Genomic DNA, 55,620 nt, shown 5'->3' with positions numbered 1-55,620 from the left:
CCTGGCGCGCGGCCCACATGGCGTTCATGGCGTTCTCCGGCGCGCGGGGGCCGTTGGGGACGAGCAGCCACACGTCCTGCACGCCCTCGAAGGCGGGCGGCAGCGACCGGGCGTCGTCGAGGTCGCCGGTGACGACCTCGGCGCCCCGCGCGCGCGGGCCGTCCGCGGCGGAGCCCTCGCGCACCAGGGCGCGGAGGTTCACCCCCGTGCCCTCCAGCGCGTCCATCAGCGCGGTGGAGACGGTTCCGGTGGCTCCGGTGATCAGTACGGTGCGGGACACGTTCAGGCTCCTGTGGTGGTGGTGGTGGTGGCGGGGACGGGGGCACGGGTGGCGCCGGGGGACAGTTGCGCGGCGGCGATGGCGGCCAGTGCGAGCACGAACCCGGCGCCCTGCCAGGGCGTCAGGGACTCGCCGAGGAACACCGCGCCCAGGACCGTGGCGACCATGGGTGAGAGCAGGGTCAGAAACGACACCGCGACCACGGGCAGCCTGCCGATGCCGTGGAACCAGACCACGAAGGACAGCAGGGCGCCCACGACCGCCAGCCACGCGTAACCGCCGATCGCGCGAAGGTCCAGCGCGGGCGGGAGCCCCTCGAAGGCGAGCGCGGGCGGCAGGAGCACCAGTCCGCCCGCGGTGAGCTGCCAGGCGGCGACGGTCGCCGCGCCGGCGCCGGGAGGGCGTCCCCAGCGCTTGGTCAGGACGATCCCCCCGGCCATCACGCCCGCGGCCGCGACGCCGGCCAGCAGGCCGAGCGGGTCGAAGGAGAGCCGGCCGCGCAGGACGATCAGCCCGACGCCCGCCACCCCGGCCAGGCCCCAGCCCAGCCGCCAGGGCGTGGGCCTCTCCCCCAGCAGCAGGAACGCCAGGCCGACGACGAACAGGGGCTGGACGGCGGTGAGGGTCGCCGCGACGCCGCCGGGCAACCGGTAGGCGGCGACGAACAGCAGCGCGAACAGCGCGCCGATGTTGAGGGTGCCCAGCAGCAGCGAGCGCCACAGCCACGCCCCGCGCGGCACCCTGCGGGTGAGGGCGAGCAGCACCAGCCCGGCCGGCAGGGCGCGGATCACCCCGGACACCAGCGGGTGGCCGGTCGGCAGGAACTCGGTGGTGACCAGGTAGGTGGTGCCCCAGCTGACCGGCGCGGCCGCCGTCAGCGCGGTCAGTCCCAGGGTGCCGGTGGGCGGGGACAGGCCGGCGTCCGGCCGGCTCGGGATCGGCATCGCCCAATCTCCTTAACGTTGAAATGTTCAGCGTTGAGGAATGTAGTCACCCGTTAGGATGACGTCAAACAGTTTCACGTTGAGATGTTCTGGGGGTGGCGGGCCCGTGGAGGACAACGTCGACTGGCGGATGGACCAGTGGCGGGCCGAGCGGCCCGACATCGACCCCTCCCCGATGGGCGTGGTGGCCCGTATCCAGCGCGCCTGCCGCCTGCTGGAGCGCGAGCTGCGCGACCACTTCGCCACCCACGACCTGCAGCTGTGGGAGTTCGACATCCTGGGGACGCTGCGCCGCTCCGGGCCCCCCTTCCGGCTCACCGCGGGGCAGCTCGTCGAGGCGTCGATGGTCACCTCCGGAGCGATCACCAACCGGATCGACCGCCTGGTCGCCAGGGAGCTGGTGACCCGCGAGGTCGACCCCCTCAACCGGCGCAGCGTGCTGGTCACGCTGACCGGGCGCGGCCGGGAGCTGATCGATCCGGTCGTCACCGCCCACGTCGACCTGGAGGCGAGGCTCCTGGGCGAGCTGAGCGGCGACGACCGCGACCGGCTCGCCGATCTGCTGCGCAAGCTGCTCATCGTCCTCGGCGACCACTCCCCCGGCAACCCCCTCGGCCCTCGCGCGCCCCTCGACACCTGAGACCGGCCCGCGGGGACCGTACGCCCCGCGAGCCGGTCACGGCCGTCCCCGAGCCGGTCACGGCCGTCCGCGACCCCGGACCGGCGGCCCAGGACCGGCGGCTCAGGGCCCGCGGCTCGGGACCCGCCGCTCAGGACCAGGGCCGGCGGCTCGGGACCCGCGGCTCAGGCCGCCGCCAGTGCCTCGGTGGGAGGCAGGCGCGCGGTACGCATCGCCGGGTACAGCCCGGCGAGCGTGCCGGTGACCAGCGTCGCGCCGATCGCGCCGCCGAAAGCCCAGGGCGGCACCACCGCCGGCCACCCCTTGGAGGCGGCGTAGCCGACGCTTCCCAGCGCGCCGAGCGCCGCCCCGCCACCCCTCCGATCGCCGACAGCAGCAGCGACTCGGCCAGGAACTGCACGCGCACCTGCCCCCGGGTCGCCCCCAGCGAGCGGCGCAGGCCGATCTCCCCGCGCCGCTCGAGCACGGAGATCACCATCGTGTTGGCCACGCCGACCCCGCCGACCAGCAGCGCCACCGCGCCCAGGCCGAGCATGAGACCGGCGAAAGCGCCGGCGGCGGCTGCTGCGGGCCGGAGGGGTTCACGCGGCGGGGTGGCGTGAGCGGCGACCGGAGACCGCCGCCGTGTCAGCGGAAGCAGCCGAGCCGACGTGGCGCAAGAGGCTCACCGACGCCGACCGGCGCGGCTTGTCGGCCTTGTTCTGGACGCATCTGAACCTGTACGGCACGTTCGAGCGTGACATGGGCAAACGGCTCGACCTTGGCCCAGAACCTCGGCCCGAGCCTGGGTGCGGAGGTACAGCAGCCCGTCCGATCCGGCCGTTCACAGGGACAGGCTTGATCGAGGCCCGGTGGCTGTCTTCGGGCGTCCTCGTCGATACTGGCCGAGACCGGTCGCGCCCGGTCGCCGATCATGGAGGTGGGAGTGCACACCAGGACCCTGGGACAAGGTTTTGAGGTGTCGGCCCTGGGGCTGGGCTGCATGGGCATGTCACAGAGCTACGGCCCCAACCCGGGCACCCGCCAGGACATGATCGATGTGATCCGGTCCGCGGTGGAGGCCGGGGTGACCTTTCTCGACACCGCCGAGGTCTACGGCCCCTACCTCAACGAGGAGCTCGTCGGCGAGGCCGTCGGCCCGATCCGTGAGCGGGTGCAGGTCGCCACCAAGTTCGGCTGGGACATCGCCGACGGCAGGGCCGTCGGCCTGAACTCCCGGCCCGGGCAGATCCGCAAGGCCGCCGACGCCTCCCTGCGCCGCCTGGGCGTGGAGACGATCGACCTGTTCTACCAGCACCGGGTGGACCCGGCAGTGCCGATCGAGGACGTCGCCGGAACGGTCGGCGAGCTGGTACGGGCGGGCAAGGTCACACACTTCGGCCTGTCGGAGGCCGGGGCCGCCACGATCCGCAAGGCCCACGCCGTGCACCCGGTCACCGCGGTGCAGTCGGAGTACTCGCTGTGGACCCGCGACCCCGAACCCGAGGTGCTGCCCGCGTGCGCGGAGCTGGGCATCGGGTTCGTGCCGTTCAGCCCGCTGGGCAAGGGATTCCTGACCGGCGCCGTGAACGCGGGGGCATCCTTCTCCGACGACGACATCCGGGCCACCATCCCCCGCTTCGAGGCCGGGAACCTCTCGGCCAACCAGGCCCTGGTGGATCACCTGCGCGCGCTGGCCGAGGCCAAGGGCGCCACGCCGGGACAACTCGCGCTGGCATGGCTGCTGGCCCAGCGGCCGTGGATCGTCCCCATCCCGGGCACCCGCCGCCCATCCCGTCTGCGGGAGAACGCCGGCGCGACCGCGGTGGGACTGTCCGCGGACGAGCGGGCCGACCTGGACGCCCTGGCCGCCAGGGTCGGCGTGGCCGGCGACCGCTACAACGAGGCGCACATGAACATGGTCGGACGCTGAGAGCCCCGGTCGATCACCCGAGGGGGCCGACGGTGTCCCGCCTCAGGTCGCCGGCCTCGGCCAGGGTGCGGTAGAGCGAGGCCAGGGAGGGGTTCCTGCCCGCGTCGACCCCGGTTTTGACCGTCGGCTTGCTGGCGATGTCGAAAACCGGCACGCACTTGTCGCGCAGCGCCAGGGCGAAGGTGAGCACGTCCTCGCCGAAGACCTTTCGGTGGCTCTCCTTGCCGGGGTGGACACAGAACGCCTGTCCCCGCGGGCCGGCATCGCGCGACACCGAGATCCGGCTACAGGAACTGTGTGAACGCGCCTGTCAGCTGACTCCTCCACCGCGCAGACCCCGGCCGCGCGCTCGTCGCCGCCGGGATCGGCCCCCCTTCACTTCCCCTGCTTGCACCCCTTCGGTGGAGAAGCCGGCGAGCTGGTCCAGCCCGGCTCGGGGCCGTGGGCCTGGTAGCCCATGACCTCACCCCTGGTCGCCCCCAGAGCGGTGCGGGCCGCGTGGGAAACGCGCGAGAGCGTCTCCCCCGTCCCCGGGTCGAGGGTCTGCCTGTCGTGGACCGGCAATTCCTTGCGCGGCTTGTCGGAGTACACCAGGGAGCCTCCCGCCCCGCCGAAGTCCACGGATATGCCCTTTCTGCCCAGCGGATCCGTCACCGTGCCCACGACCTTGGTGGCCGGCAGACCGGCCAGGACGCGGATGATCGCGGCGCGCTGGGCAGGGCCGAGCGGCATGCCCAGGAGGTTCACGGTGGTCGGCAGGAACGTCTCGAAAGACTGCGTGAAGCCGCGGCGGTTCCAGATCTCGTGGTAGGCGCGGAGCTGCTTCATGAGCGCGGCCGGCTCGGTGGGGATCGCGGCCAGATCGGCCATGGTGAACTCGCCGACCGTGGTGTCGGGATAGTTTCCGGTGGGATCCATCCTCAGGGTGTACCTGCAGTCCTCCGGCTCGTCGGCGACCGGAATCGAACCGCACGGCCCGCCGGTCGCACAGTGCCCCTTGACCCGGGCGGAAGCTCCCGCCGCCCGCCAGGCGCGCTCGTCCTCGGCCGTGGCCGGGCGGGCGCTGTCCTGCCGCCACACCTGCGTGAGCACCAGATCAGCCGGGTCGCGCGGCTGCCAGGTCTCGCGGCGGCCGACCACCACGAGCCTGTAGCCACCGGTGGACAGGTGGCTGCCGTCGATCCTCACCTCGCGCCAGTAGGCGCCGCTCTCCGCGGGGAGCTTCTCGATCCTGTCTGCCAGGTCGAACAGCTCCTGGTTGGTCCTCGGCGGACCGAGCACGGCGGGGGCCACGCCAGGTCCGTCACCAGCGCGAAGACCAGGGCCACGATCGCGGCCGTGGACAGCGGCGCCCACAGGACCCACAGGCGTGCCCGGGTCCGCGAAGCCGGGGCAGCCGGCGGGGTCCGTCTCGGGCGCGATGGCCCGCGCGAGGGTTCTCCTGGTGCCTCGGCGGTGGCCATGAACAGCATGTCGTCAGCGGAGATACGCGATCCGCGGTCCAGCGAAGCCGGGCGGGCCATGGCGAGCAGGTCCATCGCATCGGGCTTGCGGCTCATCGCAGTTTCCTTCCTGGAACGGTCACAGGCTTTCGGGACGGGACGGGACGGGGCGGGACCGGTGGCGTCGATCGCCGACTGCAGCCGGCGGCGCGCTCGATGCAAGCGGACGAAGAAGGCGGCCTTGGTGCAGCCGAGTACCTCGGCCGCCTCCGTGGTGGACAGGCCGTGCCAGGTGGTCAGGGTCAGGATCTCTGTGTCGGCTTCCGACAAACCGGCCAGGGCGCGGAGTACGGCGACGCGCTCGGTGGCGTGTTCGCCCACGTCGGTGGCCGCCTCCTCCATCCACGTTCGCAGTTCGGCTTCCAGCGACCCGCGCCGGGCGGCCTGCCGGAAGTTGTCGCGCAGAATGTTGCGCGCGACGCGAAGGAGCCATGGCAACTGCGCGTGGCCGGGGATGCTGTCCAGACGCCGCCAGGCCACCAGGAAGGTCTCGCTGACCACTTCCTCCGCGAGGTGATGTCCGGCGCGACTTGCCACGTAGCCGTACACCCGCGCCTGGTAGGTGTTGTAGAGCGCGGTGAAGCGCTCAGGGGGGTTCGGCAAGCCGGTTCCTTCGGCCGGGGACAAACATTCATGGAGCAAGTGGTCCGAAGGAAGGCTTTCTTACATCCCGATTCCCGCATCTTCCCACCAGTTCGGTCTCGGGCTCCTGCCAGGACGCGACCCCGAGCGGACCGGCCGGCCTACCCCGCGTCCCGCCTACGCCCTCTCGGAGGGCTTACTCGGCCGGCGGCGTACGGCGTCGCCCTTCGGGTGCCCGTACAGGTGAAGCGGGGCACGCCGAGCAGGGCGGCGACCTGCTGGACGGTCTTGACCCTGGCGTCGTACAGCCGCCGGGCGAGGGGTTGCCTGGTCGGCGGTGAGCTCGGGCCGGCGGTGAGGCTGCGGCGGCCGAGCAGGTTCAGGTCGTCCCTGGCGCGCTACCGTGATGATGCGTACTCGGTGAAGATCGGCGCGGTCGCCGGGAGCGGGCTCCGCCCCTCGGCCGCGCACCGGTCGGCACATGCCTGGCTCTGGCGCCGGCAGGCCCGGCGGGGGTTCGCGGCGATGCCGTCCCGGATCCGGGCGTGCGTCGGCTCCGCCACCACGAGGTCGGCCGCACTGTGCCCGGCCACCGCAGGGACGCCGCTCGGTCCGGGTTCCCGGGCAACGGTGGCCCGGCTCGATGAAGGTGGCACGGCCAAGGGCTTTCGAGCTGGACGCGTGCCACTTTCACTGAGCCAGAACAGTCAGTAGGCGCACTGGACGACGACGTCGTCGAGTTCGGCGAGGGGGGCGAACAGGTGGTTGAAGGCCTTTGCCACGGTCAGCCGCAGCACGACATCGGAGCGCTGCGCGGTCCAGCTCACCGTGTGCAGGCGCCAGCCGTTCGCCGTCTGGTCCACCGGTACCGTCTTCAGGGCGATGTAGTTCCAGTTGGCCGGGTTGATGACCTCCAGGTTGAAGGTCGCCGCGGCGTTGCGCAGGTCCAGCCAGACGCCTGCGGTGCAGCGGGCGCCGGGGTGGGCGGGCACCGGGGTGAGGGAGATGGTCCGGCTGATCGAGCACCACCCGCCGGTGTTGCTGACGCGCAGGCCGGCCATGCCGGTGCCGGTACGGGGCGAGGCGACGCCGGCGCTCTGGAAGTAGGGGGTGTCGCAGTCGCCCTGGTCGGTGAACGTCCACCGGGCGGCCGGGTTCGACGCCGGTTCGAAGCCGTCGGAGAGCTGCCAGATGCCCGCGGACGCGGGCCCGGCCGGGACGAGGACCACCGCGAGGGCGATGACCGCCGCCATCAGCGCGCGTGGGAGTGCTGAGCGCATAACCAAGCTCCTTCAGATCTGGTAGGACCAGGGCGAAGATTGTTTCCGGGCGGGTGCTCTGTTCAGGGGGTCGGCCGGGAGTTGTCGTAGGCGTTCAGGTGGTGTTCGCAGCTGGACCATCGACGGTTGATGCGGTCGGTGACGGTGTATTTGATCTCTTCGGTGCAGGGGGCGTCGGGGCCGTTTCCGCCCCAGGTGCAGCGGCTGCGGCTGACGCGGCCGGGTGCGAAGTCGCCTGGATCCCAGGCCCTGAGGTGTGCGGCCTGCATCCCGACCTCCTCGAAAGGTCGTAGTGTTCCGGTGCTCACCGTCTCGACGCCGCTCCAGCCCTGGGGTGGGGTCGACGTCGTTTCCCTCAGCCGAGCCACCTCGGCGCCGGGACCGGAGCAGCGAGCCGTACGGCGCGATCCTGAGTTTCGCGACATTCGAGACACCCTTACCTGTGCGCGGGTGAAGTGGTGCGATCCGGCCCGGCCACCGGACGGGGTCGTCCGGGGTCGTCTTCCGCCGGGTTTCGATCTCACACGATGCCAATTATGGGAGATCGACGTGAGATCGGCGACAGCGTGACCGAGATCATCCCCACCGACGTCATCCGGCCCGGCACCATCTCCCCCGGCACCGTCTCCGGGACGGGCGCCGTGGCGCTGCCCGCTCCGATGGTGTCCACCGTCGGCGACATCCCGGGCCTTCGTCCTCGCCGGGCCCGCGGCGACGGCGGCGACGGCGACGGCGGCGAGGTGCGGGCGGCCGACGTCGACGCCGTCGACGCGCTGAAGACCGCGACCTGGTCGACGGTCGCAGCCTGGGTGCGCGCGGGCAAGGCCGTCACCACCCGGCGCGCCCGCCCGGCCGACGTCGACGCCTTCCTGCGCCGGCTGACCGTTGAGCTCCCGGGCGTCGGTCTGCTGCAGGTGAGCGAGGGCCACCTGACGCACTACCGCGACGGCGCCGGCACCGCGCGCACCGGCCTTTCCCGGTCCGGCGTCGCCCTGGCCCTGGCCCCGGCGGCGGTGTCGCGGCGCCCGTCGAGCCTGCCGTCGCTGTATGGCTACGCCACCCGCCGCCGCGTCCTTGCCCTCAAACGCGCCCGTCGGCATGGCGCGATGCGCGACCGCGTTGATCCCGGTCGCGCAGCGGTTCGCGGACCCGCCGGGGATCCGGTGTCGAGACCACCGCCGCAGGTGCCCCCACCGCCTTCACCGGCGACGGTCACCGGTAGGTGACGCGCCGTACCAGCACCTCGAACGGCCCCCGGTGCCCCGCCCGCCGCATCCGGTCGGCGACCACCACGGTGATCAGCCACGTGCCGGCGGCCAGCAGCGCGGTGGTGGCGACCGTCAGGGTTCCGGAGAGATCGAGCAGGAACGGGGTGAAGACGAGGGCCCAGACGACCGACTGGGCCAGGTAGCAGGTCATCGACCGCTGACCGGCGGCGGTGATCGCCAGGAGCACCGGCCCGGGGGCGCGCGCCCGGAGCCGGACGGCGACGAGCGACAGCGCGGCGGCGTAGCCGAGGCCGCCCAGGGTCCCCGTCGCGTCGTGCAGGGAGCCCAGCGACTCCAGGAGCGGCCGGGCCGGGGGCGCCACCACGCCGGCGAGCACCAGCGCGACCGGCTGGGCGCCGAGCACCGCGGCGCCGATCCCGGCCGACGCCGCGACGCGCAGCGCCGTCAGGTGGAGCTCCGGCCGCTCCAGGACGCGCCGGCGTCCCGCCCACACCCCGATCAGGAACGGGCACACGAACCCGAGAGGGCCGAGAAGGGCGACGTAGAGGGACGCCTGGGCCCGGGTGACGATCATCGTGAGCACGTCCGGCGGGAGCATCGCGACGTCCGGCGGGTCGGTTCCCACGGTCGACGAGGCCCCGTCCGGCAGCGCCGTGACCAGGAAGAACAGCAGGGCCACGGCGAGCAGCCACCGGTCCCTCCAGCGCACCGCCCACGCCCCCGCCAGCAGCAGCACGCCGTACGCCGCCAGGATGTCGCCGGCGTAGAGCAGCACCGCGTGCGCGAACCCCACGACCACCAGCACGAGGCCGCGCCGCCACAGCAACCGGCGCACCGCCCGCGGACCGCGTTCCCGCTGCCGGTCGGCGATCCGGGCGATGCCGTACCCGAACAGGGCCCCGAACATCGGGAACGCCCGTCCGTCGACGAACGTCGAGATGAACCAGACGACGGCCGCGTCGACGCCCGAGCCGCCCCGCGGGTAGCCGCCGAGCACCGACGGGCCCCGCAGGAAGTAGTGCGTGTTGGCCAGGGCGATGAACAACAACATGAGACCGCGCGCCAGGTCGGGTCCCGGGGCGCGCGCCGCCAGGGGCGTCGGCCGGGACGGGACCGCCGTCGCCGGATCAGCCACGGGTGCCCCGAGGGCCCGGATGAAGGGATGCCGTCATGCCCGAGAGCCAACCACTCACCCGTCCCGCTTCCATCGTGCTTCGGTAGGGGCCGGAGCCGACCAAAGTCGGTCTCCACCGGATCGAAGAGGCCCCCTTCCGGCGCGGCCGGAAGGGGTTTCACCAGCTCCCCGGCGGGCCGCTCGCCCTCACGCAGCAGGTCGAGAATCTTCCTGCGGTGCGGCTCGGCCAGGGCTGCGTAGGCGCTCATCCGTTTGCCGTATGGAAACATGACCCCGCAGTCCAGGGCCGGGCCGGCGACGGGGCCGGTCTCCCCGCCACCTACGGCGGCATCTTCGTGGAGCCGGTCCCTCGTCCGGAGTGGGAGGGGACGGCAACGGCCCGTCGGTGCGGCCGGCCGGATCACCCGTAGGGGCTGATCGCGTCGCAGGGGCCCGGCGGTGTTCCGCGACGACGAAATCCCGGCTCAGGAGTGTTTCGGTGGTTCGTCACGCCTCCCGGCAACGCGGGCGAGGCGGGATGTGCCCTGGATGCGTCCGGGACCGGTGGCGGCTTCGCGTCGGGAGGAGCCGGTCCGTCCGTAGCGGACGGCGAACAGCGGCCGACAAAAGGTAAAGGCAAGGAGGTAGACCACTCCTTGCCACTTTCAACGTATAGCGCACCGGGGGGCTTGCGGCAAGACCCGGGTCGTGCTGCAGAATCATCGGCCGGAGCCAGAACCTGGGGAAATCAGAGGTTCGCGCGGTACGCGTGCCGTGTCGACGTGGGGCTCGCGGGACGCCGGACCGCCGGTGGGGCGCGGCGCGAGAGCACGGGGTGCGCGGAGCATCTGGCTGAAGACGCAATCTTGTCGAATAGGGGTTTCATGATCGACGTGATCATCGCCGGTGGCGGGCCGACCGGCTTGATGCTGGCCGCCGAGTTGCGGCTGCACGGCGTGCGGGTGCTCGTGCTGGAGAAGGAGACGGAGCCGACCGCGTACGTCCGTTCGCTCGGCCTGCACGTGCGCAGCATCGAGGTGATGGACCAGCGCGGCCTGCTGGAGCGCTTCCTCGCGCTCGGCCGCCAGCATCCGGTCGGCGGGTTCTTCGCCGCCATCACCAAGCCCTCGCCCAAGGGGCTGGACACCACGCATCCCTACGTCCTCGGCATCCCGCAGCCCGTCACCGACCGCCTGCTCGCCGAGCGCGCCACCGAGCTCGGCGCCGAGATCCGGCGTGGCCGCGAGCTGATCGGGCTGAGCCAGGACGAGCGCGGGGTGACCGTCGAGCTGGCCGACGGCACGCGGTTGCGCTCGCGCTACCTCGTCGGCTGCGACGGCGGCCGCAGCACGGTGCGCAGGCTGCTCGGCGTCGGCTTCCCCGGCGAGCCCTCCAGGAACGACACCCTGCTGGGCGAGATGGAGGTGGCCGTGCCACCGGAGACGCTGGCCGCCGTGGTGGCCGAAGTCCGCAGGACCCACCTGAGGTTCGGCGTCGGCCCCTTCGGGGAGGGCGTGTACCGGGTGGTCGTGCCCGCCGGCGGGGTCGCCGAGGACCGCTCGGTCCCGCCGACCCTGGAGGACTTCAAGCAGCGGCTGCGGGTCTTCGCCGGCACCGACTTCGGCGTGCACTCGCCGCGCTGGCTGTCCCGGTTCGGTGACGCCACCCGGCTGGCCGAGCGCTACCGGAGCGGCCGGGTGCTGCTGGCCGGCGACGCGGCGCACATCCACCCCCCGGTCGGCGGGCAGGGGCTCAACCTCGGTGTCCAGGACGCGTTCAACCTGGGCTGGAAGCTGGCCGCCGAGGTGAACGGCTGGGCACCGGAGGGGCTGCTGGACAGCTACCACACCGAACGGCACCCGGTGGCCGCCGACGTGCTGGACAACACCCGCGCGCAGATGGAGCTGATGTCCGCCGAGCCGGGGCCGCGGGCAGTGCGGCGGCTGCTGGCGGAACTGATGGACTTCGAGGACGTGAACCGCCACCTGATCGAGAAGATCATCGCGATCGGGGTCCGCTACGACCTCGGCGAGGGGCACGAACTGCTCGGCCGGCGGATGCGGGACGTGGCGCTGAAGCGCGGCCGCCTCTACGAGCTGACGCGCGGCGGCCGCGGGCTGCTGCTCGACCAGACCGGCCGGCTCTCGGTGGCGGGCTGGGCGGACCGGGTCGACCACGTCGTCGACGTCAGCGAGGAGCTGGACGTGCCCGCGGTGCTGCTGCGGCCGGACGGCCACGTGGCGTGGGCCGGTGAGGACCAGCGGGACCTGCTCGACCGGCTGCCCAGGTGGTTCGGCGCCGCCGCCGGCTGAGCGCGGCCTGAGAGAGCGGGCTCCGTCCGTGACCGGGGCAGGCGCGGTCCGCTGCCGTACCCCGCCGGCTCGAAGCCCTCGCGGCGTACGCCGGTGCCGGTGAGATCGGCCTCACCGGGACTCCCCGGTGGGGTGCGGCCGTGAAGCGCCGCCCGCCGGCCGACAGCCCTGCTCGATCCCGGCACGGCATCAAAACTCGCCGACCGGCCCTCCTCCCGGCACGAGCGGGCAGCCGTCAGGCCGATATCGGTCGGGGAGGTCCTCACAATCCTGGGGCCGTGAGGACCGCACTGATCGCGGCACTCAGCAGCAGGGTCGCGCCCATGATCGGTCCGGCTGATCGGCTGCTCGGTGTGTGGGTACCGCGCAGATGTGGCACCACCGACCCGAGCACGACCAGTTGGACGACGCCGACGACAGCCACACCGATGTCGTTCAGCAGCCACGCCAGCGGCAGGAAATGCACCGCCACGACCACCGCGACCCACCAGGCCATCCATCGGGGTGCGCCGCGCCTGGCCAGCACCAGGCATCCGGCCCCCGCGGCGATGACCTCGGCCACGACCAGGACTCCGAACCAGGCGTACCTGCCCTCCAGCGCGCTCGGCTGATCCCAGTTCGCGGCAGTCAGCACCCCGAAGGCCACGGCCAGCCCGACGCCCAGCACCGACCCCGCGCCCAGCCAGATCCGCCAGCGCCGGGGCGGGTCCTCCTGCGCCCAGCCGAACCACACGAAGGCCATCAGCCCGAACCACGCCGTCGTGAAGCATTGGTCACGCAAGAACTCAGTCAGCACCGGAACTCATTTCATGGATCGCGCCCGAGTGGAGCGCACCGTTTATACCGCATAGTCCTTTCGACCGCTGCGCCGTCCGGTCGCGGCGGTGAAGGGCGGTTCTCGTCCGGCCTGGCGTCCAACGTCTTCCGTGCCCGGGGTGAACACTGTCCGTTTTGTCCGGATTTCCGAGGAGGTAGCTTACGGGAGCTGTGGTTCCCGCCACCTGAAATGCTTCCAACCTGGGAAAACGTACCGCTAACCGCTGACAGCCGAAAACCGGCGCATGAGTGACCGCTTCGTGCGATCTACTTATTCGGCGGGATCGGCGATGCGGCGGTCGTGGTGCCGTTCGGCCCGGAGGCCATGCGCGTCAACGGCCTCGGCGTCGTTTCGGCGCCGGCCCTCACGGGACTGCGGGTCGTCGTCGGTGTCGCGGCGCTGCTCGCGATCGCAGCCGTCCTCGCGCTCGCTCTCGGCGCGTTGCTGCGGCGAACCTGGGCGGCGGTCCTCGTCACGCTCTCGGCGGTCGTCCTCCCGCACCTCCTGGCGGTCCTGCCCGACGGAACGGCCAGGTGGCTGCTGCGCCTCACCCCTGCCGCCGGTTTCGCCGTCACGCAGACCATCCAGGAGTATCCGCAGGTGGTTGCCCATTACGCTCCATCGGCAGGCTACTACCCGCTCGCCTGGTGGGCCGGGGCCGCCGTGCTCTGCGGCTATGCCACGGTCGTGCTCGCCCTGGCCGGTTCCCGGCTGCGCCGGGGTGGTCCGGCCTCACAACCGCGGCCACGACGGAGACAGCGGCCCGCCGCCGGGGGTGCGGCGGCATCGCGACGCCCGCCGCCGTGTCGCGGGCCTGCGGACGCCCCCCAGGCCCACAACCACGCCCTCCACGCCCACAACCAGGGCCCCTCACATCGAACCGGCGAAGAAGGCCGCGATGTGTGAGGCTCGCAAGCAGCACCGGGAGGCACACAGGAACGGCGAGAGCCCTGCGAGCTCCTGACCGGTATCCGAGAAAATGACCGCTCGGGCCGACGTCGTACGAGCACCGGACCGGTGAAGGACTGGCAGGCCGAACTCGACGATCACTGACGAGAATACCTGTCCCGTTCCCGGTCCCGCGGGGGCTCACCCCGGCCGGGCCGGTACGCCGTCGCCTGTGGGGTGGCGTTCGGGCAGCCAGTCGCGGGCGGGGTCGTACTCCAGCCAGCGGTTGCGCTCCGCCGCCGACACGAAGGCGCCCACCAGGTCCTTCAGCAGCGGATGGCCGCCGTCGCCGCGCCAGAGCAGCGACCAGGCGTACAGGGGCGTGGGTCCCACCAGCGGGACCGAGCGGATCGCCGGGCCGGCCGGGAGCGGCACGTCCGCGGGCATCAGGCCGAAACGGCGCTCGCCGGCCGCCAGGTCGGCCAGGAAGCGGTCCAGCCCCAGGTTCGCGCCCTCGGCGCGGTCGCGGATGCCGAAGGAGTCGGCGAAGCGGTGCAGGAAGTCCAGCCGGTCGAGTGATCCCGGGGACCACAGCACGCTGTCGCGCAGCTGCGCCGGACGGATCTCCGGCGCGTCCGCCAGCGGGTGGTCCGCGCCGAGGACCACGTCCACCGGCTCCAGGCGCACCAGGCGGTGCGTGATCCCGGCGGGCAGCGGCGCGTGGACGCGGCCGAAGGCGGCGTCGACGTCGCCGTGCAGCAGCGCGGCGATCACCGCCGGCAGGTCGCGGCCGTGCCCCGGCTCCAGGGGAGGCTCGCCGGCCGCCACCTGTGCCAGCGTGCGCATGGGCGCGTACAGGTGACCCCACACGTCGATCCGCAACGGGCGGCGCGTGTCCAGCGCGGCCGCCACCGCCAGGTCCGCGGCGGCCAGCGCCCGCCGGGCGGGCTCCAGGAAACGCCGCCCGGCCTCGGTGAGCCGGACCCCCTGGCCGCCGCGGTCGAGCAGACGCCTGCCGAGGACGGACTCCAGGCGGGCGATCCGCTTGGAGAGCGCCTGCTGGGAGATCGACAGCTCCTCGGCCGCGTGGCCGAAGTGCAGTCCCTCGGCGGTCCGCACGAACGCGCGTACCTGCGCCAGGTCGAGATCCACGCCTGTCACCCTAGGTGACAACCGATGGTTGTCGGGCCCTCGTGCCCGTTGTTGGATCGCGCGGCCCGCATGCCGCTTCCATGGCCGCATGCGTAGATTGATTCCCACCGGAGACATGAGGCGACCGGTGGAGTTCACCGAGGACGCTCAGCCCGCTCCCGCCCCGGACGAGGTGCTGATCAAGGTCGAGGCGTTCTCACCGAATCGCGGGGAGACCTTCCTGCTGGAAGCGCCGGCGGCCGGCCTGGCGCCCGGCAAGGACGTGGCCGGCCTGGTCGTGCAGGCCGCCGCCGACGGCTCGGGGCCACCGGCCGGCACCCGGGTGGTGGGCCACCCCCCGGGGGGAGGCTGGGCCGAGTACGCGGCCGTGCCCACCCACTCCGTCGCCGTCCTGCCCGACGGGATCGACGCCGTCCGGGCGGCCGCCCTGCCGCTGGCCGGGATCACCGCGCTGCGGCTGCTGCGCGCGGCCGGCGCCGTGACGGGCAGGCGGCTGCTGCTGACCGGCGCCTCGGGCGGGGTGGGGCACTACCTGACCGAGCTGGCCGCCGCCGCGGGGGCGGAGGTGACCGCGGTGACCGCCACCGCGGAGCGCGGCGCGCGCCTGCGCGAGCTGGGCGCCGCGGCGGTCGTGCACGACGTGGCCTACGCGGACGGGCCGTTCGACGTGGTGCTGGAGTCCGTCGGGGGCGGCGTGCTCGCGGACGCCCTGGCCAGGCTGGTCCCGGGCGGCACACTGGTCTGGTTCGGCCAGGCCGGCCGTGTCCCGGCGACCGTGAACTTCTTCGACCTGCTCGCCGGTCCGGAGAACGCCGTGATCCGGCACTTCCACTACGCCGGCGCCCCCTACGGCGCCGACCTGGCGACCCTGGTACGCCTGGTGGCCGGCGGGCGGCTGCACCCGGAGATCGGCCGTACCGACGACTGGAGCCGGACCGCCGACGTCCTGGTCGATCTCAGAGAACGCCGTGTCCGCGGCAATGCCGTGCTGACGACAGGAGCATCACGATGAGCGTCACCGACTTCGCCGCCCTCAACCTGTCGCGCGCGACCGGGGCCGGGCTGGACCCGCACGAGTACCTGCGCGTCACCGGCGAGCTCACCGACCTCGACGGGTGGGGCGAGGCCTTCATGCGCGTCGCGGGTGAGCACCTGGCGCGCGCCGGGCAGGCGGCCACGGCGATCTCGTCGGGCGAGCACTTCCAGGTGGCGGCGCGCTGGTTCCACTTCGCCACCCTGGGGCCGAACCGTGAGCGGGCGCTCGCGGCCGCCGAGGCCGACGCCGCCATGGGCCGTGCGCTGGACCTGCTGGACCCGGCGGCGCGCCGGATCGAGGGGCGGGACTTCGCCGGCTGGCTGCGCGGCCCGGCCGGCGCCGCGGCCACCGCGGTCGTGGTCCCCGGGCTGGACTCCGGCAAGGAGGAGTTCCACGACGTGATCGGCGCGCTGCTGCGCCGGGGCCTGGCCGTGTTCGCCATGGACGGGCCGGGCCAGGGCGTGCTCGCGGCCACCACCACGGTCCGCGCCGACTACCACCGCGTGGTCGGCCGGGTCGTCGACGAGCTCGGCGTCGAGCGCGTCGGGCTCGTCGGTCTCAGCGTCGGCGGCTACTACGTCGCCGAGAGCGCCGCCCGGGAACCTCGCGTCGCGGCCACGGTCGCCGTCAGCGGTGCCTTCCGGCTGGACTGGGACGACCTGCCGCCCCCGTTGCGCGACATCCTCGTCCAGCGCGCGGGCGGAAAGGAGGCGGCCCGCCGCTTCGCCGGCCAGGTCGACCTGTCGGCCCTCGCCCCGCGGATCGCCTCCCCGCTGCTGGTGGTGGACGGCGGCCAGGACATCGTCCCCGGTATGGTCAACTGCGAGGCGCTGGCCCGCCTGGCCCCGCACGGGCGGTACCTGAACGTCCCGCACGGCGACCACCTGCTCGGCAACGCCCGCCCCGACTGGCTGGCGACGGCCGCCGACTGGCTCCGCGCGGCCCTCACCTGACAGGCCCCGGCGGCACTCCGGGGGCGTGCCGCCGGCGTCCCGCGCTCGGCCGTGCAGCGCGGGCAGGGGTGGCGCTCGATGTCGTCGGCGTCGCTTGGGACAGTCTCTGGAGGGACGGCCATGTCTCCGGATGCTGTCACGAACGATTCTCAGAAATACTCCGCACCCACCTTTGCATGAGAACGGCTTCTGCGAACCGATTCAGGACTTCGCGATCTCTGGACCACCCTTTTTGATCTTGCTCTGAGAATGGGTCGTTTGCGAGAGAAGCTGTGGTTGCTCTCTGACGGTGTTCGGCGTGTCATCGTCCCGGTCCGGGGGGAGCGCGGTTCCGCCACGGCGTACAGCTACATCGTCGACAAGGTCCCACCTTCCCCACGTACCACATCGCCGGCGTGGCAGGACTGACCGGAAGGCCCCGACCGAGGACGGCGCTCAGCCTCCTTCGGTTTCCCGGCGCACGGTAGCGGCGATGCGGGTGAGTGCGGCCCCGAGGTGGCGGCGCTGCGCGGCGCTGAGCGGATCGAACACGAGCCGCTTCACCTGCGCGACATGTTCCGGTGCGCTCTCGACGAGTTTCTGCCGGCCGGCGTCGGCCAGGGTGGCGAGCGTGTACCGGCCGTCGCCGGGGTCGGGTCGGCGGGCGACCCAGCCGCGTGCTTCGAAGCGATCCATCACCTTCGACAGGCGGGGCAGGGTGCTGTCGCAGACCCGGGCAAGGTCGCTGAGCCGCATTGTGGCTTCGTCGGCCATGGACAGCCGGGCCAGAACCCCGTACTCGAAGTTGGAGATGCCCGCGTCTCGCTGCAGCTGGCGGTCGAGGGCCGCCGGGAGGGCGATGACGACCGTGAGCAGCGCCTGCCACAGGTCCTGCTGGTCGTCGGCGAGCCAGGGCGACTGAGTGTCCATGAGACCCATCATACTTGCCCGGACAACTCACATCACTTGCCTGGGCAACTCTTGATGAGGTACTTTTTCACTTGCCAAGGCAAGCGAAAATACTTGTCGAGGCAAGTGAAGGAGCTGATTTCGATCACCACCACGAGCAACCTGGCCACCCCGGACGGCCCGCCTTTCCCCTTTCCGCCGCGGACAGCGGCCGCGCATCCGACGGCCGACCACTTCGTCCCGCTGCTGCTCACCGTCGGCGCCGCCGATGACCCCGGCAGCGCCGTGAGCGCCATCGACCGCATGGTGATGGGCAACTCCACCCGGTCGGTGCAGCTCACCTGAGCGCCTCGACGTGCTTCACCTTCCCGCCTGATCGCCTCATCCGCTGGCGACGACATCAATACACCCCGGAGGAAAGTGCCATGAAGGCAATGCGTTTCCACGAGTTCGGCAGCAGCGAGGTCCTGCGCTTCGAGGACGTCGACCGTCCGGTCCCCGGCACCGGGCAGGTGCTGGTGCGGGTGGCGGCCACATCGTTCAACCCGGTCGACGACCACATCCGCGCCGGTGTCCTGGCCGAGATGATCCCGATCACTCTCCCGTACGTGCCGGGGATCGACCTGGCGGGCACCGTCGCTGAACTCGGCGCGGACGTGATCGGCCTGGAGGTCGGTGACCGGGTCGTGGCGATGCTGCCCCTCGACTCCGCCGGCGGCGCCGCCGAGTACGTGCTCGCCCCGGCCGAGTCCCTGGCCCCGGCGCCCCGGACGACCGAGCTGGTCGACGCCGCGGCGCTGCCGCTGACCGGCCTGGCGGCATGGCAGACGACGTTCGAGCTCGCCGAACTGAAGCCCGGTCAGAGCGTCCTGGTCAATGGGGCGGGGGGCGCGGTCGGCAGCCTCGTGGTGCAGCTCGCCGTCGACGCGGGAGCGCACGTGACCGCAGTGGACGCGCCGCAGTACGCCGACCGCCTTCGGGGCTACGGCGCGGACCGGGTCGTGGGCCCCCTCGCCCCCGCCGCAGGCCCGGCCGCCGTGGGCGGTCCGTTCCAGGTCGTGGTGAACCATGTGCGCGTCTCCCCCGAGGAGCTCGCGCGGCTGACGAACTACGTCGCCGACGGCGGGGTCGCCGTCAGCACGGCCGGCCCGGTTCCCGAGGACCCCGCCCGGGGAGTGCGCAGCGCGAGCCTGTGGGTCCGCAGCGACGGAGCCCAGCTGGCCGAGCTGGTCGCCAAGGTGGATGCCGGCAAGCTCCGGCTCCACGTCGCCGCCCACCGCCCGGTGGCCGAGCTGGCCGCCGTGCATGAGGAAGCCGGCACCGGGCGGCTACCCGGCAAGACGGTCGTGCTCGCACCCTGATCACACCCGACCGGGCCGCACCCTCTTGATGTCGTCTTCGAGCAGCGTCCAGACCTCGATCAGGTCCTCCGGCTCCCGGTCCTGCCGCACCCGTGCCCCTCCACCTGACCCGCGATCACTCGTTCAGCTCAGCGAGGCGCCCCGCCAGGGGAAACGAGGACCAGCGCGATGACACAGGGCTACATGTCCGTTCGCCGTAGCCATACGAGAACAGGTCCGAAACGAGACCCAGGTCCGAAACCCCCATCACCTCCAGCGAATCGACCCCGGTTTCCCCGACGCGAGGGATCGCTTCTGGGAAACCGGGGAAGCGGCGACAAGACCTTGCACGACCGCCGTGAACAGGCTCTGGAGCGAGCCGGCCCGCATCATCCTCGATCTGCCTGCTCACAGACCCATCGTCTCCACGCGGAGGACAAACTTCGATGGCAGAAACCCTCACCAGGAACATTCGGTGCCGCGCCGACAATCATCGGATGCGTAGGGGGTGCGGTGTCGGTGTCGATGTCGTGTCCGGAGCGGGACGATCCTCGGCTCCGGTCGAGTGCTGCGGGTCAGGGCCGGTCGCCCACGAGAGTGATGGCGCGCCTCTCGGGAACTCCCAGCATCAGCAGGCTCGTGATCGTCGCTGCTCGGGCGCCGTGGGTTCCGTGCGACAGGTCGTTGTCGGCGATGGCGAACACGACGCCGTAGGCGACCTGGCTCAGAAGGCGTGCCGGCAGGTGCTGTGCGAACACGTCGCTGTCCTGGCCCCGTTTCACGAGGTCGGCGAGGAGCTCGTCGACCGGCCCGAGCAGGCCGTGGATCGCCTCCCCGTACTCGCCGCGGCGCAGCGCCAGCAGCACTCGGTACCGGTGCGCCACCGGCCAGATGCGGGCGACGAATTCGACCCACGCCGCGTCCGCCTCCGCGTCGGAGGCGTTGACTTCGGTGAGCACGGCTGTCATCTCGGTGACGGCCCGTTGCGTGAGTGTGCGAATCAGGTCGAGACGCGAGGGGAAATGGCCATAGACCGTGCGGCGGACGACGCCGGCAGCGGAGGCGATGTCGCCCATTCCGGCGTCGGGGTTGTCTCCCAGCACGGTGAGGGCGACGTCGAGGATGCGGTCGCGTGTCTCGTTCGTCGAGCGCACGCGGGAGGACTCGGCAGGCACGACAGCATTGTTGCACACCAGTGTGCAATGACGTAGATTGCACACCAGTGTGCAACGGAGAGTTGCGCTGTGCTTCGAAGCTCAGGAGAAGGCCATGACCGCACCGACGCCGCAGACCCCGACCCTCGTCCGCCCGTTCACCGTCTCGATCTCGGACGCGGAGATCGACGACCTGAAGCAGCGACTGGCCAGAACTCGATGGCCGGATCCGGAAACGGTGGGCGACTGGTCGCAAGGGGTTCGCTTAGAGAACGCCAGATCTCTGGTCGACTACTGGGAGCGCGGCTACGACTGGCGGCGCTTCGAATCCGAGGTCAATCGCTTCCCCCAATTCCTGACCGAGATCGACGGGCTGGACATCCACTTCATCCACGTCAGGTCCAAGAACCCCAACGCGATGCCGCTGATACTCACGCACGGATGGCCGGGCTCGATCGTCGAGTTCCTGAAGCTGATCGGCCCGCTGACCGATCCGGTTTCGTCCGGAGGAGACGCCGCCGATTCATTCGACGTCGTCGTCCCCTCGCTTCCCGGGTTCGGGTTCTCCCGGAAGCCCACGGAGACCGGGTGGACCGTACCGCGCATCGCAAGCGCGTGGGCGGAGCTGATGAAGCGTCTCGGCTACACCAGATGGGCCGCGCAAGGCGGCGACTGGGGCGCCGTCGTCACCACCGCCCTCGGGGCCATGCGACCTGAGGGGCTTGTCGGAATTCACCTGAACACCCAGTACGCCTTTCCCGCACAGATCCCCGACACCCTGTCGCCCGAAGAGCGCCACGCCGTGGAGACCCTCGCCCTCTACACCGGCGATCTCGGCGGGTCCAACCACCTTCAGGGCACGAAGCCGCAGACCGTCGGATTCGCCCTGGCGGACTCTCCCGCCGGTCAGGCAGCCTGGATCTACGAGAAGTTCCAGTCCAAGACCGACAACCACGGGCTCGCCGAGGACAGCCTCGGCATGGACGACATGCTCGACGCGATATCCCTCCACTGGTTCACCAACAGCGCGGCGTCGTCCGGCCGCATCTATTGGGAGAACAGATCGGGCACTCTCGCCGGTCCGAAGCTGACGCTTCCGGTCGCGGTGACCGTCTTCCCAAGAGACATCCCACTCCTGCCGCGAAGCTGGATCGAAGACACCTACAGCAATCTGATCCACTACGGCGAGGCCGACAAGGGCGGGCATTTCGCGGCCTTGGAACAGCCCGAAATCCTGGTCAGCGAGATCCGCACCGGCCTGCGCACCCTTCGCTCAGCTGAGCAGTGAAGGAGCTTTCCCATGCAGCACACCATCGTCATGACGGGCGCGAGCCGCGGGATCGGCCGTATCGCCGCCGAGCGTATCCTGCGGCAGTCGCCGGATGTGCATCTCCTTGTCGTCGCCCGCGGATCCTCTGGCGCACCGCTTGCCGCGGAGCTCCGGGAGGGTGGGCACGCGGTCTCGCACGTCGAGGCGGACCTCGGCTCGCTCGAAAGCGTCCGGTCGGCCGCCACGGAGATCCGGGACCGGTTGGAGCGCGGTGACCTGCCGCCGCTGCGCGGTTTCGTGGGCGACGCGGGCATGCAGTACACGAACGCGCTGACCGAGGGGCCCGACGGGCTGGAGTCCACCTTCACGGTCAACGTGCTCGCCAACCATGTGTTCGTCCGCCTGCTCGAAGACCGCTTCGTCTCTCCCGCTCGAATCGTGATCACCGTCAGCGACACGCATTTCGGTGACTTTAGGCACAACCTGGGCATGGTGCCCGGGCCGGCCTGGCGCTCCCCGGACGCCCTCGCCCGCACCGGCGCCTTCCCCAAGCCGGATACCGCGACCGGTGGGCGTACCGCGTACTCGACGAGCAAGCTGGCCGCCGTCTACCTCGTGCACGAGTACGCGCGCCACCTCCCGGCCGGGATCGACGCCGTCGCCTACAACCCGGGGTTCGTCCCCGGCACCGATCTCGCCCGCAACGCAGGCCCCGTCTCCCGGTTCGCGATGCGGCGCATCCTGCCGGCGATGACCCTCACGCCGTTCGCGACCACCCGCAGTGCTGCCGGCGGGTACCTCGCCGACCTCGTCCTCGGCACGCCCCAGGCACAGACCGGTTCCTACGTCGATCGCGGCCGCGTGGCCCTGTCGTCCGAGGAATCTTACGACCCGCAGCGCGAACGCGAGCTGTGGGACGCCGACGAACGCTTCACCGCGGCGCACGGCGCCTGACACCACGACCATCCCAGCACCCCCGCCCGACCAAAGCATCTGTACACGGCCCGGCTGTCTTGTCGCGCGCGGTTCTCTGGAAATCCCTCGTTTGCGTTGATCCATTCACCCCCTTAACCCGGTTGGCTAATCTCGACAGCTTTCAGCTACTCAAGTCGGCAAACCCGTGGAGGACATCATGACCGAGTACCTGAGCATCAACGGCAACACCATCGCCTACGACGTGACCGGAGAAGGGCCTCTCGTTGTCCTCGCGCACGGCATGGGCGACAGCCGGCACTCCTACCGTTTCATCGTTCCCGCCCTGGTGGCGGCCGGGTACCGCCAGATCGGGCCGCCCCTGGTACACCGCATGCCGGTCAGAGGGGTGACGTTCAGCCGTGACAGCAGCACGCTGGCCACCGGCGACGACAAAGGCAAGATCAGGCTGTGGGACGTACGGCCGGTCGCCGACCTGTTCACGTCGGTCTGCGCGGCCGCGGTGCGCTCGCTGACCAAGGACGAGTGGCCCAGATATCTGCCTGCCAGCCAGGGTTATCTGAAGGTCTGCTAAGGGGTCCCGGTAGTAATCGCGGAAAACCCAACGGATATGAGTCTGACCTGCACGGATGGGGCTTGGCCCACCGTCCCGTGATCGTTTTTCTCAAGGAGTCTCCGCAGATCAACAGCAACATCGTTGGATTCGCGGCCGTTACTACCGAGACCCCGAGTAGGGGAACGGTCAGCCGCCGCCGCTGCACCGCCGTTACATCGCCGCCGACGTCCGCCTCACGCTCCCCCATGTCGTACCGCTCCGAAACTTTCACGCCCGGACGGCCACGATGGCGCTCGCGCACGGGCCGTCCTTGACGGGCGTGCGTTCCCCTCTCATCGTGGGAGCGCTCCCAGTCGATGGAAGGGGTACGACGTGCGTATCAGAGCGCTGTTGATTAGCGTGGGCCTGCTGGCCGCCGCCACCGTTCAGGTCAGTGGCGCCGCCGCCCAGGCCGCGGCCGGTCCGGTGCTCAGCGTGGACGCGTCCGCCTCGCGTCACGCGATCAGCCCGTACGTGTACGGCATGAACTTCGCCGACGCGGCGCTGGCACGGGATCTGCGGCTGCCGGTGCACCGGTGGGGCGGCAACGCCACCACCCGCTACGACTTCCGCAACGACACCAGCAACCGGGCCGCCGACTGGTACTTCGAGAACATCCCCAACGACAACACCGACCCCTCCACGCTGCCCGACGGGTCCGACAGCGACGAGTTCGTCGACCAGAACGTGGCCACCGGCGCCGACACGATCCTGACGCTGCCGCTGATCGGCTGGGCGCCCAAGGCGCGCGCCAAGGCGTGCGGGTTCAGCGTCGCCAAGTACGGGCCGCAGCAGTCGACCGACCCGTGGCAGCCCGACTGCGGAAACGGCAAGAAGCCCGACGGCACCAACATCACCGGCAACGACCCGCACGACACCAGCGCCGAGATCACCCCCGCCTACGTCACCGACTGGATCAACCACCTGAAGTCCCGCTACGGCGCCGCGAACAGCGGCGGGGTGAGGTTCTACAACCTGGACAACGAGCCCGACCTGTGGTTCTCCACCCACCGCGACGTACGGCCGGAAGGGCTGGGCTACGACGAACTCCGCGATCGCACCTACGCCTACGGCGCGGCCGTCAAGGCCGCCGACCCCGGCGCCAAGACGCTCGGCCCGGTCGGCTGGGGCCTGAACTCCCTCATCTACTCCGGCCTGGACCAGGACGTGTGCGGGCGCACCGGCTGCTGGTCCAACCCGCCCGACAAGGCCGCGCACGGCGGCCAGGACCTGGGCGCCTGGTACCTGGACCAGATGAAGGCCTACGAGAGCGCGCACGGCACCCGCATCCTGGACTACTTCGACAACCACATCTACCCCCAGCAGAGCGGCGTCCTCGGCGACAACGTCGACGCCGCCACGCAGGCGCTGCGGCTGCGCAGCACCCGCCAGCTGTGGGATCCCACGTACGTGGACGAGAGCTGGATCAACACCCCGGTGCAGTTCATCCCCCGGATGAAGAACCTGGTCGCCCAGCACTACCCGGGCACCAAGGTGGCCATCACCGAGTACAACTGGGGCGCCTTCGGGCACATCAACGGCGCGCTGGCCCAGGCCGACGTGCTGGGCATCTTCGGCCGTGAGGGCCTGGACCTGGCCACGCTGTGGACGGCGCCGACGACCGCGCAGCCGGTCGCCTACGCGTTCCGCATGTTCCGCAACTACGACGGCGCCGGCGGCGCGTTCGGCGAGACGTCGGTCAAGGCCACCAGCGCCGACCAGGACAAACTCGCCGTGTACGCAGCCGAACGGGCCGCCGACCAGGCACTGACCCTCGTCGTGGTGAACAAGAGCGGCGGCGAGCTGACCAGCGATGTGGCCCTGACCGGCCGGGCCGGCACCGCCCAGGTGTACCGCTACAGTGACGCCGACCTGACGACGATCCAGCATGGGGCGAACCTGACGGTGTCGGCGTCCGGCTTCACCGGCACGTTCCCGGCCAACTCGATCACCACGATCGTCGTCCCCAAGGGAACCACGACGTCCCCCTCCCCCTCCCCCTCGCCCTCCCCCTCGCCCTCGCCGAGCCCGTCCCCGAGCCCCAGCCCCAGCCCCAGCCCCAGCCCGTCCCCGAGCGCCTCGTGCACGGTCGCCTACACGATCGTCAACCAGTGGCAGGGCGGCTTCCAGGCCGGCGTGAAGATCGTCAACACCGGGGCGAGCGCCGTCAACGGCTGGCACCTGGACTGGACCTACGCCAACGGCCAGAAAGTCACCCAGTCCTGGAACAGCAGCTACAACCAGAGCGGCGCGAACGTGAGCGTCGTCAACGTGAACTGGAACGCGTCCCTGCCGGCCAAGGGCGGCAGCGCAGAGTTTGGCTTCCTCGCCTCCCGGACCGGGACGGCCAACGACGTGCCCGCCCAGTTCAAGCTCAACGGCGCGACCTGCGTGAAGGTATGAGAAACGGGAGCGGCCCGCGCTCGGGTGAGCGCGGGCCTGTCCGGGTCTGGCGAGGTCAGGCCTTGAGGTTTCGGGAGGCGCTCACGCGCGCATGCGTGAGGGCCCGCGCCGTCCTTGCGGCCGCCGACGATCTCGTGCGGCCGCAAGGACGGTGACCGCGATTCGGCGCCCACCGAGGCGGGCGCCGGCGAGCGACGAAACCCATGCCGGTCGCGTCACGGTGACCGCCCGTCGACCCGGCGCCCCGGGCAAGACCTCGCCCCTCCGGAAAACCACCAAACTCGGGGTAGACCATTCCCTATGCCGAGCTGGTCGCCCTCGGGTTCGTCACCGAATCGGAGGGCATCTCCTACGAGGAGGCCGTCGGCCGCTTCGGCTCACAGTCGTCCGACAGCCGAGTGATCGGCAAACTTGATGAGGAGTTCCCTGACGAAATCTCCGGCGTCGGACACGTCGACGACCGGCGGGGACTGCGCGTCGGCTTCAAGGGGCGCCCATCCCGGCTCGCGCGATCGAGCCGGCCAGGCCCCTTCCCGTGGAGGTCACCCTGATCGGCGGCAAGGGATTCTCGGCCTCGGAGCTCCGGCGGACCCAGGACACGGTCGTCTCCCGGCTCCGATCCCGTCCCGAGGCGGCAACGATGACGGCGCACTCGGATGAGGAGACCGGCCGCGTCAAGGTCACCGTTCAGCCGAAGGCGATGCCGGGCGATCCCGAGGAGTTCACGCGTGGGCTTCAGCACCCGCAGCTGGACAATCCGCACATCACCGTCGAGGTCACGCTCTCCACCGCCGCTTCGGTCACGGTCAGAGCCACCGGAGCCCCCGGCGTGCACACGGCTCGACCCCGAGCTTGATCCTTCACTCCGCTCCCTGGTGGCTGGGGACATGTTCGGGAGCGGAGGGCCCGGACGGGAGATCTCCCCTGGGCTGCATCCGGACGGATCCGGCTAACGAAACAGATAATGGCAAGGGTGATGTTTCCGGCCAGAAGCCCACAGCACCTCCTCGATGCCGTAGAACGGAAGAGAGGCGGCCGGCCCCCGGTGCGCGTCCGATCGAAAAGGTCGTTCGCTCGCGGGAACCTCCCCCGCCCGGCGATCCGCAGGCCCTGATCCCGGGATCGCCCCGGAACCAAAGCGGAACGGAAAGCTCTTGAACCTGTCGGTGCGTCTTCTCCGCGTACACGCGGCGACCTTCGTGGTCACCGTCGCCGGTGACCTGGACCTGTACAGCGCGCCGCTGCTCTCGCCGTTGCTGGCCCCGCCGCCGGGGCCCGGCCCCCGCCACATCGTGCTGGACGCGGCCCGGCTGATCTTCTGCGACGTGGCCGGGGCGCGCCTGCTCACCTCCACCCACCAGATCCTGAAGGAGACCGGCGGGGGCCTGGTGATCGCCGGCGCGCCGGGCTCGCTGCGGCGGCTGACGGCGCTTGTCGCCGGGCACCCCGCCGACGCGCCGGCGCACCACGCCGACGTCCCCGAGGCCCTGCGGGCCTGCGCCGGACCCGGCGGTGAGGACGTTTCACCGTACGCGCCCCGGCACCTGCCCTCCTTCCGCGGCCTGGGCGCGGGCCGCGGCGCCCCCACGGGCGCGCGGGTCCGCCGCCGTACCTGATCGTTCTCGGGGTGCCGGTAAGAAACGTGTCATGAGCCCCGAACGAGCGGCACCGCGCAGGCCACCATCATGAACCCGTCGGGGTCGAACCCTGCCCGGCCCTGACGTGATCTTGTACGGAATCGATCGTCTCTGAGGCACCTTTCAACTGAGAGGGAGCGGGGTCACGGCGGAGGAGCTCGCGCCGGTGCTGCGTGTCGCCGACCGCCGCGCCGCTCAGCGGCGCCGCGCCCGCCGTGCCGCAGGAGCGTTCCGATACACCGTCCAGCGGATCGCCGACCGCCTCGACGTCAGCCCGCGCCACTGTCCACCGCCAGCTGGACCCCGACAGGCCGGTCTGGGCACACGGGGCCCGGGGCTGCCCTCGATCGCACATCGCGGCGGTAAGCCAAGCCCGCCGGCCAGGACGCCGTCATGCTGTTTTGAGCGCACACCCACTTGATTACGGGCGTGACGCAACCTCCTGGGGGGCTTGTGCATGTAGAAGACATGAAATCCGAGATCATCCATCCGCCCCCAGGCTCCCCGGGCGGTGAGGCCTCGGCCGACACGGTCGTAGCCGAGTTGTTCCTCGTTCACCGCCTCGCGCTTGTGCGCCTGGCGTTCCTGTTGGTGGGCGATCAGGAGAGTGCCGAGGACGTGGTCCAGGACGCGTTCGCTGCGGTGTATCGCAGGTGGAGCCGGTTGTCCGACCGGGAGCAGGTACTGCCGTACCTGCGCACGGCCGTGGTCAACGGGTGCCGGATGGTCTTACGGCGCAGGGCGATCGGCGGGCGGTTCCGCGGTCACCGCGAGGTTCCCTTCTGGTCGGCGGAGGCGGCGGTGCTGTTGGGGGAGACCCGGCGGCGGGTGTTCTTGGCCGTGCGGGCTCTGCCCCGACGTCAGCGCGAGGTGTTGGTGCTGCGGTTCTACCTCGACCTGCCGGAAGCGGAGATCGCCCAGGTGATGGGGGTCAGCCGCGGAACGGTCAAATCAACGGCATCCCGGGCGCTGAAGGTGCTCGCCGCGAAACTGCAGGAGGAGCTATGACTCGAAACGTTGAAGACCGACTCCGTGACGCTTTCACCGCCGGTGCGGAACTCGTGTCCCCGGAGAGCCTGAAGACTGTCGCGGCTCCTGCCGCGGTCCGGCGGCGCAGGGGTTTCAGGGGCCTGCCGGTGCTGGCGGCCGCGTCCGTCGCGGTGGTGCTCGGCACGGTCGCGATCGTCCCCTCGCTGTTGCGCCATTCGGCGGCTCCGGCGGGGTTCACCGCCGTTGTGGACGCGTTGGCGCGGCGGGTCGAGCAACCGCGTGAATACTGGCGTAGCGAATTGGAGACGCTGGAGTGGGGTCGGCCGATCGGGCAGAGGTACAACATCGAGGACAAGGTCCGCCGGGTCTCCTGGGCCACTTCCCGCGGCCCTGTCGTGGAGACCACGCCGCTCTACACCCGGCCCCTCACGACCGCCGACGAACGGAAATGGCGTGAGACGGGTGCGCCCGCCCTGTGCGGTTTCGCGGTGGGCTGCAAAAATGTGCAGGGTCGGCGTGGCCGGACGTCCCGCGACTTCCCAGGGGGCTTCGAGCTCGCCGGGGGGGTGTCACTGACCCGTTCCCAGCTCCTCGCGCTACCACAGGACCCACAGCGGCTGAGAGCGGAGTTGTTGCTGCGGCTGCGGGACATGCGGCGCCAGGAACCTGCCCTTACAGGCCGTTCCTACGTCAAGCGACCCTCGGAGCAGGACATGCTGTGGGGGTTGGGCGAGAAACTGCTCATGTACGCGCCCACCCCTCCTGCGGTGCGGGCCGCTGTCCTGCGCATGATGGCCGCGACGCCGGGCGCGCGGACCGTGGACGAGGCCAGGGACGCCGAAGGGCGAAGCGGCATGGCCATCGTACGCAGAACCGATCGCGATCCGCTGGAACGGCGGCTGTTGATCGATCGGTCCAGCGGCGACGTACTCGGGACGACGACTGTGGTGGCCGGGCCACTGCCTGAGACCTCCGGCCTGGACATCGGCGACATGGCCGACGCGCAGGTGGTCAAGGAACTCGGCTGGACCGGCGAGGGACCCCGGCTCCCCGAAGGGTGCAGCCGGCAGGCCGGGAAAACCTGTGACGGCTCTTGAGCGTGTCACGCCACAAGCGCCGGGCCCGAGGCCCTGGAGAAGGTGCCGATCCACCGGCACGGCCCCTGGTGCGATGAGGGACCGGAGACGGGAGGGAGTTCTTTTCGATTGCCACGGCGAACCACGGACGGCGGCCCGGGGGCCCGGCGGCGATCACGGAGGATCCGGCGAACCCACCTACGGGCCGCGCGAGGTGACACCGTCGTCGGCACCCACGGTGCACGCAGACCGAAGGAGTGTGTACTCAGGCGTAACGACAGGCCGGACCGCGGCGGGCATTCTTCGACAGGAAGAAGGAAGAACATCCTGAAAGGAGAACTGCGCATGTCGCAGCGAACAAAGCGGGGGCTCCGCGTGGGTGCCACCACGCTGAGAATTCTCGGCGCCGTCGGTGCCGCGGCCGTGCTGGTGCCCGCCCTGGCGATCGGCTCGGCCCAGGCCTCCCCCACCGGAACCGCCCGTCAGGCGGCCGTGGTCACCGGTGTCCACGTCTACGACAAGACGCGCTTCACGGGCCCGGACACCTGGCTCAACGGGAACGTCGGCGAGTGCAAGTACGTCGGTGCCGGCTGGAACGACATCATCAATTCCGCCCGTACCGAGAGCGACCGCGTGGTGGAACTGTGGGACAACTCCGGTTGCACCGGGGGTTCGATCGTCGTCGACAGAACCGGCTACGGCTCGATCGGCAACTGGGTCAGTGCCTACCGTATCCGCTAGTCGGGTGACTGCCGGTCACCGGGACCTCCGGTCCCACGACTGATCGGCCTCGGGGCGGGCGCGCGCCGCTCCCGCCCCGAGGCCGGCAGGCGAACCGTGTGCCGGTGCCCGTGACCGGAAGGTGACGGCGAGGATCCGATCGCGTTCGGCGTCGGCACGGACGGCGTCCCCGCCGCTGGTCAGTCCGGGGGCACCGTGGCGCACTGCTGCCGGAACTGGCGCGGGGACAGACCGTAGGCGTCGCGGAAGACCTGGCTGAAGTGCTGGAGGTTGGAGAACCCCCACCGGGCCGCGATCGCGGTGATCGTACGGTCGGCCAGCCAGGGCTCGGCCAGGTCGCGCCGGCACCGTTCCAGGCGGCGTTCGCGGATCCAGCCGGCGACGGTGTGCTCTTCGGCGCGGAACAACCGGTGCAGGTAGCTCACCGAGATGTGGTGGGCCGCGGCGATCGCGGCCGGGCTCAGGTGGGCATCGCCCAGGTTCGCCTGGACGAAGGCGTGGATCTGGGCGAGCAACGCGCGCCGCCGGTTGCCCGCCGGCACCGCGTCGTGGGCGTCCAGCGCGTCGGCCAGCGCGGCGGTCAGGACGTCGAGCGTCAGGGTGGAGGCCCGCATCGCCTCCGCCGGACCGAACTCCTCCAGGCGCCGGGCCAGCTGCAGCAGGAACGGCGAGGCCAGCGCGCCGATGCCTCGGTCACCCCGGATGCGGAGCCCGCTGAGCTCTCGCAGGCCCCGCTCGGGCAGCGTCAGCAACGAGCGCGGGAAGTGCAGCGTCAGCAGCCGGCCGCCCGCGGGGTCCCTCGACCCGAAACTGGTCAGGTAGGGGTGCGAACTGTCACGGAGCATCAGGTCTCCGACACGCAGGTCCGCCTGCCGGTCGGCTTGCTCCCCCCTGGCGTGACCGTGGACGATGCAGGTCACGAAGTAGGTCTCGGGGTCGGAGCGGCGGATCAGCCGGGGCGTGCGCCGGATCGTCAGCGACGGCGCGGTCAGCAGGGTCGCCTGAAGGGGGCCGAGCTCGCTGAGAGCGGCCCGAACGGTGAACGTGCTTTCCAGAGACGGCTCGCAGTGGGCGTCCAGTGGCATCCACATCTTCGAGTTCGTCTCGCGCCAGAGGGCGAACCGGTCTTCCACCGGGGCCTCGGCGAAGCTGACCACGTCCACGGTTTCTCCACATCGAAGTGTCGCTCTGGGGCCGACCCAGCATCACCCGATGGCCCCCTCGAACACAACCTGGGTGCACGGCGGCCGGCGGCGCCGGGCACCATGCCGACGTCATCGAGGCCCTGCGGGCCTGCGCCGGACCCGGCGGTGAGGACGTTTCACCGTAGGCGTCCCGGCACCCGCTCTCCTTCCGCGGCCTGGGCGCGGGCCGTCGTACCCGATCGTCCTCGTCCCGGGCGGGCCGGTCAGGTGGCGCCGGACCGGGCCGCGGTGACGACCACCGTGGCGTAGGGCATCGTGAAGGCGCCGCCCATCGCGTCGACGGCGGCCCCGACGCCCTCCAGGATGTGTTCCAGCGCGTCCGGCGAGAGCCCGGTGAGGGTGCCGCCGGTGGGAAGCTGGTCCAGCCACTCGTCGCGGGTGTAGGTGCGCTCCCAGTCGAACCGCCACTGCCGGGGCTCGTCGAAGCCGCCCACCTCCCGGACCCCGCCGGAGGCGTTGTCGAACAGCGGCTGGTACCCGTCCACGGCCGACCTCATCGCCCGCGGGTCGACCGTGAACGGTGAGTCGGGCACCACCTGCCGGAAGGCCTCGGCGAAGGCCTCGGCCACGGCGGGCGGGAGCTCGAACACGTGCCAGAAGAGCGCCAGCCGCCCGCCGGGGCGCAGCACCCGCGCGGCCTTGGCCGCTCCCGCGACCGGGTCGACCCAGTGCCAGGCCGTCCCGGCGACGACCGCGTCGAACGTCCGGCCGGCGGGGTCCCACTCCTCGAACGTGGCCACCTCGACCTCGACCCCGCTGCGCCGCGCGAAACCGGCCATGCGCGCGTCGGGTTCGACGCCGAGCACGGCGCAGCCGGCCGCCTGGAACTGGCGGGCCGCCGTGCCGGTGCCGCAGCCGACGTCGAGGACGCCGGGCCCGGGGGCGGCGGCGACGATCCGTTCCACCATGGCGTCGGGGTAGGGCGGCCGGGTGCGGTCGTAGCGTTCGGGGTCGACGCCGAACGACTCGGCCACCCGCCGGTGGCGGTGGGGGGTGATCTCGGAGGGGGACGCCTGTCCGGCGGGCTGAGTGGGCACGCGCCCACGTTAATGGGCACATGCCCACTCGTCAATCGTGACGGGACGCGGGGCGGCGGCGGGTTTACCGACAGCGGACCTACGGCAGGCGCCCAGGTCACCCGGCCTCGACCGGCCATGGGTAGGTCCGAGACGACGATCGACGATGGAAGAAGGCCCTCATGCGAGCGACCATGATCTACGGCGCCGGTGACGTGCGCGTGGAGACCGTGCCCGACCCGGTGCTGCACGAGCCCACCGACGCCCTGGTACGCGTGCTGCGCTCGTGCGTCTGCGGCAGCGACCTGTGGCCCTACAGGTCCCGCCCGGCCGGCGAGCAGGGCGACCGCATCGGGCACGAGTTCCTCGGCGTCGTCGAGGACGTCGGCACGGACGTGGGCGGGCTGCGGCGCGGCGACGTCGTGGTGGCGCCGTTCGTCTGGGCGGACAACACCTGCGACTTCTGCCGCGAGGGCCTGCAGACCTCCTGCCGGCACGGCGGCCAGTGGGGCGCGGACGGCGTGGACGGCGGCCAGGGCGAGGCGGTGCGCGTCCCCCAGGCCGCCGGCACCCTGGTCAAACTGCCCGTCGGCGAGGACGACGAGCTGCTGCCGTCCCTGCTGACGCTGTCGGACGTGTTCCCGACCGGCCACCACTGCGCGGTCACCGCCGGGGTCGGCCCGGGCACGACGGTGACCGTGATCGGCGACGGCGCGGTCGGGCTGATGGCCGTGCTGGCGGCCAGGCGCCTGGGCGCCGAGCAGATCGTCCTCATGGGCCGCCACGAACAGCGCACCGACCTGGGCCGCGACTTCGGCGCCACCGACGTCGTGGCCGAACGCGGCGACGAGGGCGTCGAGCGGGTGCGGGAGCTGACCGGCGGGGACGGCACCCGGGTCGTGCTGGAGTGCGTCGGCACCGAGCAGGCCATCGCGACGGCGTTCGCCGTGGCCCGCGACGGCGGCACCGTCAGCCGGGTCGGCGCGCCGCAGTACGAGAAGGTGCCGATGGGCTTCGGCGAGTTCTTCCGCAACCTCACCCTGACCGGCGGCGTCGCCCCGGCCCGCGCCTACATCGAGGAACTGATGCCCGAGATCCTGGACGGCACCCTGCGGCCCGGCCGCGTCTTCGACCGCACCGTCGGCCTGGAGCAGGTGCCTGACGGCTACCGCGCGATGAACGACCGCACCGCGCTGAAGGTCCTCGTCCGGCCGTGATCACGAGGCCGGGCCGGACACGATGCTCGGCCCGCTCCGCGACGTCGTCGACGCCCTGCTGACCGTCCCCGATCGCGCCCCGCCTGTCCTCGCCCGCCGCCCCGGGCCAGGTCACGCCGTCGGGGACACCACGCAGAACTCGTTGCCGTCGGGGTCGGCCATCACCACCCGATCGGCCTCGTGCGGGCCGGCGTCGATCCTCTTGGCCCCGAGGGAGACGAGGCGGTCTACCTCCGCGTGCAGATCACCGTGCGCGGGCGGGGCGAGGTCGAAGTGCAACCTGTTCTTCCCCGTCTTCGGCGCCACCGGCGGGCCGCCCCACGTGATCTTCGGGCCGCCGTGCGGCGAGCGGACGGCGGTCTCCAGGTCCTGGTCCCAGACCAGCGGCCAGCCCAGCGCCTCGCTCCAGAAGTACCCCACCTGCTGCGAACCGTCGCACGCGAGCGCCCCGACGAACCCGCAGTCGGCGAGGAACTCGTTGCCCGGCGCGATGACGCAGAACTCGTTGCCCTCGGGGTCGGCGAGCACCACGTGCCCCTCCTCGGGAAGCTGCCCGATGTCGATGTGCCGCGCGCCGAGTTCGAGTGCCCTGGCCACCGTCCGGCTCTGGTCCTCCAGGGAGGTGCTCGTCAGGTCGAAGTGCATCTGGTTCGGGACGGTCTTCTGCTCCCGCGTCTCGAGGCACCGGATCCGGAACCCGGTGTCGTCGCCCGGCAGGAGCGTGAAGCCGTCGCGGGGGTCGTCGGCCAACTCCCAGCCCAGGAGCCCGCCCCAGAAGCGCGCCAGGCGCAGCGGGTCGTTCGCATCGAAACAGAGCGCGACGAGCTGAGCAGTCATCCCGCATCACCAATCTGCCGACTCACGGGCGCGGGAGAGGCACCTGCCGCCGCGCATGACGGAGGCCAACGCTAACCCGCCCCGCGACCGCGGCGCCAACGGATTTTACGCCCCCCGGTGAGCCTGGCGACGTCCCTCGGCGAGCCGGGCGACGTCCACCCGGAGACGGACGATCACCCGGTGGACGGCACACCGCTCCCGTGGCGAGAACTCCCCCGATGCCGGCGAACGATCGACGGCCGGCGGAGGGCCGACGCAGAGCCGACGCAGAGCCAGCGGAGAGCCGACGGTGGGCCGGGGGCCGGACCGTCGTCTCGGCGACCCGCCCGGGGTGTCCGCGTCGGGCAACGTCACGGTTCGATACTGTCGACGCATGATCGCTGGATACGCGCAGGTAACGACCGCGGAGCGGGACACCGGCCACCGGATCGACGCGCCGATCCACGCCGCCGCCGACCGCGCCACGACCGGGACGACGGCATGAACGCCTCCGAACGCACCGACCCTCCCGAGGCGACCGGAACGGCCGGGACGACCAGCCCCCCCGAGGCGACCGGCCTTCCCGAGGCGACCGATCCTTCCGAGGCGACCGGGTCGACGGCCGCCCCCGAGCCTCCTCGGCGGCTGCTCACCGACTGGCGGTTCGTGACACCGCCGCTCGCCGTCGTCGTGCTGGTCGCCTCCTGGGGCCGGGACCTTCCCGCACCGCTGCTGGTGGTCATCGCCGTGGTGCTGGGCGCCGCGGTGCTGGCCGCCGTGCACCACGCCGAAGTCGTCGCCCACCGTGTCGGCGAGCCCTTCGGATCGCTGCTGCTGGCCGTCGCCGTCACCGTCATCGAGGTCGCCCTGATCGTGACCCTCGTGATCTCCGGCGGGCCCGGGACGGCATCACTGGCCCGCGACACCGTCTTCGCCGCCCTGATGATCACCTGTAACGGGATCCTCGGGCTGTCGCTGTTCATCGGCGCCGTCCGCTACCGCCTCGCGGTGTTCAACGCCGAGGGAACCGGCGCCGCCCTGGCCACCGTCGCGACCCTCGCCGTCGTCTGCCTCGTGCTGCCGACCTTCACCACCGCCCGCTCCGGGCCGCAGTTCTCCCCGACGCAGCTGATCTTCGCCGCCGTGGCGTCCGTCGCCCTCTACGCCGCGTTCGTCAGCACCCAGACCGTCCGCCACCGCGACTTCTTCCTGCCCGTCACCAGCGAGGGCAAGGTGATCAACGACGCCGACAACGACGACCACGCCGACCCGCCCACCGCCCGCGCCGCCCTCATCAGCCTGGTACTGCTGCTCGTCGCCCTGGTCGCGGTCGTCGGCCTGGCCAAGGTCCTCTCCCCCGCCATCGAGGAGACCGTCGCCGGTCTGAGCCTGCCCCACTCGTTCGTCGGCGTGATCATCGCCCTGCTCGTCCTGCTGCCGGAAACCCTCGCCGCGGCCAACGCCGCCCGCCGCAACCGCATCCAGGTCAGCCTCAACCTCGCGCTGGGCTCCGCCATGGCCAGCATCGGCCTGACCATCCCCGTGATCGCCATCGCGACGATCTGGCTCCCCGGACCCCTGTCCCTGGGCCTCGGCGCGAACCAGATCGTCCTGCTCGCGATCACCGTCATCGTCGCCACGCTGACCGTCGTCCCGGGCCGGGCCACCCGCCTGCAGGGACTCGTCCACCTCATCCTGCTCGGCGCGTTCCTCCTGCTGGCCGCCCACCCCTGAGGCGTGCGGCCCCGGACGTCCCCGCCGGACCGGCATCGGAGAAGGTGCCCTCCCGGACGGACGGGGCGGCCGCGCCCGGTCCCGGAGATCGGCGCGGCCGAACCGGGCCGGCGCCTCCCGCCGGCGCCGGCCCGCGGCCCTCGGCGGGCCCCCTCGATCAGCAGCGCCGTCCCCGAGTGATCGAGCGGCACGCCGGCGCCGGTCCGCGACCCTCGGCGGGCACCGGGGCGGCCGGCCGGCGGTGCATGACGGTCATAGGCGAGGCGGCGATCACGGCCGGCGGGGCGAAGCCACACGGTGATCACAAGGGCCGCCCGTGTGGCGCCGCGAGCGGGCGAAATCCGGATGAGCCGGAAGCGTCGAGGCTGCTACCGTGATCGTCATGGCACGAGGTATCTGGTCGCAGAAGGTCCGTTCCGCCCGCTGACGGCGGCGCCTTCCTTCTGCTGAGTCCGCGCTCGCCGTCCCGGTTCCCGCCGGGCGGCCCGTGACCGCTGCCCGGCTCCACTGCGAGCTGCGGAGCACCGTTGAACCTCACCCCGAACCCCGAAACCCCGGGCCGCGAAACGCCGAGCCCGGAAAACACGAGCCCGGAAAACACGTCCCTGCCCGTCGAGGCGGGTGACAACGCCCACGTCCGCGCCACCGGCGTCACCGTGACCCGCGGGTCCCGCCGGATCCTGGACGACGTGTCGATCACCGTCTCCGCCCGGTCGCGGGTCGCCGTCGTCGGTGAGAACGGCCGCGGCAAGACGACGCTGCTGCACCTCCTTGCCGGGCTCCTCACGCCGGACGCGGGCACCGTGCACCGGGCCGGCACGATCGGCCTGGCCCGCCAGGAACTGTCCGCGCGTGACGGCGAGACCGTCGGCTCCCTGACGTCCGAGGCGCTGGCCGCCTCGCTCGCGGCCCTCGGCGCGCTGGAGGAGGCGACCCTCGCCATGGCCGGGGGTGACTCCGCCGCCGACGACCGCTACTCCGCCGCGCTCGACGCCGCCGTCCGGCTGGACGCGTGGGACGCCGAACGCCGCGTCGACGTCGCCCTCGAAGCCCTCGGCGCCTGCACCGACCGCGACCGTCCGCTGGCGACGCTGTCGGTCGGGCAGCGCTACCGGGTACGGCTGGCGTGCCTGCTCGGCGCGCGGCACGACGTGCTGCTGCTCGACGAGCCGACCAACCACCTCGACGCCGGCGGGCTGGACTTCCTGACCCGCAGGCTGCGCGAGCACGACGGCGGTCTCGCCCTCGTCAGCCACGACCGGGCGCTGCTGCGCGACGTCGCGGACCGCTTCCTCGACCTCGACCCGACCCGCGACGGGAAGCCGCGGCTGTACGCGGGCGGCTACGACGCCTGGCAGGAGGCCCGGCGTCGCGAGCGCGAGCACTGGGAGCAGGACCACGAACAGCAGCTGGCCGAGCACCGGCGGCTGCAGGACGCGGTGTCGAAGGCCCGCGACCGGCTCTCCACCGGCTGGCGGCCGGACAAGGGAACCGGTAAGCACCAGCGCCAGTCCCGCGCACCGGGCGTCGTGCAGGCCCTGAACCGGCGGCGGGACGCCTTGCGGGAGCACCGGATCGACGTGCCGCAGCCCCCGCCGACGTCGCGGTGGCCGGACCTGAGCGTCCGGCCGGGCTCGCCGCAACTGCGCGCGTACGGTATCGCCGTCGACGGGCGGCTGGCCGGTCCGGTCGACCTCACCCTCGACGGAGGCGACCGGCTGCTCGTCACCGGTCCCAACGGCGCGGGGAAGTCCACGCTGCTCGCGGTGCTGGACGGCTCGCTGGAACCCACGACCGGGCACGTCCGGACGGCGAGGGAGGCGCGGATCGCCAGGGTCACGCAGGAGACCGCCGGGCAGGACCCCGCGCTCACCGCCCACGAGGCCTACACCCGCCATGTGGGACGGCTGGTGGCCCGCGGGGCGCTGCGCGACGCCGACGCCGTCCCGCTCGGAGCGCTCGGGCTGCTGGACGCCGAGGCGGCGCGCACGCCGGTCGGGCGGATGTCGCAGGGGCAGCGGCGGCGCCTCGACCTGGCGCTGGCGCTGGCCGGGCGGCCCGGCCTGATCCTGCTCGACGAGCCGACCAACCACCTGTCGCCGGCGCTGGTCGACGAGCTGACCGATGCGATCCGCGCCACGAGCGCCGCCGTCGTCGTCGCCACGCACGACCGGCAACTGCTGCGTGACCTGGCCGGCTGGCCGCGCCTGGAGGTGGGGGAGCTTTCGGCGGCGGATCTCTGACACGCGGATCGGGGCCGGCGTCCCTCCCGCGCCGCGGACACGCGAAGGCGTCCGCGGCGGCTCCCCGGACGGTCCGGTCCCGATGTTCCCCCCATCCCGGCCCGTGCCGCCCGCCGGGCCGGGTCAGGGGGGCGCGTCGCCGCGCGCGGCCTCCTGGGCGCACACCTCGTCCAGGTCGTCGAGCCGCCGCATGCCGTACACGCCGCGGGCCGTGCGCGGGTTGGCGGCCAGCCACTCCTGGTTGCGGGCGAAGAACCACCAGTAGCCCGCGGTGAACGGGCAGGCGTCCTCGCCGGTCCGCCGGGAGGGCCGGTAGCGGCAGGACCCGCAGAAGTCGCTCATGCGGTTGATGTACGCGCCCCCGGCCGCGTACGGCTTGGTCGCCAGCATGCCGCCGTCGGCGTGCTGCGACATGCCGACCACGTTGGGCACCATCACCCAGTCGTACCCGTCGACGAAGCAGCGGTGGAACCACTCGGTCAGCCGCGCGGGGTCGTACCCCCGCTGGAGCGCGAAGTTGCCGAGCACCATCAGCCGGATGATGTGGTGGGTGAACCCGGTGTCGCGCACCTGGGCCAGCGCCCACGACAGGCAGCGCGCCTCGACGGCGTCGGCGTCCAGCTCCTCGAACCAGGCGGGCGGAGCCACGCGGGCCGACAGCCGGTTGAGGTCGCGGTAGTCCTCGCCGAAGTACCAGTACAGGTGCCAGATGTAGTCGCGCCAGCCGATGAGCTGCCGCACGTACCCCTCGACGCTCGCGAGCGGGGCGTGGCCCGCCCGGTAGGCGGCCTCGGCGGCCCGCACGCACGTCATGGGGTCGAGCAACCCGAGGTTGACGGCGGGCGAGAGCATGCTGTGCGCCATGAACGGGTCGTCGGCGAGCATCGCGTCCTGGTGCGGGCCGAAGGCGGGCAGCCGTTCGCCGACGAAGCTCCGCAGCGCGTCGCGGGCCTCCGCGGCGGTGGCGGGGAACGTGCGCGGGCCGTCGCGCCCGACGAAGGACACCTCGCCGTCGCGTTCCCACCGGTCGAGGTCGTGGCGCACCCGCTCGTCGATCTCGTCCTCCTCGGCCGTCCACGGGCCGGGCACGTCCAGCCCTCCCGGGGGCGGCGGCTCGCGGTTCTCCGCGTCGAGGTTCCACCGGCCGCCGGCGGGATCGTCGCCGTCCATGAGCACGTCCAGGCGGCGCCGGGCGTCGCGGTAGAAGTCCTCCATGAGCAGCCGGTGGCCGCCCCTGCTCCCGGCCCAGGTGCTGAACTCCTCCGCGGTGCTGGTGAACCCGCGCGAGGGCAGGACGGTCACCTCGGGACGGCTGCGGACGAACGCGTCGGCCGCGTGGCTGGTGGGCCCGCAGACGGTGACCGGGCCGCCGGCGCGGCCGAGCGCCTCGGCGAAGGTGGCGGTCCGCAGGAAGAGGGCGCGCTCACCCAGCTCGGCCGCCCGGTGCCGCAGCGCCGAGAGCACCAGGTGCGCCTTCTGCCGGTGGTAGCGCCGCCGTCGCAGCGCCGACCTGGCCTCGACCAGCAGCACCGGCTGGTCGCCGGAGTCGAGGAAGTGCTCCCCGAGCTGATCGGCGAAGAGCCATCGCCTGCCGTGTTCCCCCATGCCGCCATCCTGGCCGCTCGGGGCACCTTTTCCCGCGCGCCTCGCGGGTCGGGCCGCGCCGGGTGCGGCTCCTCGTGGCGGCCGTGACCGTCCAGGGTCGCCGGGTCCCGGCCGCCGGCGCGCTCATCGCCGCCGCCGGGAACGTGATCGCTCACCGTCCGGTGCGGGCGACTCACCCCCGCGCGGCGTCCGTGACGCCGTAGCGCAGATGGACCACGCCGTTGCCGAAGCGCCGCTCGTCGAGCAGTTCCAGGTCGACGCGCACGTCGCCGGGGAAGAACGCGGTGCCGCCGCCGACGATCGCCGGTCCGACGAAGAGGTGGTACTCGTCGACCAGGCCGGCCCGGATCGCCTGCGCCGCCAGGTGCGGCCCGGCGACGGCGATGTCGAGGTCGCTCCCGGCCTTCAGCCGCCGTACCGCCTCCGGGTCGAACGTCCGCTCGACGCGGGTCCGTTCGCCGGTCACCTCGCGAAGCGTCGTGGAATAGACGATCTTGTCGGCGGCCTGCCAGACCCGCGCCCACTCCAGGACGAACGGCTCCTGGCCGGGCAGCGTGTGCGCGGTCTCCCAGTAGGCCATCGTGTCGTACATCCGGCGGCCGTACAGGTACGTGCCGATCGACCGCCCGTGCTCGTTGATGAACCTGTGCGACTCCTCCTCGGGGCCGCCCCAGCCAAAGTCGCCGTTCCTGTCGCTGATGTAGCCGTCGAGTGACGTGATCATCGAGTAGACGAGCTTACCCACGGTGTTCCTTCCTTCCTGTGCCGACGATGACCCCAGCGATCGAGGCGCGACCCGCGCGGGACCGGCCGGCCCTTCCCGTCAGGGGCGTGTGACGCGGAGCCGCGCGTCGACGGCGTTGTCGAAGCGCGCGTCCCCGCCCCGGATCAGGACGAAGTGCCGTCGCACGTCGGCGCCGTAGGCCACCAGGGGGCCGGACGGCGCGAGGTCGTCCCCGGTGAGCTCCCTGCCCGCGGGAAGGCGGGCGTTGATCGTCGCCATGGCCTCGGCGGGATCGTCGGCGGGGCCGGCGGTCGCCTCCAGGTAGAGCGCCTCGGCGCCGCCCACGGGGGCGTGGGAGTCGAAGACCGTGACGGCCACGTCCGGGCGTTCGGCGAGGTTGCGGGAGTGCCTGCTGCCGGGTGACGACACCCAGAAGAGCCGGTCCTCGTCGCGGGCGGCGAAGAAGACGGGGGTGGCCCACGGCCGCCCCCGGCCGTCGGCGGTGGCGAGCACGAGGTAGCGGCAGTCGCCGAGCAGCCGGGGAACCGTCTCCCACATGACGACCTCGGCCGGTGCGCTCCTCTGGCCGTCCTCGGGTGCCGGCCTGTTCGCCGCGCTCGTGTCCGTCATCGTTCCCCCTGTGATCGCCGGTGGTCCGCACATCCTCGCGTTCACCGCACGGCCTCATCAACGACGGGATCTGGAACGATCGTTCACACCTGCTGAAGAATGAGGGAGCGGTGGAACGTCAGGACATCGAGGTGTTCCTCGTGCTCGCCGAGGAGCTGCACTTCGCGCGCACGGCCGAGCGCCTCCGCGTCTCGGCCGCGACGATCAGCCAGACCGTCGCCAAGCTGGAGCGCCGCTTCGGCGCGCCGCTGTTCCACCGCACCACCCGCCGGGTCGAGCTGAGCCCGCTCGGCAGGCAGCTCCTGGACGATCTGCGGCCCGCGCACGCGCAGGTCCAGGCCGCGATCGCGCGGGCGACCGCGGCGGGGCACGGCATCACCGGCACGCTGGACGTGGGCTACATGTCGGCCGCGGTGGCCCAGGTCCTCCTGCCGTTCGCCGACGGTTTCCGCCGCCGGGTGCCCGGCCGCCGGGTGGCCATCCGTGAGACCGCGCTCGCCGACCTCTTCGGCCCCCTGCGCCGGGAGGAGGTCGACCTGTCGGTGCTGCCCCTGCCGGTCCGGGAGCCGGACCTCGCCGTCGGGCCGGTGCTGCTGTCGGAGCCGGCGATGCTCGCCGTGCCCGCGGACCATGCGCTGGCGCGCCGCACCCGTGTCGGCCACGACGAGATCGCGCGCGAGAGGGTCTTCTTCGCCGACGACCTGCCCGGTTACTGGATCGACCACCACCTGCCGGTGCCCGGCCGTGACACCGTGTCCCTGCCGGGTTTCCAGGAGATCCTCGCCTACGTCACCTCGGGCCACGGCGTCGCCCTCGTCGGCGCCCAGACGCCGGACCTCTACCCGCGCCCCGGCCTGGCCTGCGTCCCCGTGGAGGGCGGCGCCACGTTCGACTACGCCGTGGTCTGGCGCGCCGACCGGCTCAGGCCCATCGCCGGGGCCTTCCTCCACCACGTCACTCCCCCGGCCGATGACTGAACGACGGGAGTTCCCGCGAACGCGACGACGGTGAGCTCCTCACCCGAGGGCGCGGGCCAGGGCCTCGGCCCTGCGGTGGTCGTACGGTGCGGCCAGGCGTTCGGCGGTCGCCATCGCCCGCTCGGCCGCCCGCCTGGCCTGCCTCCGCCCGCCCAGGGCATCCAGGACCAGCGCCAGAGCCCAGCCGATCCGGGCGGCGGCGCCGGGGTTGCGGGCGGCGTACCGGGACAGGTGCCCGAGCAGGAAGGAAGCCGTGGCCCGGTCCCCTCCCGCGTCCCCGAGCAGCTCGGCCAGGCCCGTCCAGCACTCCAGCATGCCGGGCTGCACCGTCGGCAGCCGCCGGGCCAGCGTCAGCGCCCGGGCCAGCGTCTCGGGCGCCCGCGCCGGGTCCAGGCGGGCCGCGACGGTGAGCAGGCGCAGCTCCTGGATCGCGCGGCTCGACGGGCTCTCGCGCAGGCCGATCTCCTCCGCGTGCGTACGCCGCCGCTCGTGCGAGGCGCGGGCGGCCGCCAGCAGCTCCCGGACCCGCTCCACCGGCACCCCGTCCAGGCGCAGCGACGCCTCCGCCCGGCCGGTCAGGCACCAGTGGCGGCCGATGTCGTCCCCGCCCACCCGCGCGACCGCCAGCTCCTCCGTCTCCGCGTACCCGGCGGCCGCCGCGGCGAAATCGCCCTGCCACAGCGCGGTCTCGGCGAGCATGCCGGCGCAGTTCTCCGCGACCCGCGGGTCGATCGTCCGCGACCGTCCCTCCGCGAACGACCGCCTGGCGTCCTCGAACCGGCCCGCGTGGAGCAGGTCGATGCCCCGGGCCAGCCGGGCCCGGTGCACGGCCTCGTCCGGACGGTCGACGCCGGAGAGCGCCCGGTCGGCGAGGCCGCCGTAGCGGCCGGCGATCCGGTGGCGGCCGGCGAGGCGGGCGATGGTGGCGAAGTTCGCGTAGGACTCGGCGCGCAGGGCCGGGTCGGTGCCGCGGTCGGCGGCGTTGAGCTGGCGCAGCGAGGTCAGCAGCATCACGGGGAGGTCCTGCCGGTGGTAGGCGAGCCGGGCGAGCAGGGTCAGCGTCTGCGCGGTCGCGGTCGCGCTCTCGTCCGCGCGGGGTGCGGGCGGGAGACGGCGGGCGGCCGTGGAGGGCGGGAGACGGCGAGCAGCCGTGGAGGGCGGGAGACGGCGGGCGGCCGTGAAGGGTAGGAGGCGGTGGGCGGCCTGGCGGGTGGCGGCACTCACCAGGGCGGCCGCCAGGCCGGCGCGGGTGGTGGGAAGCGGCTCGCCGAGCGTGTCGAGGGCGGCGCGGGCCAGGCCGGTGGCGGCGCCCTCCCTGGCGAGCTGGTGGGAGCTCACCGCGGCCATCCGCAGCAGGCGGGCCCGCAGGAGCGGGTCCCGCGCGGGGCGGTCGAGGCGCTCGTGCACGATCGCCGCCGACTCCTCGTACAGGCGCAGGCGCAGGCACAACGTCCAGTAGTGGTCCAGGAGGCGCGGCCGCCCGGACACCCGCCAGGCCAGGCGGATGTTGTCCATCTCCGGGCCGAGCACGCGGACGACCTCGGCGTCCGAGCCGTCCTGGAGCGCGGTGGCGTGCCGGTCGAGGAGACGGGCGTAGTGGCGGGCGTGCCGCTCGCGTACCCCCGGGTCCTCCAGGCGGGCGGCGGCGAGCCGCTGGACGACGGGATGGAGGGTGTACCGTCCGGACGGGGTGAGCCGCAGCATGCTGTGGTCGACCAGGTGGACCAGCGCCTCGGGGCCGGTCCCGGCGACCTCCAGGGCCGCGCTCAGGGTGCAGCCGCCGCCGAACACCGACAACGCCGCCAGCGCCGTCCGGCCCGCCGGGTCGAGCAGCCGCCAGGACGTCTCGAAGACCGCGGGCATGCTCGCGTGCCTGGGACGTGCGGCGGGCCCGGCCACCGACAGCAGCCCCGTGTCCACGCCGAGGCGTTCGGCCAGGTCGGCGCACGGCACGGCACGCAGCAGGCCGGCCGCCAGCTCGATCGCCAGCGGCAGCCCGCCGGTCGCGGCGCAGATCGCGGCCACCAGCGGGGCCTCGCGCTCGGCGTCGAACCCCGGCCGGGCCCCGAGCGCCCGCGCGACGAACAACGCCTCGGCGGCGGGCCCGGCGAGGCCCTCCACCGGGACGATCACCTGTCCCGGCACGTCCAGCCGCCGCCGGCTGGTCGCCAGCACCCGCAGGCCCGGCGCCGTCCGCAGCAGCTCCGCGATCACCCCGTCGAAGGACGGCAGGTGTTCGAGATTGTCGAGCACCAGCAGCGTCGAGCGGCCGGCGAGGGCGGCGAGAAGCAGCTCCACGGCCGGACGCGGCGGCGAGAGGTCCACGCCGAGCCGGCGCGCGAGCGTCGTCACGGCCGCCTCGGCCCGTACCCCGGCGAAGGACACGAACGCGACGTCCGCCCAGGAGGAAGGCGCGGCGTCGCGGTCCCCGGGCCTCGCGCGGGACAGGGAGGCGGTGTCGCGTCTCCCGGTCCCCGGGGAGGGAAGGGGCGCGGCGCCCCGGGGACCGGCCTCGGCGTCCTCCTCCCCCGCCCGCGCCGCGGCGATGGCCAGGCGGGTCTTGCCGACGCCTCCCGGGCCCGACAGGGTGACCAGGCGTTCCCCGGACAGCAGGGCACGCAGGCGGCGGATGTCGCACTCGCGGCCGACCAGCTCGGACCCGGGGACCGGCAGGGCCGTCCGGCGGGCGGTCGCGGTCCGGGGCACCAGGTCCCGGCGGAGCGCGCGGGTCTCGGGTGAGGGATCGACGCCCAGCTCGCGCGCCAGCCGCAGGCGCAGCTCCTCGTAGCGGGCCAGGGCCGCGGCCCGGTTCCCGGTCCCGGCCAGGGAGGCGATCAGCACCCGGTGGGCCTCCTCGTCGTAGGGGTCCAGCTCCGTCACGATCCCGGCCAGCCGTACGACGTGTTCGCAGGCGGCGGGCCCGGCGCGCACCAGCAGCTCGCGCAGCACCAGCCGGGCCCGGCGCCGCTCGCCCTCCAGCCACCCGGCGAACGCGGGCGCGTCCCCGAAGGAGAGGCCGTCGAGGAACTCCCCGCGCCACAACCGCAGCGCCCCCGCCACCGTCGGATCCCGGGTGAGCTGCCGGTAGTCCACGAAGCAGCCGTCGCCGGCGCGGAGGCCGACGTGGTCGCGGGTGATGTCGAGCCAGCCGCCCACGTCCCCGCGCAGCTCCGACAGCGCCAGCCGCAGGCTGCCCCTGGCGTTGGCGTCGGGACGCTCGCCCCACAGCAGCCCCGCGAGCTCGGCCCGCGGGCGCGCCCCCGGCGTGGTCGCGAGGTAGCACAGGAGCGCCCGGGACTTGGCGGAACGGATCCGCACCGGCCTTCCCCCGACGGCCAGCTCGGGGGTGCCGAGCAGCAGCAGGCTGAAGGTTTCTTCCATGTCAGGACGGTAGGCGCGCACCCGCCGCCCGGCTGTGTCGAAAGGCACGGAGATCACATGCTCTATGCCGTTGACCTGTGGTCTCACGATGTGCTCACGCCGCGTCCGCGACTCTGATGCCGCGTTTCACGACGGTCGTGAAACGTCCGCCTCTCCAGAAGGAGCAGCATGCATTCTCGTAAGGTGATCGCCGCACTTGCCCTGTCCGCAGGTCTGGTGGCGCCGGTGGCGCTGGCCGCGACCCCGGCGGCCGCCATGGCCGGCTCGTGCAGCGTGACGCTGTACGACATCGACGCCGGCAACGTGGCCGACCGGGACGGCCGCGACGAGCTGCGGTTCCTGGTCGACGGGAACCTCTTCCCCAGGCTCAACGCCAACTACTACGGCATGAACAGCGGCGGCGACGGGGATCCCGGCGACTTCGAGAACCCGAGTTCGATCATCCTGAGCAACCAGAACGTGAGCTTCCAGCTGCGCGAGACCGACGGCCCGGCCTGGGGGCAGGGCGACCTGCTCGGCACGGTGACCGCCTTCGGCGCCACGTGCGCCGGGCTGGCCGCGGGCGCCGACACGATCGTCCCGGGGATCCTCACCGGGACCCAGCAGACGTCGTACTCGTACGAGGTCAGACTCAAGATGACCGCTCTGTAACCACCCTCGGAGCCGAGGCCGCACCACCGACGCCCCCGCCGCGCCTTCTCGCGGCGGGGGCGTCGGCGGCGCGGCCGACGAGCGTCGCACCGGCCGGGACCGCGCGGGCGGGGCCGCGCGGGCTTTGCGGAGTCACCGGTCGTGACCGGATCGATGACGGCTTCCGCGATCATCCGGCGCCGTCCCTCCTATCATGCGATCTCATGACAAACCTGCCGGGAGGTGGCGTGGCGGAGAGCGGAATCGCACGCAACGGAGAGGTCGAGATCGCCTACGAGGTGTTCGGGAGGCCGGGCGGGCGTCCGCTGGTGCTGCTCAACGGGCTCGACGGGACGATGCTCGGGTGGGCCGAGGGGTTCTGCGCGGCGCTGGCCGAGGCGGGGTTCCAGGTGGTCAGGTACGACCATCGGGACGCGGGCCTGTCCACCCACTTCACCGGGAGAGGACGGGCCTACCGTGTCGGCGACATGGTCGACGACATGATCGCCGTCCAGGACACGCTGGGGTGGGAGTCGGCGCATCTGTGCGGGCTGTCGATGGGCGCCGGCCTGGCCCAGTTCGCGGCACTGCGCAACCCCGGGCGGGTGCGGTCGCTGACCCTCATGTCGCCGATCCGGATGGTCGGCGCGGACTTCGCGTCGCTTCGGTACGTGCGCCTGCCCGGCCCCCTCAAAATCGTCTTCAAGAAGTACGGGAAGACGCCCGAGGACAAGGTCCGCATGCTCATGGACATCATGCGGCTCACCGAGGCCAGGAGCATGCCCCTCGACGAGGCCTCGGTGCGCGAGACCGCCGAGAGGGCCGTGCGGCGCCGGATGCCCGACCCGGACGCCGGGATGCGCGTACGCGCCGCCCGCCGGGCCGAGAGGCCGCCCGCGGGCGGGATCCGCGGGATCACGCAGCCGACCCTGGTCATCTCCGGGGCGGAGGATCCGCTGATCAACCCCAGGGCGGGGGCCGCGCTCGCGAAGAAGATCCCCGGTGCGCGGTACGTGCTCGTCGAGCGGATGGGGCACACGTTCGCGCCGGGCCTCTGGCCGCGACTCGTCGGGGAGATCGAACGGCACACCTCCTGACCGTCGGAATCGGGTCACCGCACGACGTCCGGCCGCGGAGCGCCTAGGTTGGCCCCATGGGGCAGAACGGGCCACGAGCGGTGAGCCAGGGCGTCGAGGGGCCGCCTCCCGGCCGCGGCCGGGAGGGCTGATGGCCACGGAGGAGGCGCCGGAGCTGTACGAGGCGCTGGCCGTGTTCGCCGCCTCGGCGCGGGCCGCCTACGCCGACGGCTCGAACCTGCGGGTGCGTTCCTCGGGCGTCGTGCACGCGGTGGTGATGACGCGCTGGCTGGGCGGGGAGCGGATGCCGGGCCCGGCGTGCATGGTCGGGGTGAGCGGCTGGGACCCGGGGGCGGCGCACCCGGACCGGGGCGCGGTCACCTGCCGGCGCTGCCTGAAGCTGACGACCTCCGAACCCGGCGACGAGCAACTGGAGCTGTTCCCCGCGACCACCGCCGCGCCGGAGCGCGCCGCCCCCGCCCGGACCGACACGGGCGATGCCGGGTAGGCCGACGTCCCGGGCGCGCTGCCGGATGCCGGGCACGCGGGTCGGCGATGGCGGCACGCGCTCGCGGCCGCGTCGGCGGCCGGAGGCCCGTGGCCGACGACGGGCGCGCCGCCGTCCTCGCCCGCCGCGAGCGCGGTGAATCCGTCCGCACCATCGTCATCGGTACGGGGGTGTGCGCCGGCGTCGTCCGCACGACCCTCACCGAGGCCAGGACCACCTTTTGACCGGGGATTGATACCGGCCTCCGCGTGGCGTGCCGCCTTCGTCGGCCCGGTCCTCGTCCGGTGATCTAGGGTGGTGGTGTCCGTGTCATATGGTCCGCCGGTGGCATGGGGTGCATCCCCTCGAAGACTCCGCACGCAGAGGTCGAGGAGAAGGCCCATGTCTGGCAGCCACACCACCACCGCGGGATGCGTCCTGGCGATCGTCGCACTCGCCCTGTCCGCCGTTCCGGCGGTCGCCGACCGTCAAGGGAGCGTTCCGGCCGGCAGGGCTGCCGCCGCGTCGAGAACATCGACCTCGCTGGAGACGGTGGAGCCGGTGGGGGCACCCCGGGCACCGGCCGCTCGGACCGCGCGGCTCGCGCGGGTCGCGCCGCCGCCGGGCATGCTGGAGGCCCTTCAGCGCGATCTGGGCCTGAACGCGGCCCAAGCCCAGGACCGGCTGCTCAACGAGGCCCGCCTCACCCCGATCGCGGAACGGCTGGGCAAGGTCCTCGGTCCCCGGTTCGGCGGCGCGTGGCTGCGCGGCAACAGCGCGCACACGCTGGTGGTGGCCACCACCAGCGCCGCCGACATCCCGCTGATCCTCGCCGCGGGAGCCCAGGCCGACGTGGTCACCAGATCGCTGACACTCCTCAACACCCTCAAGCAGAAGATCGATGCCGCTCTCCCGGTCAAACCGCTGGTCTCCACCGTGCGCTACATCGACATCAGGAACAACAGGGTGGTCGTGCTGACCCCAAAGCCCGACGAGGCCGAGACCCTCATCAAGGCCGCCGGGATCAGTGGCCCGGCGGTGATCGTGCTGCCCTCCACCGAGGTCCCGCTGCTGCTGCAGGACCTGGTCGGCGGCAACGCCTTCTACATCGGCGTCACCCGTCGCTGCTCGATCGCCTTCTCCGTCCTCAAGGGCGAGCAGACCGGGTTCGTCACCGCCGGCCACTGCGGTGTGAAGGGCGCGACCACCACCGGCTTCAACCGCGTCGCCCAAGGGGTCTTCCAGGCGTCGAAATTCCCCGCCGACGACTACGCCTGGGTCGCCGTCACCCCCGCCTGGACGGCCACCCCCGCCGTGGGCAACGGCCAGGACGGCGCCGTCCCCGTCGCCGGCGCCAAGGTCGCCATCGAGGGCGCCTCGGTCTGCCGGGCCGGTGCCACCACCGACTTCCACTGCGGTCTCATCCAGCAGCACGACGCCAGCGTCACCTACCCCCAGGGCACCGTCTTCGGGCTGACCCGCACCACCGTCTGCGCCGAGGGCGGCGACTCGGGCGGCTCGTTCATCTCCGTCGACCAGGCCCAGGGCATCGCCTCGGGCGGCTCGGGCGACTGCAACCTCGGCGGCGTCACCTACTTCCAGCCCCTGCTGGAGGTCCTCAAGGCCTACGGCCTGGAGCTGCGGACGACCGCGGGCAACCCCCCGCCAACGAGCACCGGCACCTGCACCGGCTACTCCAGCACCTATGACGGCACCCTGAACGCCGGGACGTCCGCCTACCAGCCGCAGGGACTTTCCTACACGACGGAGGGCACAGGGCTTCACGTCGGCTGCCTGGACGGCCCCCTGGGCGCCGACCTCGACCTGTCCCTGCAGAAGCTGGTCGACGCGACCTGGAAGACCGTCGCCACCGCCGACGGCGCCGGACCGGACGAGAACATCGGCTACACCGGCACGGCGGGCCGCTACCGCTACAAGGTGACCGCCGCAGCCGGCTCCGGCGCCTACACCCTGGGCTTCAGCGCCCCATGAACCCCTCCGCACCCCGTTTCTTGTGATCCGGTGTCCGATACCAACGCCCCTGGTGTGTCTGCCCCGGTCACAGACGTCATCCGGCCGGTGGGAGGTTCCGCCGGGCGCACCGGGTGGGGTTTCCTGGCGCGTGGCTCTTCGTTTCGATGTCCGCCGGCTCCTGAACACCGGCGGGTGAGAGGCGGCTCGCTTCTTCGTGTGCCCGTTACGGCGTCGTGTAGCCCAGCGTGTAGGGGCCGGCGCCGCTTCTCACGCCGCTGCACACCCGCGCCGCGACGGTATGCCGTCCCTCTTCCGGGGCGGCGCTCCCTCACTCCCCGCCGTGACGGGCGCGCAGCTCGCGGCGTGTCCTGCGGCGGTCGCGGCGGTGCTCCTGGCGGCGGAGGCGGTACCACTCCCGGCCCCCGCGCCCGTACCCGAACAGGTGGTAGGCGTAGGCGGTGACACCCCAGTGACAACCGCTCGTGCGGTGACTCAGGGACGCGCCGTCAGCGGTGATCTCGTCCGGCAGCGTGCAGGGCCCGAACCGATGATCGTGCACGGGCAGGCAGGTCGTCATCGGCGCGTCGGCCATCCGCACCCACCAGGGCCGGGTCCTGTCGGTCTTGCTCATACGGTCACCTTTCGGCTCCGTGACACCCCGGGCTGGGGCCGTCACAAGAGCGGATGCACCGCGACCACCTCCGACTTCACGCGTGATACGCCAGGACCTGGAACGACGTCGCCGCCCAGGGGGACCGCCTCCGAACGTTACTACGCCCCACCGGGGTCGCGGCCCGCGCGACCGGCGGCCGGCGACACGAGCCAGGGGGGCGACGGGCGGGCGACGGGCGGGCGCGGCCGGTGGCGCGGGGGATGCGATCACACCGGGTACCCGCCTACCCTGGTCCTCGGCCCCGGTGTGTTCGCCGTCGGCGGTGCCCCGCCGCCGGACGCCACCGGCGACCTGTTCCCGCTCGAAGGTCTCCCCCGCGCCGCGCGCACCGCTCGACCCGGCGGACCCGGCCCGGCCGTGAGCCGATCCCCGGCCGTCGCGGCCGACGCCGGCGGCCGTGGCCGTCAACCGCGATGAAGGGAAGCGCATGGACATCAACGGAATGATCGACAAGGTTCGCGACTCCGCCACCGTCACCCGCGTCTTCGGCGAGCCGATCACGCAGGACGGGGTGACCGTCATCCCCGTGGCCCGCGTCGGCGGGGGCGGCGGGGGCGGCGGTGGCCGGCGGGAGGGTGGGGAGAACGCGGGCGAGCAGGCGGGTGAGGGTTCCGGCGGCGGGTTCGGCGCGGGCGCGGTCGGCGCGGGGGTCTTCGTCATCAAGGACGGCGAGGTCCGCTGGCAGCCCGCGATCGACTACAACAAGATCATTCTGGGTGGGCAGGTCGTGGCCGTCGTCGCGCTGCTCACCCTGCGCACGTTCGCGCGCCGTCGCGCGCGCCGGCGATGACCGGCGGCTCACCGGCGCCTTCCCGCCCGGCGTTCTCCCCGCGTCGCCGGATCACGCCTCGGCCCTGGCAGATCGCCTCGTGCCACCGAGGTCGTCCGGTCGTCTAGGAGACCGTGCCGGGTGAGCGCGCGACGCCGGACCGTGCCGGAGTCGCCGGGATGGCGGGGCGCCTGGTGTCCACGTTGGCGGTCAACGTGGTGAGGATGCCGGGGAGCGCGGCCACCGTTTCTGCGGGCAGGCCGCCCACGGTCTCCTCGGCCAGGGCGCACCACAGCTGCTTGACCCGCTCGGCCAGGGCCCTGCCGCTGTCGGTGAGTTCGACGACGCTGGCGCGCCTGTCGGAGGGGGCGGGTGTGCGGCGGATGTGACCGGCGGCCTCGAGCTTGCGGGTCATGAGGGTCACGCTGGGCGGCTCGCAACCGAGCGCCTCGCTGAGCTGGGCCTGGATCATCGGGCCGGTCCGGGTGAGTTCGAGCAGGAGCGCCTCCTGGCCGGGGTGCAGGCCGAGCGGGGCCAGCAGCGATGCGGCCCTGGCCCGGTGGCGCAGGCTCAGCAGGCGGATGGCCTTGTTGAGGGCGTCGGCGTGCTCGAAGTCCATGGGCTTCCCTTGACAGGTTGATTATGCGCATAACTATTATGCGCATAATCAATTCTACTCGACATCGAGGAGCCCGGCATGACCGTGAAGGTCGCCGTCATCTACTACAGCGCCACGGGCAGCGTGCACGCGCTCGCGCGGGCCGTCGCCGAGGGCGCCGCCTCGGCCGGGGCCGAGGTGCGGCTGCGGCGGGTCGCCGAGCTGGCGCCCGACAGCGCGATCGACCGGAACCCGCTGTGGCGGCGCCACGCCGATGCCGCGGGAGCCGTCCCCGAGGCCTCGATCGACGACCTGGCGTGGGCCGACGCGTTCGCGTTCGGGACGCCGACGCGGTTCGGCGCTCCCGCCGCGCAGCTCAAGCAGTTCATCGACCAGGCCGGCGGGTTGTGGCAGGAGGGCGTACTGGCCGACAAGCCGGTCACCGCCTTCACCTCGGCGTTCAACCGGCACGGCGGCAGCGAGGCCACGATCCTGTCGCTGGGCAACGTCTTCTACCACTGGGGAGCCCTGATCGTGCCGCCCGGATTCACCGATCCGGCCGTGTACGCCGCCGGCGGCAACCCCTACGGCACGTCGCACGTGACCGGCCCGACCGGAGACGGCCCGGACACCGCGGCACTGGAGGCGGCCGCGTACCAGGGGCTGCGATTGGCCCGGATCACGATCCGGCTGCTGGGAGGCGGGCGCGTCGGCGAAGCCGCCGCGGACGACGGGAACGCCCGCGAAGCCCTGGCCGCGGCAGCCTCCCGGACCGCGTGAGCGGCGGATCGGCGGGAAGGACGTCATGACGACCGACATCGCGAAGCAGCGGGCCAGGCCGCACACCGGGCCCGCCTGGCTGGTCCTGGCGTTGGCGTGCGCCTGCCAGTTCATGGTGATCCTGGATTCGTCCATCGTGAACGTGGCCCTGCCCTCGGTCCGCGAGGACCTCGGCTTCACGCCCACCGGCCTGGCCTGGGTGGTGAACGGCTACCTGCTCACCTTCGCCGGCCTGATGCTGCTCGGTGGCCGCGCCGCCGACCTGTACGGCCCGCGCCGGATGCTGGTCGCCGGGGTGTTCCTGTTCTCCGTCTCCAGTCTGGTCGGCGGCCTGGCGACCGCCCCGGAGGTCCTGGTGGCGGCCCGCCTCGCGCAGGGCGCCGGAGCCGCCATGATGGCCCCGGCGACGCTGGCCGTGGTCAACACCTCCTTCACCGAGCCGAACGCGCGCGCCAGGGCGTTCGGCGCGTGGTCCGCCGCGGGCGGTGTGGGCGGGCTGGTCGGCGCGGTCGCGGGCGGCGCCATCACCACCGGGCTGTCGTGGCGGTGGGTCTTCCTCGTCAACGTGCCCATCGGCGTGGTGCTGATCGTCGCGGCCGTGATGGCGCTGGCCGGCACGCGACACGGCCGGCGGGAGTCGCTCGACCTCACGGGCGCGGTCACGGGGACGGCGGGGCTGGCCGCGCTGGTCTACGGGGTCATGCGGAGCGCCGATCACGGCTGGTCGTCCGGCCTGGTCGTCGGTCCTGTCGTGGCGGGCCTGCTCCTGCTCGTCGTCTTCGTCGCGGTGGAGGCGCGCTTCGCCACCCGGCCGATGGTGCCCCTGCGGCTGTTCGGGATCCGGGGGGTGGCGGTCGGCAACGTCATGCTGCTGATGTTCGGCGGAATCACCATCGCGATGTGGTACTTCACCTCGCTCTTCCTGCAGAACGTCCTCGGCTACAGCGCGCTTCAGGCCGGGCTCGGGCAGACGCCCGCCGCGGTGATGTTCATGGTGGTCGCGCGATGGGCCGCCGCCCTGCTGCCGCGCACCGGCGTGCGGCCTCTGCTGCTGTCCGGCAGCGCCTGTTTCCTGGCCGGATTCGGCTGGCTCTCCCTGGCCCACGCCGGCAGCGGCTATGTCGCCGGCCTGCTCGGGCCCACCCTGCTCGTCGCGGCCGGCATCGGGCTGACCTTCCCCACCCTGATGGCCGCGACGACCGCCGACGCTCCCGAGGGCGACGCGGGGATCATCGGCGGCCTGGCCCAGACCGCCGGCCAGGTGGGCGGGTCGATCGGCCTGGCGGTGCTCGCGACGGCCGTCGGCGCCAGGGCCGCGTCGGAGGTCGGCGAGGGCTCCCCGGCCGACGCCCTCGCCGCCGGGTACGGCCTGGTCTTCCTCGTCGCGGCCGGGCTCGGCGTGGCCATCGCCGTGGTCAGCATGCTGCTGCCCCGGCACCGGCGCGGCTGACCGCCGGCGACGCCGCGGGATCCGCTCGCCACCCTCGGGGCGCGGTGCCCGTACACGGCGATGCGCTTCGGGCCGGCCTCGGCCGGGGCGTCGTCCTCGGCCTGGCCGACGCCGCCCCCGGGGTGCCTCGCCGCCGCGCCCCGATCCCCGCCCCCGCCGGTGCCGGTCCGGCCGGGGTCCCGGCACCTGACGGCGCCGACGGGGATCATGCCCGGGGCGGGGCTCGCGCCTGCGGTACGGTGGGCGGGCGCCCACCGTACCGGGCACGCGCCCGCCCGCCGGCCGGGCAGGGACCGGCGACCAAGGAGAACCACACGGTGCCGACAGGGGTACACATCCGCGACGCGCGCGCGCAACTGTTCGACGCCGCCGAGCGCGTCCTGCTCCGGGACGGGGCGAACGCGCTGACCAGCCGGGCGGTCACCACGGAGGCGGGCTGCGCCAAGGGTGTCCTGCACCGTCACTTCGCCGACTTCGACGCCTTCCTCGCCGAGCTCGTGCTGGACCGCGCCGGCCGTATCGACGAGCGGACCGCCGCCCTGCGCGAGTCCGCCGGCACCGGCACCGTCGCCGGCAACCTCACCGGCGCGCTGACGGCCCTGTTCGAGTCGGTCGCCCTGGCGATCGTCGGCCTCATCACCGCCCGCGACGGGCTCCGCGCCCGGCTGCGCCGCGACCTGCCGGCCGGCGTCCCGGTGCTGACCGAGGCCGCGACCGTGATCGCCTCCTATCTCGCCGCCGAGCGGGACCTGGGCCGCGTCACGCCGGACGCCGACGTCGACACACTCGCGGCCATCCTGATCGGGACCGCGCACCTGCTCTACGTCGGCCGGGACGACACCCCTCCGGAGACCGAGGCCGTCCGCAGGATCGTGACCACGGCCCTCGCCGGCGTCACGGGCGTCACGGACGGCGTCGCAGGCGGTGTCGCAGGCGGTGTCACGGCCTCGTGAACGGCGCCGTGCGGTAGTGGTAACCGCACACCTCCTCGAAGCCCGCCCGCGCGTACAGCCGTAGGGCGGCCTCGCCGGCGCACTCCACCTGCAGGTACATGTGCCCGGCCTCCCGCGCGCGGGCCCAGGAGGCCAGCGCGGCGAGGATCTCACCGGCCGCGCCCCTCCCCCGCGCCCGGGGAAGCGTCGCCATCCCGAACACCCCCGCCCAGCCGTCGTCGGCGACCGCCCGTCCCACCGCGACGACCTCGGCCCCGGCGACGACCGAGGCGTAGGCGCTCGGCAGCTCCACCCGGCCGAGCAGGTCCCGTTCTCCGTCGTGACCGTGCACGGCGTGCCACGCCTCGAACCAGGCGTCCGTCGGGCGCTCCTCCACCCGCACCCGCGACACCCCCGCCGTGACCCGTTCCAGCACCCGCGCGACCGGAGCCGCCTGGAGCGACATCCGGGCGCCGTGGCGGTAGCCGCGGGCCGCCAGGAACGCGTCGAGGTCGCCGGGGCAGGCTCGCGGGCTGATCTGGAATCGCGCGACCAGGTCGTGCCGGGCGTAGAAGTGCTCGGCCCTTCCCACCCCGCGCGCCAGTTCCCGTGGTCCGGCGTCGCCGTGCGGCAGTACGGTCCCCACCCACCAGGAGCAGCCGGGCGCCAGGCGCAGCCACCAGCCGTCCAGGCGTTCGACGTGCTCCGCGGGCAGGGCCCGGGCCGCTCTCTCCTGAAGGCCCCTCACCAGCTGCGGGCCGGCCACGGGGATCATTCCCGCATCGTCGCACGAGCCGGCGCGGGGTGCCGGGACGAGAGGGGGGGCGGCTGGTGAATCCCCGGAGGCGTCGCTCCCGGACTCCGGCCGCGTCGCCACCGCCGGAGCCTCCGGAGCCGCCGGAGTCGATCGCCGGAACCACGTGCCGGAACCGGTCGACGGTCCCGCGGCGAATCCGTCCTAGGAGCTGTTCGAGGTTCGGATCTACGTGAGGTCCGGTAGTGGGCTGGTCGTGGCTGGTAGAACTCGGACGTGGC

General features: G+C 72.7%; 54 protein-coding genes and 1 pseudogene (1 of these 55 only partly in view). 31 read left to right on the top strand and 24 right to left on the bottom strand.

The genetic code is table 11. The features are described from left to right. Window positions 1-280 carry the start of an SDR family oxidoreductase gene (locus tag ACLQ2R_RS26815; protein WP_425963403.1) on the bottom strand. 605 nt of this gene lie to the left of the window's left edge, so only the first 280 of its 885 coding nucleotides appear in the window; it begins with the start codon at window positions 278-280; the stop codon falls past the left edge of the window. 2 nt (window positions 281-282) lie between these two features. Beyond that, the gene (locus ACLQ2R_RS26810) at window positions 283-1,224 is read right to left on the bottom strand and encodes an EamA family transporter (RefSeq protein ID WP_425963401.1); all 942 of its coding nucleotides are present in this window, start codon (window positions 1,222-1,224) and stop codon (window positions 283-285) included. Window positions 1,225-1,330: 106 nt separating this feature from the next. Here ACLQ2R_RS26810 and ACLQ2R_RS26805 point away from each other — a divergent pair, with 106 nt between their 5' ends. Further along, the gene (locus ACLQ2R_RS26805; RefSeq protein ID WP_425963399.1) at window positions 1,331-1,864 is read left to right on the top strand and encodes a MarR family winged helix-turn-helix transcriptional regulator; all 534 of its coding nucleotides are present in this window, start codon (window positions 1,331-1,333) and stop codon (window positions 1,862-1,864) included. A gap of 164 nt (window positions 1,865-2,028) precedes the next feature. Here ACLQ2R_RS26805 and ACLQ2R_RS26800 read toward each other — a convergent pair whose 3' ends face one another. Continuing rightward, window positions 2,029-2,154 carry a hypothetical protein gene (locus tag ACLQ2R_RS26800; protein ID WP_425963651.1) on the bottom strand — a complete coding sequence of 42 codons (126 nt, stop codon included), beginning with the start codon at window positions 2,152-2,154 and terminating at the stop codon, window positions 2,029-2,031. 116 nt (window positions 2,155-2,270) lie between these two features. Then, window positions 2,271-2,342: pseudogene (locus tag ACLQ2R_RS26795) on the bottom strand (hypothetical protein); the annotation flags it as partial. Window positions 2,343-2,789: 447 nt separating this feature from the next. Between ACLQ2R_RS26795 and ACLQ2R_RS26790 the strand changes: the two are divergent. Then, window positions 2,790-3,776: an aldo/keto reductase gene (locus ACLQ2R_RS26790; RefSeq protein ID WP_425963398.1), complete on the top strand. Its 987-nt coding sequence runs from the start codon at window positions 2,790-2,792 to the stop codon at window positions 3,774-3,776. A gap of 13 nt (window positions 3,777-3,789) precedes the next feature. On the opposite strand, the gene ACLQ2R_RS26785 is transcribed toward ACLQ2R_RS26790, so the two are convergent. From ACLQ2R_RS26785 to ACLQ2R_RS26765, 5 genes are all read right to left on the bottom strand, one after another. Further along, window positions 3,790-4,050, bottom strand: a complete 261-nt coding sequence (locus tag ACLQ2R_RS26785; RefSeq protein WP_425963397.1) for a hypothetical protein — start codon at window positions 4,048-4,050, stop codon at window positions 3,790-3,792. Between the two features lie 101 nt (window positions 4,051-4,151). Beyond that, window positions 4,152-5,069, bottom strand: a complete 918-nt coding sequence (locus ACLQ2R_RS26780) for a hypothetical protein (RefSeq protein WP_425963396.1) — start codon at window positions 5,067-5,069, stop codon at window positions 4,152-4,154. Further along, a complete protein-coding gene (locus tag ACLQ2R_RS26775; protein WP_425963395.1) occupies window positions 4,961-5,881 on the bottom strand; it encodes an RNA polymerase sigma factor in 921 nt (306 codons plus the stop codon). The genes ACLQ2R_RS26780 and ACLQ2R_RS26775 overlap by 109 nt, the downstream gene beginning before the upstream one ends. A 686-nt stretch (window positions 5,882-6,567) precedes the next feature. Beyond that, on the bottom strand, window positions 6,568-7,140 hold the full coding sequence (locus tag ACLQ2R_RS26770; RefSeq protein ID WP_425963394.1) for a hypothetical protein: 573 nt from the start codon (window positions 7,138-7,140) through the stop codon (window positions 6,568-6,570). Between the two features lie 62 nt (window positions 7,141-7,202). Continuing rightward, the gene (locus ACLQ2R_RS26765; RefSeq protein ID WP_425963392.1) at window positions 7,203-7,409 is read right to left on the bottom strand and encodes a hypothetical protein; all 207 of its coding nucleotides are present in this window, start codon (window positions 7,407-7,409) and stop codon (window positions 7,203-7,205) included. Window positions 7,410-7,676: 267 nt separating this feature from the next. Between ACLQ2R_RS26765 and ACLQ2R_RS26760 the strand changes: the two genes are divergently transcribed. After that, on the top strand, window positions 7,677-8,366 hold the full coding sequence (locus tag ACLQ2R_RS26760; RefSeq protein WP_425963390.1) for a hypothetical protein: 690 nt from the start codon (window positions 7,677-7,679) through the stop codon (window positions 8,364-8,366). Here the strand turns inward: ACLQ2R_RS26760 and ACLQ2R_RS26755 are convergent. Next, window positions 8,353-9,504, bottom strand: a complete 1,152-nt coding sequence (locus ACLQ2R_RS26755) for a DUF418 domain-containing protein (protein WP_425963389.1) — start codon at window positions 9,502-9,504, stop codon at window positions 8,353-8,355. The two genes, ACLQ2R_RS26760 and ACLQ2R_RS26755, sit on opposite strands and share 14 nt — an antisense overlap. Window positions 9,505-10,367: 863 nt before the next feature. On the opposite strand from ACLQ2R_RS26755, the gene rox reads away from it, so the two are divergent. Then, window positions 10,368-11,795, top strand: a complete 1,428-nt coding sequence (rox, locus tag ACLQ2R_RS26750) for a rifampin monooxygenase (protein ID WP_425963388.1) — start codon at window positions 10,368-10,370, stop codon at window positions 11,793-11,795. 262 nt (window positions 11,796-12,057) lie between these two features. On the opposite strand, the gene ACLQ2R_RS26745 is transcribed toward rox, so the two are convergent. Then, window positions 12,058-12,591 carry a hypothetical protein gene (locus ACLQ2R_RS26745; RefSeq protein WP_425963387.1) on the bottom strand — a complete coding sequence of 178 codons (534 nt, stop codon included), beginning with the start codon at window positions 12,589-12,591 and terminating at the stop codon, window positions 12,058-12,060. 345 nt (window positions 12,592-12,936) lie between these two features. On the opposite strand from ACLQ2R_RS26745, the gene ACLQ2R_RS26740 reads away from it, so the two are divergent. Then, entirely contained in the window at window positions 12,937-13,518 is a 582-nt protein-coding gene (locus ACLQ2R_RS26740) for a hypothetical protein (RefSeq protein ID WP_425963385.1), read from the top strand. A gap of 183 nt (window positions 13,519-13,701) precedes the next feature. On the opposite strand, the gene ACLQ2R_RS26735 is transcribed toward ACLQ2R_RS26740, so the two are convergent. Then, window positions 13,702-14,652 carry a LysR family transcriptional regulator gene (locus ACLQ2R_RS26735; RefSeq protein ID WP_425963384.1) on the bottom strand — a complete coding sequence of 317 codons (951 nt, stop codon included), beginning with the start codon at window positions 14,650-14,652 and terminating at the stop codon, window positions 13,702-13,704. Between the two features lie 88 nt (window positions 14,653-14,740). On the opposite strand from ACLQ2R_RS26735, the gene ACLQ2R_RS26730 reads away from it, so the two are divergent. Together ACLQ2R_RS26730 and ACLQ2R_RS26725 are read left to right on the top strand one after the other, a co-directional pair. Then, entirely contained in the window at window positions 14,741-15,664 is a 924-nt protein-coding gene (locus ACLQ2R_RS26730) for a zinc-binding dehydrogenase (protein ID WP_425963383.1), read from the top strand. Next, window positions 15,661-16,641, top strand: a complete 981-nt coding sequence (locus tag ACLQ2R_RS26725) for an alpha/beta hydrolase family protein (RefSeq protein WP_425963382.1) — start codon at window positions 15,661-15,663, stop codon at window positions 16,639-16,641. The genes ACLQ2R_RS26730 and ACLQ2R_RS26725 overlap by 4 nt, the downstream gene beginning before the upstream one ends. 435 nt (window positions 16,642-17,076) lie before the next feature. Here the strand turns inward: ACLQ2R_RS26725 and ACLQ2R_RS26720 are convergent, their stop codons facing one another. Next, window positions 17,077-17,550 carry a MarR family winged helix-turn-helix transcriptional regulator gene (locus ACLQ2R_RS26720; RefSeq protein ID WP_425963381.1) on the bottom strand — a complete coding sequence of 158 codons (474 nt, stop codon included), beginning with the start codon at window positions 17,548-17,550 and terminating at the stop codon, window positions 17,077-17,079. Window positions 17,551-17,655: 105 nt separating this feature from the next. On the opposite strand from ACLQ2R_RS26720, the gene ACLQ2R_RS26715 reads away from it, so the two are divergent. Both ACLQ2R_RS26715 and ACLQ2R_RS26710 read left to right on the top strand, forming a co-directional pair. Further along, entirely contained in the window at window positions 17,656-17,874 is a 219-nt protein-coding gene (locus ACLQ2R_RS26715; protein ID WP_425963380.1) for a hypothetical protein, read from the top strand. Window positions 17,875-17,954: 80 nt separating this feature from the next. Beyond that, window positions 17,955-18,890 (top strand): NADP-dependent oxidoreductase, encoded by a 936-nt coding sequence (locus ACLQ2R_RS26710; RefSeq protein ID WP_425963379.1) that lies wholly within the window; start codon window positions 17,955-17,957, stop codon window positions 18,888-18,890. 554 nt (window positions 18,891-19,444) lie between these two features. Here ACLQ2R_RS26710 and ACLQ2R_RS26705 read toward each other — a convergent pair. Next, on the bottom strand, window positions 19,445-20,044 hold the full coding sequence (locus ACLQ2R_RS26705) for a TetR/AcrR family transcriptional regulator (RefSeq protein WP_425963378.1): 600 nt from the start codon (window positions 20,042-20,044) through the stop codon (window positions 19,445-19,447). 94 nt (window positions 20,045-20,138) lie between these two features. Between ACLQ2R_RS26705 and ACLQ2R_RS26700 the strand changes: the two genes are divergently transcribed. The 9 genes from ACLQ2R_RS26700 to ACLQ2R_RS26660 all read left to right on the top strand — a co-directional run bounded on the left by ACLQ2R_RS26700 (window position 20,139) and on the right by ACLQ2R_RS26660 (window position 29,668). Beyond that, complete coding sequence (locus ACLQ2R_RS26700; protein ID WP_425963376.1) at window positions 20,139-21,311, top strand: epoxide hydrolase family protein; 1,173 nt, start codon at window positions 20,139-20,141, stop codon at window positions 21,309-21,311. 12 nt (window positions 21,312-21,323) lie between these two features. Further along, window positions 21,324-22,247, top strand: a complete 924-nt coding sequence (locus ACLQ2R_RS26695; protein ID WP_425963374.1) for an SDR family NAD(P)-dependent oxidoreductase — start codon at window positions 21,324-21,326, stop codon at window positions 22,245-22,247. Between the two features lie 178 nt (window positions 22,248-22,425). Beyond that, window positions 22,426-22,800, top strand: coding sequence for a hypothetical protein (locus ACLQ2R_RS26690; protein WP_425963372.1), 375 nt, complete (start codon window positions 22,426-22,428; stop codon window positions 22,798-22,800). 354 nt (window positions 22,801-23,154) lie between these two features. Then, window positions 23,155-25,224 (top strand): glycoside hydrolase family 44 protein, encoded by a 2,070-nt coding sequence (locus tag ACLQ2R_RS26685; protein ID WP_425963371.1) that lies wholly within the window; start codon window positions 23,155-23,157, stop codon window positions 25,222-25,224. Between the two features lie 640 nt (window positions 25,225-25,864). Then, window positions 25,865-26,080, top strand: coding sequence for a hypothetical protein (locus ACLQ2R_RS26680; RefSeq protein ID WP_425963369.1), 216 nt, complete (start codon window positions 25,865-25,867; stop codon window positions 26,078-26,080). 298 nt (window positions 26,081-26,378) lie between these two features. Then, window positions 26,379-26,840 (top strand): STAS domain-containing protein, encoded by a 462-nt coding sequence (locus tag ACLQ2R_RS26675; RefSeq protein WP_425963368.1) that lies wholly within the window; start codon window positions 26,379-26,381, stop codon window positions 26,838-26,840. Window positions 26,841-27,329: 489 nt separating this feature from the next. After that, the gene (locus tag ACLQ2R_RS26670) at window positions 27,330-27,869 is read left to right on the top strand and encodes a SigE family RNA polymerase sigma factor (protein WP_425963366.1); all 540 of its coding nucleotides are present in this window, start codon (window positions 27,330-27,332) and stop codon (window positions 27,867-27,869) included. Further along, the gene (locus ACLQ2R_RS26665; protein WP_425963365.1) at window positions 27,866-28,948 is read left to right on the top strand and encodes a hypothetical protein; all 1,083 of its coding nucleotides are present in this window, start codon (window positions 27,866-27,868) and stop codon (window positions 28,946-28,948) included. Before ACLQ2R_RS26670 ends, ACLQ2R_RS26665 begins: the two co-directional genes overlap by 4 nt. Before the next feature lie 324 nt (window positions 28,949-29,272). Next, on the top strand, window positions 29,273-29,668 hold the full coding sequence (locus ACLQ2R_RS26660; RefSeq protein WP_425963364.1) for a peptidase inhibitor family I36 protein: 396 nt from the start codon (window positions 29,273-29,275) through the stop codon (window positions 29,666-29,668). Between the two features lie 179 nt (window positions 29,669-29,847). On the opposite strand, the gene ACLQ2R_RS26655 is transcribed toward ACLQ2R_RS26660, so the two are convergent. Together ACLQ2R_RS26655 and ACLQ2R_RS26650 are read right to left on the bottom strand one after the other, a co-directional pair. Further along, a complete protein-coding gene (locus ACLQ2R_RS26655) occupies window positions 29,848-30,831 on the bottom strand; it encodes a helix-turn-helix domain-containing protein (RefSeq protein ID WP_425963363.1) in 984 nt (327 codons plus the stop codon). A gap of 245 nt (window positions 30,832-31,076) precedes the next feature. Continuing rightward, entirely contained in the window at window positions 31,077-31,910 is an 834-nt protein-coding gene (locus tag ACLQ2R_RS26650) for a class I SAM-dependent methyltransferase (RefSeq protein WP_425963362.1), read from the bottom strand. Window positions 31,911-32,071: 161 nt separating this feature from the next. On the opposite strand from ACLQ2R_RS26650, the gene ACLQ2R_RS26645 reads away from it, so the two are divergent. Continuing rightward, window positions 32,072-33,106: a zinc-dependent alcohol dehydrogenase family protein gene (locus tag ACLQ2R_RS26645; protein WP_425963361.1), complete on the top strand. Its 1,035-nt coding sequence runs from the start codon at window positions 32,072-32,074 to the stop codon at window positions 33,104-33,106. 111 nt (window positions 33,107-33,217) lie between these two features. On the opposite strand, the gene ACLQ2R_RS26640 is transcribed toward ACLQ2R_RS26645, so the two are convergent. Next, on the bottom strand, window positions 33,218-33,943 hold the full coding sequence (locus ACLQ2R_RS26640) for a VOC family protein (RefSeq protein ID WP_425963359.1): 726 nt from the start codon (window positions 33,941-33,943) through the stop codon (window positions 33,218-33,220). 480 nt (window positions 33,944-34,423) lie between these two features. Between ACLQ2R_RS26640 and ACLQ2R_RS26635 the strand changes: the two genes are divergently transcribed. Both ACLQ2R_RS26635 and ACLQ2R_RS26630 read left to right on the top strand, forming a co-directional pair. Continuing rightward, complete coding sequence (locus ACLQ2R_RS26635; RefSeq protein ID WP_425963358.1) at window positions 34,424-35,656, top strand: calcium:proton antiporter; 1,233 nt, start codon at window positions 34,424-34,426, stop codon at window positions 35,654-35,656. A 527-nt stretch (window positions 35,657-36,183) separates the two neighbouring features. Continuing rightward, entirely contained in the window at window positions 36,184-37,899 is a 1,716-nt protein-coding gene (locus ACLQ2R_RS26630) for an ABC-F family ATP-binding cassette domain-containing protein (protein ID WP_425963357.1), read from the top strand. Between the two features lie 123 nt (window positions 37,900-38,022). Here the strand turns inward: ACLQ2R_RS26630 and ACLQ2R_RS26625 are convergent, their stop codons facing one another. From ACLQ2R_RS26625 to ACLQ2R_RS26615, 3 genes are all read right to left on the bottom strand, one after another. Beyond that, window positions 38,023-39,504, bottom strand: coding sequence for a cryptochrome/photolyase family protein (locus tag ACLQ2R_RS26625; protein WP_425963356.1), 1,482 nt, complete (start codon window positions 39,502-39,504; stop codon window positions 38,023-38,025). Window positions 39,505-39,676: 172 nt separating this feature from the next. Further along, on the bottom strand, window positions 39,677-40,249 hold the full coding sequence (locus tag ACLQ2R_RS26620) for a dihydrofolate reductase family protein (protein ID WP_425963355.1): 573 nt from the start codon (window positions 40,247-40,249) through the stop codon (window positions 39,677-39,679). Window positions 40,250-40,327: 78 nt separating this feature from the next. Further along, window positions 40,328-40,858, bottom strand: coding sequence for a pyridoxamine 5'-phosphate oxidase family protein (locus ACLQ2R_RS26615; RefSeq protein ID WP_425963354.1), 531 nt, complete (start codon window positions 40,856-40,858; stop codon window positions 40,328-40,330). Between the two features lie 110 nt (window positions 40,859-40,968). On the opposite strand from ACLQ2R_RS26615, the gene ACLQ2R_RS26610 reads away from it, so the two are divergent. Beyond that, window positions 40,969-41,835 carry a LysR family transcriptional regulator gene (locus tag ACLQ2R_RS26610; RefSeq protein ID WP_425963351.1) on the top strand — a complete coding sequence of 289 codons (867 nt, stop codon included), beginning with the start codon at window positions 40,969-40,971 and terminating at the stop codon, window positions 41,833-41,835. A 39-nt stretch (window positions 41,836-41,874) separates the two neighbouring features. On the opposite strand, the gene ACLQ2R_RS26605 is transcribed toward ACLQ2R_RS26610, so the two are convergent. Further along, a complete protein-coding gene (locus ACLQ2R_RS26605) occupies window positions 41,875-45,216 on the bottom strand; it encodes an ATP-binding protein (protein ID WP_425963350.1) in 3,342 nt (1,113 codons plus the stop codon). Between the two features lie 168 nt (window positions 45,217-45,384). On the opposite strand from ACLQ2R_RS26605, the gene ACLQ2R_RS26600 reads away from it, so the two are divergent. The 5 genes from ACLQ2R_RS26600 (at window position 45,385) to ACLQ2R_RS26580 (ending at window position 49,401) form a co-directional block, all read left to right on the top strand. After that, window positions 45,385-45,867: a hypothetical protein gene (locus tag ACLQ2R_RS26600; protein ID WP_425963348.1), complete on the top strand. Its 483-nt coding sequence runs from the start codon at window positions 45,385-45,387 to the stop codon at window positions 45,865-45,867. 203 nt (window positions 45,868-46,070) lie between these two features. Beyond that, the gene (locus tag ACLQ2R_RS26595; RefSeq protein ID WP_425963346.1) at window positions 46,071-46,943 is read left to right on the top strand and encodes an alpha/beta fold hydrolase; all 873 of its coding nucleotides are present in this window, start codon (window positions 46,071-46,073) and stop codon (window positions 46,941-46,943) included. A gap of 130 nt (window positions 46,944-47,073) precedes the next feature. Beyond that, the gene (locus ACLQ2R_RS26590) at window positions 47,074-47,430 is read left to right on the top strand and encodes a hypothetical protein (protein WP_425963345.1); all 357 of its coding nucleotides are present in this window, start codon (window positions 47,074-47,076) and stop codon (window positions 47,428-47,430) included. An 89-nt stretch (window positions 47,431-47,519) separates the two neighbouring features. Continuing rightward, entirely contained in the window at window positions 47,520-47,654 is a 135-nt protein-coding gene (locus tag ACLQ2R_RS26585; protein ID WP_425963344.1) for a hypothetical protein, read from the top strand. Window positions 47,655-47,811: 157 nt separating this feature from the next. Then, the gene (locus ACLQ2R_RS26580) at window positions 47,812-49,401 is read left to right on the top strand and encodes a S1 family peptidase (protein ID WP_425963343.1); all 1,590 of its coding nucleotides are present in this window, start codon (window positions 47,812-47,814) and stop codon (window positions 49,399-49,401) included. A 310-nt stretch (window positions 49,402-49,711) separates the two neighbouring features. Here ACLQ2R_RS26580 and ACLQ2R_RS26575 read toward each other — a convergent pair whose 3' ends face one another. Further along, on the bottom strand, window positions 49,712-50,014 hold the full coding sequence (locus ACLQ2R_RS26575; RefSeq protein ID WP_425963342.1) for a hypothetical protein: 303 nt from the start codon (window positions 50,012-50,014) through the stop codon (window positions 49,712-49,714). A 469-nt stretch (window positions 50,015-50,483) separates the two neighbouring features. On the opposite strand from ACLQ2R_RS26575, the gene ACLQ2R_RS26570 reads away from it, so the two are divergent. Beyond that, complete coding sequence (locus tag ACLQ2R_RS26570; RefSeq protein WP_425963341.1) at window positions 50,484-50,846, top strand: spore germination protein GerW family protein; 363 nt, start codon at window positions 50,484-50,486, stop codon at window positions 50,844-50,846. Between the two features lie 103 nt (window positions 50,847-50,949). On the opposite strand, the gene ACLQ2R_RS26565 is transcribed toward ACLQ2R_RS26570, so the two are convergent. Then, a complete protein-coding gene (locus ACLQ2R_RS26565) occupies window positions 50,950-51,444 on the bottom strand; it encodes a MarR family winged helix-turn-helix transcriptional regulator (protein WP_425963340.1) in 495 nt (164 codons plus the stop codon). 78 nt (window positions 51,445-51,522) lie between these two features. Between ACLQ2R_RS26565 and wrbA the strand changes: the two genes are divergently transcribed. The 3 genes from wrbA to ACLQ2R_RS26550 all read left to right on the top strand — a co-directional run bounded on the left by wrbA (window position 51,523) and on the right by ACLQ2R_RS26550 (window position 54,606). Beyond that, window positions 51,523-52,203 carry an NAD(P)H:quinone oxidoreductase gene (gene wrbA / locus ACLQ2R_RS26560; RefSeq protein WP_425963339.1) on the top strand — a complete coding sequence of 227 codons (681 nt, stop codon included), beginning with the start codon at window positions 51,523-51,525 and terminating at the stop codon, window positions 52,201-52,203. A 25-nt stretch (window positions 52,204-52,228) separates the two neighbouring features. Continuing rightward, window positions 52,229-53,653 (top strand): MFS transporter, encoded by a 1,425-nt coding sequence (locus ACLQ2R_RS26555; RefSeq protein WP_425963338.1) that lies wholly within the window; start codon window positions 52,229-52,231, stop codon window positions 53,651-53,653. Between the two features lie 317 nt (window positions 53,654-53,970). Beyond that, the gene (locus tag ACLQ2R_RS26550) at window positions 53,971-54,606 is read left to right on the top strand and encodes a TetR family transcriptional regulator (protein WP_425963337.1); all 636 of its coding nucleotides are present in this window, start codon (window positions 53,971-53,973) and stop codon (window positions 54,604-54,606) included. Here the strand turns inward: ACLQ2R_RS26550 and ACLQ2R_RS26545 are convergent. Continuing rightward, window positions 54,593-55,360, bottom strand: coding sequence for a GNAT family N-acetyltransferase (locus tag ACLQ2R_RS26545; RefSeq protein ID WP_425963336.1), 768 nt, complete (start codon window positions 55,358-55,360; stop codon window positions 54,593-54,595). The two genes, ACLQ2R_RS26550 and ACLQ2R_RS26545, sit on opposite strands and share 14 nt — an antisense overlap. Between the last annotated feature and the right edge of the window lie 260 nt (window positions 55,361-55,620).

The organism is Streptosporangium sp. DT93, from assembly GCF_049844535.1.
Classification (GTDB): Bacteria; Actinomycetota; Actinomycetes; order Streptosporangiales; family Streptosporangiaceae; genus Streptosporangium.
The sequence above is the reverse complement of the archived record's forward strand: the minus strand, read 5'-3'. Positions and strand labels throughout refer to the sequence as shown.

Excerpts from the sequence above, each read along its gene's own strand:
- ACLQ2R_RS26605 (WP_425963350.1), bottom strand. The coding sequence starts at position 45,216 with ATGGAAGAAACCTTCAGCCTGCTGCTGCTCGGCACCCCCGAGCTGGCC.
- ACLQ2R_RS26575 (WP_425963342.1), bottom strand. The coding sequence starts at position 50,014 with ATGAGCAAGACCGACAGGACCCGGCCCTGGTGGGTGCGGATGGCCGAC.
- ACLQ2R_RS26595 (WP_425963346.1), top strand. The coding sequence starts at position 46,071 with ATGACAAACCTGCCGGGAGGTGGCGTGGCGGAGAGCGGAATCGCACGC.
- ACLQ2R_RS26645 (WP_425963361.1), top strand. The coding sequence starts at position 32,072 with ATGCGAGCGACCATGATCTACGGCGCCGGTGACGTGCGCGTGGAGACC.
- ACLQ2R_RS26615 (WP_425963354.1), bottom strand. The coding sequence starts at position 40,858 with ATGACGGACACGAGCGCGGCGAACAGGCCGGCACCCGAGGACGGCCAG.
- ACLQ2R_RS26690 (WP_425963372.1), top strand. The coding sequence starts at position 22,426 with ATGACCGAGTACCTGAGCATCAACGGCAACACCATCGCCTACGACGTG.
- ACLQ2R_RS26720 (WP_425963381.1), bottom strand. The coding sequence starts at position 17,550 with ATGGACACTCAGTCGCCCTGGCTCGCCGACGACCAGCAGGACCTGTGG.
- ACLQ2R_RS26770 (WP_425963394.1), bottom strand. The coding sequence starts at position 7,140 with ATGCGCTCAGCACTCCCACGCGCGCTGATGGCGGCGGTCATCGCCCTC.
- ACLQ2R_RS26580 (WP_425963343.1), top strand. The coding sequence starts at position 47,812 with ATGTCTGGCAGCCACACCACCACCGCGGGATGCGTCCTGGCGATCGTC.
- ACLQ2R_RS26640 (WP_425963359.1), bottom strand. The coding sequence starts at position 33,943 with ATGACTGCTCAGCTCGTCGCGCTCTGTTTCGATGCGAACGACCCGCTG.
- ACLQ2R_RS26545 (WP_425963336.1), bottom strand. The coding sequence starts at position 55,360 with ATGATCCCCGTGGCCGGCCCGCAGCTGGTGAGGGGCCTTCAGGAGAGA.
- ACLQ2R_RS26570 (WP_425963341.1), top strand. The coding sequence starts at position 50,484 with ATGGACATCAACGGAATGATCGACAAGGTTCGCGACTCCGCCACCGTC.
- ACLQ2R_RS26665 (WP_425963365.1), top strand. The coding sequence starts at position 27,866 with ATGACTCGAAACGTTGAAGACCGACTCCGTGACGCTTTCACCGCCGGT.
- ACLQ2R_RS26695 (WP_425963374.1), top strand. The coding sequence starts at position 21,324 with ATGCAGCACACCATCGTCATGACGGGCGCGAGCCGCGGGATCGGCCGT.
- ACLQ2R_RS26730 (WP_425963383.1), top strand. The coding sequence starts at position 14,741 with ATGCGTAGATTGATTCCCACCGGAGACATGAGGCGACCGGTGGAGTTC.
- ACLQ2R_RS26760 (WP_425963390.1), top strand. The coding sequence starts at position 7,677 with ATGGGAGATCGACGTGAGATCGGCGACAGCGTGACCGAGATCATCCCC.
- ACLQ2R_RS26700 (WP_425963376.1), top strand. The coding sequence starts at position 20,139 with ATGACCGCACCGACGCCGCAGACCCCGACCCTCGTCCGCCCGTTCACC.
- ACLQ2R_RS26565 (WP_425963340.1), bottom strand. The coding sequence starts at position 51,444 with ATGGACTTCGAGCACGCCGACGCCCTCAACAAGGCCATCCGCCTGCTG.
- ACLQ2R_RS26765 (WP_425963392.1), bottom strand. The coding sequence starts at position 7,409 with ATGCAGGCCGCACACCTCAGGGCCTGGGATCCAGGCGACTTCGCACCC.
- ACLQ2R_RS26555 (WP_425963338.1), top strand. The coding sequence starts at position 52,229 with ATGACGACCGACATCGCGAAGCAGCGGGCCAGGCCGCACACCGGGCCC.
- ACLQ2R_RS26810 (WP_425963401.1), bottom strand. The coding sequence starts at position 1,224 with ATGCCGATCCCGAGCCGGCCGGACGCCGGCCTGTCCCCGCCCACCGGC.
- rox (WP_425963388.1), top strand. The coding sequence starts at position 10,368 with ATGATCGACGTGATCATCGCCGGTGGCGGGCCGACCGGCTTGATGCTG.
- ACLQ2R_RS26660 (WP_425963364.1), top strand. The coding sequence starts at position 29,273 with ATGTCGCAGCGAACAAAGCGGGGGCTCCGCGTGGGTGCCACCACGCTG.
- ACLQ2R_RS26710 (WP_425963379.1), top strand. The coding sequence starts at position 17,955 with ATGAAGGCAATGCGTTTCCACGAGTTCGGCAGCAGCGAGGTCCTGCGC.
- ACLQ2R_RS26625 (WP_425963356.1), bottom strand. The coding sequence starts at position 39,504 with ATGGGGGAACACGGCAGGCGATGGCTCTTCGCCGATCAGCTCGGGGAG.
- ACLQ2R_RS26680 (WP_425963369.1), top strand. The coding sequence starts at position 25,865 with ATGACGGCGCACTCGGATGAGGAGACCGGCCGCGTCAAGGTCACCGTT.
- ACLQ2R_RS26635 (WP_425963358.1), top strand. The coding sequence starts at position 34,424 with ATGAACGCCTCCGAACGCACCGACCCTCCCGAGGCGACCGGAACGGCC.
- wrbA (WP_425963339.1), top strand. The coding sequence starts at position 51,523 with ATGACCGTGAAGGTCGCCGTCATCTACTACAGCGCCACGGGCAGCGTG.
- ACLQ2R_RS26725 (WP_425963382.1), top strand. The coding sequence starts at position 15,661 with ATGAGCGTCACCGACTTCGCCGCCCTCAACCTGTCGCGCGCGACCGGG.
- ACLQ2R_RS26600 (WP_425963348.1), top strand. The coding sequence starts at position 45,385 with ATGCATTCTCGTAAGGTGATCGCCGCACTTGCCCTGTCCGCAGGTCTG.
- ACLQ2R_RS26740 (WP_425963385.1), top strand. The coding sequence starts at position 12,937 with ATGCGCGTCAACGGCCTCGGCGTCGTTTCGGCGCCGGCCCTCACGGGA.
- ACLQ2R_RS26670 (WP_425963366.1), top strand. The coding sequence starts at position 27,330 with ATGAAATCCGAGATCATCCATCCGCCCCCAGGCTCCCCGGGCGGTGAG.
- ACLQ2R_RS26590 (WP_425963345.1), top strand. The coding sequence starts at position 47,074 with ATGGCCACGGAGGAGGCGCCGGAGCTGTACGAGGCGCTGGCCGTGTTC.